Below are 56,757 nucleotides of genomic sequence, written 5' to 3'. Positions count from 1 at the left end.
AGCGCATCCACTTCGGTTTCTGACAATGGCGGACCTGCGCGATGCGCAACTTGCGCAATGGGTGCATAGTCTTCGCGCCTGTCATCCACGGGCAAGTCTGGCAGAACAGCCTTACCCAAATCATAAGTTTGCAGGGCTGAAACCGGATCAAGATGCGCAACAATAAACGCGCGCAAGTCAGAATATGCCCCTGCGTGCCCATAGGGTGATGTTAGGGTGACATTGCGCAAACTAGGCGTTCGAAACGCGTATAGGTCACGCGGGTTGCCCGTCACACGAAACCGCCCCTCATCACGCGCATGGTTTTCAAAGCGTGCGGCCTTGCCCGGTCCGATCTGCGGGCTGCCCATCGGGTGAAAATCGTGATCTGTCAGAAATGGACCCGCGTGACATCCAGCACATCCCGCAGCCCCGTAAAACAAATCCATGCCATCCGCTGCTTCCCCCTCAAGGGTCGCCTCCCCACGCAAGACAGCATCAAAAACAGATGTATCCGACCGCCATTCAAAGACCATAAAAGCGGCGATTGCATTGGAAATATCGGTAAAACCGATTTGCTCTGCCCGATCGATGTGATCATAGGTCGCGATAAATGCCTGTTCATACGCGGGAATATCAGCCACCCGGCCCGAGATAATATCCCATGCGCCACCTTCCCCCGTCAAAACACCGCGCCTGACAGCTTGAGCAACATCATTCTCGCTATAATGACCCGCCATTTCATCGCCGCTGAGCACGGGAAACATCGTTTGTGCAGATAGCAGAGACGCAAATCCGGCGACCATATCCGCATCAAGTGGCGTGCGAATGCCGCCGGGACGGTTCGGGTCGATCTCAATCCGGCCGTCATGAAACAACCGTGTGAATTCATGTGCCCCGAGATTAAAAAGCGCGGGCGCATTTCGCGGTATCCGCTGCTCTGGCATGTTGCTGGGGTCCGCCACCCGCTGATCCCCTAAACCAATACCACCATCCCCAATCCCAAGCGACACACCGTCGCTCGTGCCAAATGCAGGGTGATGGCAGGTTGCACATGCCACCTCGCGATTGCCTGACAGAATAGGGTCATAGAACAAGAGATGGCCTAGCTTCGCCTCTTGCATGTTCACGGAAACATAATCGGCGTCTGTCACCGGTGATGGCAAGACCTGCGCATCGACGGCGACGCCAAGCGTTACCCAAACTGCCGCCAGCATATATTTCATTCTTGCCTCCCTCAGAGAGGCATGGTGACTGGTCGCGGTGAACCTGACAAGTCCCCTACTGCATGTGTTTGCGGATACGCCGCAACATATACCACACGGCCCCGACCACGACAGGCGTGGCCAACGCAGCGATCACGGATTTACTGATATCAAATTGGTATTGAAGTGGCCCAAGCACATAGAGCACCAAATTCAGCGCGTAGTAGCTAATCGCGACGATCGACAGTCCCTCGACGGTATGTTGCAAACGTAGCTGTAAATCGGCTCGCCGATCCATACTGCGCAGTAGTGCTTGGTTCTGCGCAGAGCGTTCAACATCAACGCGCGTGCGCAATAGATCGCCCGCCCGCAAGGCACGCTCTGACATCGACTGTAAACGTGCTTGCGTCGACTTTACCGTCCGCATTGCGGGGTCATATCGGCGCATCATAAATTCGCCAAAAGTCTGGCGACCACCGAACCTTTCCTCGCGCAGGACATGAATGCGCTGGTTTACGATTGTCTCATAAGCCCCTGTTGCACCAAAACGAAATGACGATTGGGCCGCGATGCTTTCAAGCTCTGCTGAGACCTCGAGCAACGCATGAAGTTGCGCGTCCGGTTCCGGCATCATCCCGCGCATATCAGCAATCAGCTGTGACAGCGTTTTGTCGATTTGCCCCATTTGCGGCCCAAGTGCCCGCGCGCGTGTGAGCCCCAGCATCGACATCGCTTTGTATGTTTCGATCTCGCACAAGCGCTGAACAACCCGCCCGATCCGGCGCACCCCAACTTTTGGCCTGGCAAAGACCGCAAACCGCATGTGCCCAGCCAGATCAATTCGAAAGTCTCCGGCAATAACCAGATCATCATCAAGCACACGGCTAATCGCGACACTTTCAGGAACAAACCAATCACGGGTCTTGGCTGAGATTTCTTGATCATCCTCGCCAATCTCGACACGGATCAGAGCAGAGGTAATCCTGTCACCGGGCGCAGAACTTAGCCAATCGTCGGGAAACACTGCGAATGTCCCGGCGTCAAACGGGGTATCTGCCGCCCCCTCGCCCATAATGGTGTAAGTCACAAACTCTGTGTGGCTTTCCCATTTGATCTGGAGCTTTCCGATCTGGCCAAAGTAATGCGTTGCATCAGGTTCAGGATGAGGGGCAGCAAACCGATCCAGTAGATCCGTCAAATGTCGCATATCAGCGGCCCGATCCCGACCTGCTGCATTCTGGCGGGGCTTGAGAGCCAGAAAGGCCGCGCGCCCCGGTGCTTGCATCGCCGGAAATGGTCGTGCGTGTAATTCATTTGCCAAGGCAAACCGCAACGGATGATCACAAATAGGTGCCATAGCCTGCCCCTCGCTCAATCATGGGGCAAAGGTTAACGAATTTCAGGAACCTGTAAAGAATTTCGTTTTATAACAAAAGTTTAGCGGCACACCGTCGTATACAATGTGCCGCTAAGCGATTAGATTACCACCACATCAAGCGGAGGAAAGCCGTTGAAACAAACCGACGAGTAAGTCGACGTGTACGCGCCTGTGTTCCGGATCAAGACCCGATCACCAGCTTGCAGTGTTAGCGGCAGTTGCATCGGACGTTTTTCATAAAGCACATCCGCGCTGTCACAGCTGGGGCCAGCTACAATACATGGTCCGCAAGGGTCCGTATCGCGGGCCGTTTCAAACTGGTAGCGAATTGCCTCGCCTTCGGTTTCAGCCAGACCTGAAAAGCGACCGATATCCAGATAAACCCAGCGGTGCATATCCCGTTCTGACTTGCGCGACACCAGCATGACTTCGGCAACAATCACACCTGCCTCTGCGACCATACCGCGACCAGGCTCCGCCATGATTTTACGCGCGCCTTCAAAACGTGCCTCGACCATCTGCATGACCTTCGCGGCATATGCTGTCGGCGCGTCAATCGCCTCGCCATAGAAAGCAGGGAAACCGCCACCAATATTAATAAGCGACAGATCATGCCCCGCATCTTTTGCCGCACGCCAAATGCCCGCCATGACATCAAGGTTCGGCTGCCACATCTCTGCACGACGCGTTTGCGATCCAACGTGGAACGAGAAACCGACAGGGCGTAGGCCCAGACGCTTTGCCTCGTCCAATAGCGCGAGCGCCATAGTGCGGTCGCAGCCGAATTTACGTGACAATGGCCAATCCGCCTGAGAAACCTCGACGATCAGGCGAATATAGACCTCTGCGCCGGGCGCATGTGCCGCGATCTTTTCCAGCTCTTGCTGTGCGTCTGCCGCGAAAAGGCGGATACCTTGCTTGTAGGCCCACGCAATATCTGATGGACGCTTGATGGTGTTACCAAAGGAAATATCCGCCGCCTCGGCGCCTTGCTCAAGGCAGAGCGCGATTTCGGCGCGCGATGCCGCGTCAAAGTGCGAACCAAGGTCAACCAGCCGTGCGATGACTTGCGGCGCTGGGTTTGCTTTGACCGCGTAGTGGATGTCAGCCCGGCCCAAACCTGCCTTGAGCGCGCGATACTGCCGCGACACAAGGTCCAGATCCATTACGAGTGTTGGCTTATCAAATTGACGCGCTGCAACAAAACTATCCAAACGGGATGATGCAACAACAGGGAATGACGCCGCAGCGTCAGCGAAGTGTACAGTCATGGGTCATCTCCAAAAGACCCGGCCATCTCGCACGTGCGATCAGACCGATAGTTCAAGGGGAGACGTTACCGTCGCTACGTAAACACGTGTGCGTTGACTGTCACCGGCCAGAGGCGCGTGCGTTGGCGTCTATGAATCGCCATTTGGGGCAACATCAGATTCGATACAAGATAAAAAATGATACACAGACAATTTTTCCAATCAGCATGGACCAATGCGCCATATCCGCGATAGGGAAGCACATGGCAAAAGTAATCTTGTTCAACAAACCCTTTGGCGTGCTGTCACAATACACCGACCAGCGCAGCCCATCACCGCGCCCGACCCTGTCGGCCTATATTGATGTGCCGGGTGTCTACCCTGCCGGGCGTTTGGATCGGGATAGCGAGGGTTTGTTGGTCTTGACTGATGACGGCAAGCTACAGGCGAAAATCTCTAATCCAAAGCATAAGCTGAGCAAGTCATATTATGTCCAAGTCGAAGGCGCGCCCACAGACAAAGATCTGCAACCGCTGCGAGATGGTGTCACCCTTAAAGATGGGCCAACACGACCGGCCAAAGTGCGACTGATTTCGCCTCCACCACTATGGGACCGCGACCCGCCGGTTCGGTTCCGCAAATCAGTTCCTGACAGTTGGATTGAAATCACAATCAGCGAAGGCCGCAATCGACAGGTTCGTCGTATGACAGCACATATAGGGTTTCCAACCTTGCGACTTGTGCGCTGGCGTGTTGGCAGTTGGACACTGGATGGTATCGAAAACGGCCAGTGGCAAGAAACCCAAGCTTAGCCGCTCACCGCTGCTTATTCGCCTGATCACATCTAAGCTTTAGAAGCCGGATTTCGAACCGCCGCGCATGAAATGACGTAACATTTACTTCATTTCATCGAAAAACTTATTGCCACAACCCCCAATCTGTGCGCGAATAAAAATACATCATTACAACCTTAGCGTTATCTTGCCTATTCTTATAGATACGCGCCTTTTCACTAGTGAGGTACGTCGGTGGTTCCTGTCGAAGTTTCGCAAGCAATCCAATCTACTAACGAATATTTGCTGAAATCCAGCTTGTCCGAAGGCATGTCCGAATCGCAACTGGGCGAACCTTCGAACGATAGCTACAAAAAGCTGCAATTCGACAAAAACCGCGAAATTCTTGGCGATGTGCTACTGCGCCTACGCGAAACGGTTGCGCTGCTGTCGCATGACCGGGTGGTGTCGCTTATCAACGAATTGGACAACTTTTCCATTAATGTTTCACTGATTGGACAGGTCAAAGCGGGAAAAACCGCTCTTACCAATGCGCTCATTGGTAAACCCGAAATGTTGCCCTCGGACGTGAACCCGTGGACCTCGGTGGTGACGTCCGTGCACATCAACACCCCGAAACCAGCGGGCAAGACCGCCGTCTTTAACTTTTTCACCACCCAAGAATGGCTGAACATGGTCGAAACCGGTGGCACCTTGGGCGAGATCGCTAACCGCAGCGGGTTTAGCGACGAAGTCGAGGAAATGCAGGCGCAGATCAGTGAAATGCAGCGCCGTACCGAATTGCGACTGGGGCACAACTTTTCGATGCTCATGGGCAGCAAGCACAGTTTCTTGGGGTTTTCATCTGAAATGCTGCGCAAATACGTCTGCCTAGGCGACGAAGATGACGGAACAGCCTCCGAAGGGCGCTATGCCGATGTGACGAAATCCGCAGATATCTACATCGACAGCGCAACTTATCGCGTGCCAACGATCATTCACGACACGCCTGGGGTCAACGATCCGTTCTTGCTGCGCGAGGCTGTGACGCTGAACAGCCTTGAAGAAACGGACATCTGCATCCTCGTGCTGGGGGCACAGCAATCGTTTAGTACCGTCGACGTGGCGCTTTTGCGCACCGTACGGTCAATGAACAAAAGCCGCGTCATATTCTTCGTGAACCGCGTCGATCAGCTCAGCAACCCCGCCGAGCAAATCCCCGAAATTGATAGCTACATTCGCGAGGTGCTGCGCCAAGAAGACCTACCAACTGATGTACCGATCGTGTTTGGCAGCGCTGCTTGGGCTGAAATGGCTGCGTTCGGAGTCCCCAGTGACGTTTCGGAAACCTCGATCGAAAGCCTTTCAGAACTTGTTTCAAAGCGCACAAGCGAACCGCATGACGACACCCACGCCATGCCGCTTGGAAGTGCAGAACATACGCTGTCCAAGACCAAAGACCTTTCGGGGCTGTTTGAGCTACGCAAGCTGATCGAAACCAAAAGCCTTCAGGATATCTCGCTACCGCATCTGTCCAGCGTCGCGCGGCGTGCGCTCGACATTGCGCGGACGTCCCAAATGTTCTTGGAACAGGTTGATGATACCAATTGGGTCACCCCGCCCGATTATGACATCAATGCCGCCATTAAGACACTTGAGGAGATGCAAGAGCAGGTGCAAACCGAATGCGCGGATGCGATCAAGGCTGCGGCCACAGAAATGGTCGATAAGATGAGCAATGCCTATCAACTGTTTGCTGATCGAGAACAGGCTGCCTTGGAACATGAGCTAGAAACTCACAAGAGCGTCGCCCGCTGGGTGCCCCAAATCGAAAAACTACGTCGCTCGTTGATTTTGAACTACGGTCACTTTGCCGAAACTGCCCCTAACAAGGTCAATGAAATCATGGCCCGTGTCGCCGAGGATGTGCAGCAGATTTACAATGACGCACTGAACAACGCCGTCAAAATCATCTCGGTCGAGCCGGTTGAATCGCATACGCCGCGCAATCCGGCATGCCTGACGCGCACCATGCCCTTGGACATTACATCAAACTGGCTAAAGGACTGGATCACGCAGCGCGCGAAACGCCCGTCATATATTCGCAAGCTCAGACAATTGGTTGCTGCAGAAAAGCGCCAGACGCTCGAGGATCTCGAAGCATCCTACATCGCTGATCTTGCGGCCGAAAATAGTATGTTGATCAATGGCTTCTTCGAGGACCACATCAACGGCCTACGCAATATTGCCATGCTAAACGACGAAGAACAGCGGGCAGAAGCCCTACAAGTGCTTGGCATGGAAAAGGAAATCAAGCTGCGTGTTGATCGGCTCGGCGGGATAATTGACGAATTATCCCAAACCCTGACCGAGCTTGCAGCGAGCTCTCCCCCAACCCGCAAATAACCCCAACCTCAGGACCCAAACGAAAGACTAACATCTGAAAGGAGCCCCTATGGCAAATGTCGACATCTCGAAACTTACCGATATCACCGGCTTTATCGGTGCCTGTCTTGTTGACAGTGAAACCGGCCTGATGATGGCATCAGAAGGTGGCGGTAAGCTCGATCTCGAAGCCGCCGGCGCAGCGAATACCGAAGTGGTTAAGGCCAAGCTTTCTGCCATCGAAATGCTAGGGCTTGATGATCACATTGATGACATTCTGATTACACTGGGCAAGCAGTTCCACTTGATCAGACCACTAGAACAAACACCGACAATCTTTCTCTATGTCGCGCTCGACAAGAAATCTGCAAATCTTGGCATGGCGCGCGTTCAGGTCAAAAGCGTCGAAAAGACCCTTTCCCTATAAACGCAAAAAGCTGAGGCGCGTCTGCGTCTCAGTTCACTCAGCTAAGATTGTTGAAAGAGTGGCGGGACAACCCGCAGAAGGAATGCGACGCCCCAACAGGGCGTCGCAAAAATCCAAGTTTAGATAGAGAGCGTTTGCTCAACTTTCTTAACTTGCACGCGTGCCATACCCAGGTTGGCTGCTTTTTTGTCCAGTGCAACATACAAGAAGACTGTTGGTGTCTTTTCCAATGGGCGGATCAGGTGGAACTGCTTGCCCAGGGTGATCAGGATGTCGTCGATCGAGTCATCAAGACCCAGCATTTCAATTGCAGAAAGCTTTGCTTTTACAACTTCAGTGTTTGCTGCACCTGCAGCTTCGAGGTCCAGTTTGCCGCCACCTTCGGACGCCATCATCAGGCCAGTTTCACTGTCAACAAGACAAGCGCCAATGAAGCCACCGATGGAGGTAAGACCTGAGATATCTGTAGACATGTTTTTTTCCTTACTAGTTACAGTCTGTTCGGGAGTAGTCCCGTCTGGTTTGGGAGGCTCTGGCTGTTCCAGCTCCCCCAATTCGTTTTCCGTTTCCTCATTGGGATCGGACTTAGCTGACCCTGTCCAACCGGCACCAAGGTCCTTCAGAAAAGTCTTTAATTTCATTTCGGACCTGTTCGATTACCGCGGGTAGGTTCATGTCGTTTGAGCCGCGCACTGACAATAGGTTCACGATAACGTCAGCGTGCGAGTCGGATGCCTGTGAATCACCCCGAAAGGTGGTTTTTAGATGGTCGAATAAGGCGAAAACTTGGTCATTTGACGTTTCATTTTTAACATCAGCTAACGCATTTTCCAAGTCCGCAATCCGTGCCGAAATATCAATAATTTCAGCTGTTTCGTCCGGCGTATTTTCTGCCGCAACAACGACTTCTTCGATTGGTACTTCGAACACTTCAGGTGCTTCTTCAACCTGCGGGTCGCCTTCGCGCTCGCGCCGTTCCGCGCGATAAGATTTGGCGGCATCGACACGTGCTTCGATCGCGGACATTAGCGTTTCCGCGCCACTTTCTTGCCAACTGCCTTCAGCACCCGAGCGGGCCAATTTTGCAGATATCGGCAGCACAGAATGAAAGAACTTGCCAGCTTCGCGTTCACAACGCGAAATCACGCGCCCAACATCTTTGGCGTTACCGATCTGATCGACCCGAGTCACAACCAAAAGACTCTGGTCTTGCAGCTCGCGAGGGACCGTTTTCCATGCGGCCTTCTCGGTCTGGCGCCACGCCTGATTGGCCGCCGAACACCAGATCACAAAATCAACATGCGCACTGATCAATCCGACAACATCGATTGCAAGATTAGGATCAGAAATGCCCGGTGTATCAATAACATCGCCACCCCGCAAAATCTCAGAAGGAAGCGTAAAGCGCAGCGCGACATAGCCGTCGAGCGTGCCGAAATCCAATCCGTCTTCGGAAATTTCAGTGACGGTCCCATCGTGATCCAACGCCTCGAGCTTGCGCGCTTCGCCATGGGTGATCCACACCGTCGGCAAATGCGTCGCCGTCACCTTTGTCGGCAAGAGAGGTTGACCCAGCAACATGTTCAGCAGCGAAGATTTACCCGCGCTGTATTCACCCATCAGGGCAAATGCGGGCTTTGCGGCTGACCAGCCAGCCAAGACCGCAGTCGCGTTTCTTGAGACAATTTCGTTCATCTTATCTTGCACTTACCGCAATTGAACCGCTGCCCAGATCGTCTGGCGTTACCCCACCCAACGTATCGCGAATGCGATCAAGCGCTGCGATCCGGTGACTGATTTCGTTTTCCAAGCCAAAAGACTGACGCATTTGCGTTACCTCAGGCGCATCCACCGGAGCCGCAAGATTACGTAGTGTTTTGATATGTTCGTTTACAAAACCCTGCAATTCTACGCGCGTTTGCGTTGCGAAATCTTGAATATAGTCTTGCTGCAAATCTTGAATCGTGCGCGCCATTTCCTCTGTCGCGACGGCTTCGAAATTTGTCAGCGCGGTCGTTTTCTTGCGCTGTTTGCTCATCAAACGGCCAAGCCAGCCCGCGCTCACGTCAATCGTCATAGTCTGCATCAAGAATACAGGAGTTTTCGGACGCCCAATCGACGGACCAACCACTGGAAACAGGCTCGCTTCACGGTCAAGCACATCCGCGTAAAGCGCGGCTATGCTATCGGCAGCATCCTGCAAAATCTGCCCCAATCGCGCAGTGCACTTGTTCGAGAAGTCATTGTAAGCGCTGATCAATTCGCGGCGCAGTGTTTCGGTATCTGGCGACCACTGCTTGAGCCCCTTGCCCTTGTCGATAGCCTTTTCCAGATCACGTTTGCCGTTCAGAATGAATGAACGGTAGACATCTGACATCGCAAATGTTGTCACCTTCAACGAATTTTGTGTCAGCGCATCATAATCGTCGTTCAATTTTGATACGATTTCCGAGATGCGCGTCGCGACCTCTGCTGCCGACATGGCGGAACGTGCTGAAGACTGATCATCTACCGCGTCCTGCAACAGAACGATTGATTGGTTGACCAGATCAAGGCACTCATCGCGCATGCTTTCAAGGAATGGCCAACTGACATCTTGCGCTGCTTTGTCGTCGATCACCTTCAGCAGCTTTGAAATGCCTGACAAGTCATTTGAAACTGCGCCGATTCCTTCGGTCAGCGGCATGACATTCACATCTTGTGCGCGCGCCTTCTGCAATTGCTCATAGGCGGTGCGGCTACGCTCAGACAACACGCCCAAATCCCCAGCGATTGCGGCCTCGCCCCACTGGGCGCTGCCAAAGACAATCGGGATATCAAGCGGGAGCTTCTGTGCCTTCAGTGTCTGACGGATATAGGTCTCGATTTCACCGATTTGGCGATGTGGTTCGTCCAGTTCGTCTACACGGTTCACAAACAAAATGATCTGCTCGTGCTGGAGCCCCATAATGATATTGATCAAGCCAATATCAACGGTGCTAAGCGCCTGATGTGCGCTCAGGACAATGACGCAAATGTCAGAATCCGCAAGGTTGTTCAGTGTAACGGCCTCACGCACCAGAAACGGATCGTTCACGCCCGGCGTGTCACGCACAACAGCCGCCAGCGGCAATGCGGGCTCATCCAAGTAAAGGTCAGCGGTTTTGGTCAAATCGGCAAAGCGCCCACCAGCCCCGTTTCCAGTTTCCTCATCGTCGCCAAGGCAAACGTAGCGTTTGACCAGTCCGTCGTCGAATTCGTCAAAGCTGTGGGTGTTGCCCAACAAGAGCTTAAAATTCACGCCAAGGCGCGCCTTAGCTCGTGCCTGAAGCTCGCGGACCTGCTCGCGCATTTCTTCGGCTTCATCTTCGAAATTTGTGCGCGCGGCGATTTCGCCCAAGCGGCCACCCATGGTGGTCATGTCCGCCCACTCATCTTTGTCAAAGAATTTAAAGATGGCCGCCTTTCCAGCGGGGCGGTGTGCGTTCACGTGTAGCGAGGTAACAACCGACGTCCAGGGGTTCACGTCCGACGGCAAAAGCCCCGGACGCCCAATCACAGCATTGGCGAGCGCGGTTTTGCCCGCCTTTACCTGACCGACAAGCGAAATACGTGTCTTGAAGCGTGCCAACCGCTTTTGCATATCAAGCGTTCGGTCGACCGCGTCAGGCACAACAAGCTTTTCCATCTGATCTGTGATTGATCGCAGCTGCTCGATTGCAACTTTGGTCTCATGAGATCGAGAGAAAAGAAATTTAGGATCGGCAAGACGGTGCACAGGCACCTGGGTAGGGACAGACATATTGTTATCCAGCACAGATAAGTAATCGTAAACACGTACAAGGTCAGGTGACCTTAACGTAAGAAAGACGTTAGATTAAGTCGCTTTTATGACTCAAGGCAGGTAATTATAGGGGAAAAACTAACAGTTCCTCACCATTAAGCAACCTTGACTTCGCCCGCCTGCGACACGTCTGCTTTCACAACTACGGCATTTGAGTCGGAACGCACCTCTACGGTTGCAGAAACTCCCTTGGGCACCGCAGCAACGATTCGCCCGTGAAAGGCGACCATCTTAGAGATGTCAGACATATTTGCGCCGTTCGGACAGCCAACCAATTCGCCGCCCTGATCAAATTGCCATGTGTTTTGGCCTGTTTCTTCCCCAAACAGAATAGATAGCCCGTGATCACCTTTGGGGTCGCCCTCCCTCCCCTCTCCAAGAGAGTAAGCAACCTCCTCGCCAGCAGCGATGGCCTTGTTCAACATCTCAGTGAATGCAGTACTTGAATCGGCACCTGAAACAAGGTCAAACCGCCCGCGCTTTGCATGCAAAGCCACCTCACTCCCCGCAATGCGCAATACAAGAGTCCGCGCGCTTTCACATCGCGCAAGCCGCTCACAGACCGCCCATAGCGTCGGCATTCTAGTGCCTTCGATTTGAGGGGAAAATTCGGGTACCTCAAGAGCGACACTGTCAAGATCGCGAAGCTTTGGGAAGAACAGACCAATGTTGAGGGATTTCTCGCCTTCACAAACCAACCCGCCCTTCAGCGACGCAACCGAAGTCTGCTGATCGCCGCGCACAATGACCGCGCTTGCATCGGCAAATCCCATCGCCGCGCGCAGCAGCTGCCACGTCTGATCCGCCCGCGCCTCATGAGCGGTGGAGCCGTCCAAAAAGGTCGCGGCGTCGTTCGTTGCATCAAACTGATAGAGAGCCTGAAACCCTCTGCTCTTCAGGATAGGCCAATCTTCGATTTTCATTACCACAAACACCTCTTTACGCGATTCTGGTCATACGCAACTATCCGAACCAGATAAAGCCTACTTCGCGCACAAGTCCTTGATCCCGCCTACCACCGACAACAGGACACATTCAACCTGAGGCTTAGCATAAATCTCGATGACAGCGTCGCGGAACAACGGTTAAAAGGTGCTCGACACGTCAACCCTGCAACTCAAAGCAACATATCCGGCAGCTGAATCACTCGAAATTTTCTTGTAAATGGTGCCCCCACACGGACTCGAACCGCGGACCTACTGATTACAAATCAGTTGCTCTACCAGCTGAGCTATAGGGGCACTGGTCAGCAGCTTGCTGCTGTGTCTCATCGACTGAGCGGCGTATAGCAGGGGAAAATTCGGCAATGCAAGAGGCTTTTTGCATCTTCTGCAGAAAAAATTTCCTCGGACTTTTCATCGGTTCGCGCGGGCCAATAAACTAACGGCTAAGAGCCCAACAAAGGTGATCATTAAGGCGGCTGGCGCGGCGCCAGCGATGTCCTCAAGCGAGGCTTTTGCGTGCACCCGAGTCGCGAGCGTGTCGTAGCTGAATGGCCGCAACAGCAATGTTGCAGGCAATTCTTTCACGCAGTCCACAAAGACCAACAATAACGCAGAGCCGATAGACGCTTTGACCAATGGCAAATGCACTGCCCTGAGGGTACCTCCGGCGCTGCGTCCCAATGAACGCGCCGCCATCGGCAAGCTTGGCGAAACACGCCCCAAAGCCGCGTCAGCTGTCCCCTGGCCGATGGCAAAGAACCGCACGACATAAGCCAACGTGAGTGCGGCGGCGCTGCCCGTAAAGATCAAACCGGGATCAGGCATGCCCAACGCGACCACGCGATCTGCGAGAAAGTTATCAAAGGCCGCAAGGGGTACGAGAATCCCCAACCCCAACACCGCGCCGGGTGCGGCATAGCCGATGGCCGTGACAGGCATGAGCAAAGCTGGCAGGCGTTTGCGCGATAGGCGCACCCCATAGACCATGAACAATCCCCCCAAGACCGTTAGACAGGCCGCAATTGAGCCGACAGTAATCGTGTGCACGATGGCCTTGCGCAGACCGGGGGCAAACCACTCTTGCGCATCAAACGCATGCGTCAGCAAGACCGCCACAGGCAAAACGAACCCGATCAACACGGGCAAGGCGCAAACGCATGTCACAGCGTAGGCGCGCGCGCCGATCAGTTTTGCAGGCGCCACAGGTCGTTGGCCGCGGGCAGAACTAAAAAATTTGCTTTTGCGTCGACTGACCTTTTCGAGCGTGACCAAAATGATCACCAAGCCCAAGACGCAGGTCGCCAGTTGCGCGGCACCACCTAGGTTTCCGGCCTGCAACCAGACCGAAAAAATCCCGGTCGTCAGCGTCTGAACCGCAAAATAGTCGACCGTGCCAAAGTCATTTACCGTTTCCATCATCACGACAGCGACGCCAGCCGCGATTGCCGGCCGCGCCAAAGGTAAACCAACCCGCCAGAAACGCGCAAAGGCCCCTGCCCCAAGTGCGCGCGCGACCTCATAGGCTGCACCCGATTGTTCGCGGAATGCGGCACGCGCCAAGAGGTACACATAAGGATAAAGTGCAGCGCTAAGCACGATTACAGCAGCACCACGGGTTCGGATATTTGGAAACCAATAGTCACGGGCATTGGTCCAGCCAGCGGCTTCGCGCATGGCGGTTTGTACAGGCCCTGCATATTCAAGAAAATCAACCAATGCATAGGCACCAACATATGCAGGTACCGCGAGCGGCATAAGCAAGGCCCATTGCAATATCTTGCGAAACGGAAACTCATACATCACGACGAGCCATGCGGTCACCGTACCAATCACTGCGGTCATTGCGCCAACGCTAAACATCAGGATAGCGGTATTCGTCAGATAGCGCGGCAAGGTCGTGCGCAACATATGTGGCCAGATGTTTTCTGTTGGAGTGAGTGCGAACCACACCACTGCAACGATCGGCACCAGCACGACAATTGCGATCAAAATCGCACCAAGTGACCACGGGGAAATCCGCGTCCGTTTGGCAGGTGAAACAACCGATTGGCTTGTATTATCTGTCATTATTTTCGACTACCGGAAAGCAGTTTAACTGTCCAGAAATCCCACTATGATGCAGTGACTTGGACGAAAGGCTGAACTGCATGCAAATTGCATACCATATTGGTGCTCATGGTGACGACGAAGACCAATTGTTACGGTCAGCCCAAAAAAACGTAGGCACCCTTAGCGAACACGGAATCGTCGCACCGGGTCCAGGCAAATATCGCGCACTCATACGGACAACGATTCAAGGCTTGGATGGCGCAGCCCCCGCTGAGGGGACACGCGATATTTTGCTCGATAGCATTGTCGAAGATGACAACATCACGCGGCTTTTGCTGTGCAACGGAAATTTTATATGTGTGGCGAACCGGATTTTTGAACATGGCGTGTTCTATCCGCAGGCCGAGCCCAAAGCGCGCGCGTTGCGCGGACTATTCCCTGACGATCAATTGACGCTCTATTTTGGTCTCAGCCACCCGGCAACATTTCTGCAAGAGGCGCTAAGTCGTCCTAAATCGGCTTCACTGGCCGAATTCATGGGTATCTCACACCCCGAAGAAATCGACTGGGCCGATGTCGTGCGCCGCATTCACGCCGGCGCGCCTGATGCCGAACTTGTGGTGTGGTGCAGCGAAGACACCCCATTGGTTTGGCCAGAGCTATTGCGTCATTTCACCGGACTCAAACACGACGTGCCGCTCATTGATGCGCTCGCCCCGCTATCTGGCCTGATTGACCCGAAAGTGTTTGCACAGCTCGAGCAGGAACTAACAAACGATCCGGGAATGCGTAGCGAGGACATCCAAACCCTAATCGCAGAATGTTGGGAAAACTACGCGGTCGAGGGGGCCGACGACACCGAGATTGACCGCTTTGAAGCGGATGATGCGATGATCGCCACCCTCACCGAAAATTATGACGCCGATATTGCAGAAATCGCAAAGATGGACGGCGTCACATTGCTCTTGCCGTTTAGCTAAACGTTACATGCCCATTGCGGACATATACATATCCATGACGGCTTCTTCTTCGGCGACGTCGTTGGCATCGCGCTTGCGAATTGCGACAATCTTGCGCAGTACCTTCGTATCGTAGCCGCGCCCTTTGGCTTCAGCCATGATTTCTTTTTGGGCGTCTGCGATGTCTTTCTTTTCAGCCTCAAGCCGTTCGTAACGCTCTACAAATTGGCGCAGCTCTTCGCCGGCAACGTTGGATACGGTATCGGTAACTGAATCGTTCATGAATGCTCTCCTGACAGGCTTGCCATTCCCTAGCCGTTGCCCCGGATCGCTGCAACCCTTGCAAGGGCTGCCCACGCGCGTTAGGCGGACTTAACTAAAGGAGACACCTGAAATGGAAATCGTTGTTTGGATTGGCGCAGCTTTGTCGGTGATCGGACTAAGCGGGATCGTCTACAGCATCATCACCGTAACCAAAGCCAAACGCGCAGGATTGTCTGACGAAGAAATGCGCGCACGGTTGGCCCGCATTCTACCGATTAACCTTGTTGCCTTGCTGATTTCGATGATCGGCCTCATGGCCGTCGTGGTGGGGGTGATGCTGGGCTAATTGCCCAAACTACTTCACACCATCTGGACAGAAAATTTCATAGATTCTCTCGAGGATCGGGCGCACGCGCGGATCCGACAACCGATAATGCATACTGCGTCCGTGTCGCTCACAAGCGACCAAGCCTTCATTTCGCAACCGTAGTAACTGCCCTGAGACATATGACTGGCTGGCCCCTAATGAGGCCTCCAGCTCTCCTACGGTTAATTCGCCCGGCACCAAAGCGCATAATATGCGCAGGCGACCAGGGTTTGATAGCGCCTTTAATAATTCAGCCGCATCAGCAGCCGCTGCATCCATCGGATCAACGGGGCTCTCTTGTGAAATTTTCGTCGTTTCGTTCATTGGAATACTCTACGGTCAGAAATAATACATTTCTATATTGAAATGTATTATTAAGCCTCTATGTTAAGCGGTACAAAAAAGATGCAAAGCCCAACGATGTAAAGGTCTTTTTGCGTTTCTCGACAGTTAGCGTTGCGTCCCTGCGACACTCACACGTGTCGAATGCGCGGAAAATAACTCATGGGCAACAGCATAAAGCTGATCAAAGGAATGACGATGCAAGTCGACTGGATATTCGGCCTCTTTGGGGGAATCATAATTGGGACTGCTGCAGCTCTCTTGCTGCTTTTCAACGGCCGTGTCATGGGCGCATCCGGGATCATCGGCGGACTTGTCGATGGTAGCGGAAAAAGCGACTGGAAAGAACGGGCGCTCTTCATTGCTGGGCTGGCAATCGCACCCGCAATCGCTGCGGCCTTTCAGGGTGGCGCTCAGACCAACCTGACCGATAACTACATAGCCATCATTGCTGCCGGGCTGCTTGTCGGCATTGGCACGCGGCTGGCCAATGGTTGCACCTCTGGGCACGGCGTTTGCGGGATATCGCGCCTGTCGTTGCGGGGCATCGTGGCGACGTGTTTTTACATTGGTGCGGGTGGCCTTACCGTCCTTATTTTCAAACATCTTCTGGGAGTTATCTAATGCGGCAGCTTGTTTCTCTTATCAGCGGTGCAATTTTCGGATTGGGGCTGCTTATTTCTGGCATGACGAACACCGAAAAAGTTCAAGGATGGCTTGACGTCTTTGGCGCATGGGACCCGACGCTTGCCTTTGTCATGGGCGGGGCCATTGTTCCAATGGCTATCGCTTGGCAGTACAGCAAAAAACGCAGCCCTGTCTTGGCGCCATCATTTCCTGCGCCTCCGAAGCCTGAAATCGGGCGCAACCTTATCATCGGCTCCACCCTATTTGGCATGGGTTGGGGGCTGGTCGGCTTGTGCCCTGGTCCGGCCATCGCTTCGCTCAGCTTTGGTGGCGTCCATGGCCTGTCCTTCGTCGTGGCAATGATCATCGGTATGCTGCTTGCCCCCAAGCTGCGGACACATCTAGACCAACGCCTTCGCCCCAGCTAAAAGACCACCATGGATATTAGACAAATCAGCCCGACCTATGCGGTCTCACCGCAAATCGACATCAATGATATCCCGGCCATTGCTGAGGCCGGTTTCACCACCATCATTTGCAATCGCCCGGATGCAGAAGTCCCGCCCAGCCACTGCGCTGCCGCGATTGAGGCCGCCGCGACCGCTGCTGGCCTGCAGTTCGTGATCAATCCGGTCACGCACCAAACGCTGAATATGGCCATGGTCGACGCGCAAAAATCCGCGATGGACACGTCATCAGGCCCGACTTTGGCCTATTGTGCGTCTGGCACCCGGTCGTCAATCGTTTGGTCGTTGTCTCAGGCGGGCGTCTTGCCGACCGATGCGATCATCGCAGCAACGGCCTCTGCCGGGTATGACCTCGCGGGGATGCGCGGCCAGTTGGATTCGCTTGCAGACGCGTAAGCCCAAAAATCGCATCTGCGCCAAACTGGCGCAGACCCCAATCCTACCACTATGTCACACTTAGCGGCTCGGAGGATTGGGCTGTTTTATCCTGTTGAATAGCAAGCGCTGCTTTCTCCGCTCCGGAAGGGAGCTCTGAAAGGGTCGGCATCAGCTCTTGTTGGATGCGCACGGCGCGCATACCGCCGGTTTGCCCCAGTTTTGCTGTTGCGACCTGCTGCCCCCCAGGCGCTACTAATTTTACCGAATTCACGGTGCACCCACTAAGGGAAACCAGCTGCCCTACCGACAGTGATTCCACCTGCCCAATCGACATTTTAAAACGGTGCAGCACGGCGTCCAAAGCTGTCGGTGCGGCATGGACTGTTGCACGAAATGTTGTCGCCCAGTCGGCTGGCTGATCTTCGAGCACAGTCTCCGGTTCCTCAGCGGCAAGAACTGGCAAAATTAGTGTGAGTGAGGCAGCCCGCTCTGCCACACCAAAATCGACCTCCATACGAAGCGAACGATAATTCCCCTCGTCCAGCAAAAGCGCGGCGGCACGCGGCTCAGAAATCAGTTCTGCCACGACAAGATCATCTGCCCAACCGTCAAAATTTGTCCCGGCGATAGCGCTAGGCAAACTTGCCAAAAGATGATGCAGCACAGGTTCATTCATCGCCATGTCGGTCACGGTTGGCTTTCGAGCGCTGGCAGGCTGCGTTGAAACAGAGTGCATGGTTTGCATTTCAACAATGGCCGCGCGCAATTGCATATCAACGGCGACGAGACCGACAACCGCGCCATCGCGCTGCAATCCGATTAACATCAAACCGTCGTCGAGACCGCCAATCGCATCGTCAATGGGCATTGTTTCGTCAATCACGCTGGTCACGCTGAGCACCAGACCAACCGTGTCACGCGCCGATTTCGCAAGCGCGAGGCGCATCGCACGCGACGACGTCAGCGGAGAAATCCCGGCCTTTGACGTCGCCTGCCCGGCCAAACGCCGCATAATATTTGAATGTACGCTATCGGACATGCACCCACCGCAGAAAACTAGGTTCTGCATAAACGCGAATGGTTACGTTTGTGCTAACGCATGCGGTACGCGTTTCTTGGGCAATCGTAACCTGAAGGCGGTACCGTATTGGCCCGGCAGATAGGTAATGTCGCCGCCCAACCTGCGCATAATCTCTCGACAAATAGCAAGCCCAAGCCCTGCCCCGCCAGCTTTGGCACCATCAGACAAGCGCGAGAACTTTTCAAAAATCAGCTGCTGATTATCAAAGGCGATTCCGCTGCCGTTATCGACAAAGTCGATATAGTAGTGCGAGCCGCGATCATGCACGGAAATGCGCAGCCTTGGATGGCGCGCATCACAATATTTCCGCGCATTGGCAATGAGATTGATAAAGACCTGCACAAGGCGATCCAAATCAGTCTTGATCGTGACATTCGCAACCTCTGGCGCGCGCAGGATGACCAAATCACTGTTCAGCAATCCGGCAGCCCCAATTGCGCGATCAAGCAGTTCTGACAGGCTCCCACTTTGTTCGTTGAGCATGACCTGACCGTTTTCAAGTACCGATAGATCAAGCAAATCGTCCAACAAACGGGTCAGCCTGATCGCCTCATCATGGATAATGCCGGAATAACGCTTTTGTTCGGCATCAGTCATTTCACCGTCGCGCAGAATATCCGAAAATGACCGGATCGACGTCATGGGCGTACGCAATTCGTGGCTGATTTGGCTCAGAAATGCATCCTTTTGAATGGATAGCGCGGTCAGCTTCGCGTTGGCATCGCGCAGCGCACGTGCGGTTTGCTCTTGTTCATTTGATTTAGCCTCAAGGCGGCTGGAGTATTCCAGAATTTGGGCGGCCTCATCCGCAACGGCGATCAGATCCTCGACTGAAACACCGCTGCCTCCGATCAACTGACCGACCATTGCATGTGCTGTTGCCGCCCCGACAGAACCTGCAAGTTCTCTCTCCAGAAGCTCAACGAAAGCGGGGGTCACTTCGGGCAAATAACCTTTTTTACCTTGGCGGGTGGCCTCGCGTTCAAAGATGGCCTGCGCGTCTGTGCTGCCCATGATGCGCTGCGCCATGATCAGCAGGTCCTCTGCACCTGCCGCCGCGTTGGTCCACGCGGGGGCCGCGGCAGAATGTTCGAACACATTCACGAATTGGGCGCCCTGCAACCTCTCGAGAGGCTTGGGAAAGCTCACCAGTGACCCGACCAAGAACGTTCCGGTGTTCAACAGCATTGACCAGAATATTCCGTGGACCAATGGGTCAAGCCCACCAATGCCGAACAGCGCCTGTGGCCGCAGCCATGTCCACCCAAATGGACCATGATCAAACACTGCTTGGCTGATGACGGCATCTGCGCCAAAGCTTGGCAGAAACAACGTCCACAGCCATAGCACCAACCCGACGCTCAAACCTGCTGCGGCGCCGATCCGCGTTGCACCGCGCCAGAAAATCCCCCCCAGCATCGCTGGCAAGATTTGCACGGCCCCTGAAAATGACACCAATCCAATTGCCGCAAGCGCCGCGCCGCCCCCGGAAAGACGGTAATAGATGAACCCTAGAAACAGCACGCCCGCAATCGACAGTCGGCGTGCCAACAAAATTACGTGTCGAATATCGCCAGAAATCACGGCCTGTTGGTTGGGCCGCATCGATAGCCAAATCGGTACGACAATGTGGTTTGACACCATGGTCGCCAAAGCAATTGTTGCGACCATCACCATAGAGGTCGCGGATGAGAAACCACCAAGGAACGAAAGCATCGCAAGACCATTTTGCCCCTCGCTCAGCGGGATAGTCAGCACAAACAGATCCGGGTTGCTACCTGTCGGCAGCAGATCAAGCCCAATTACCGCAATCGGCACGACAAATAGGCTCATCAAGAGCAAATACCCCGGAAAAGCCCAGCTCGCGATAGCGAGGTGCCGTTCATCCGCGTTCTCGACAACAAGCACCTGAAACATACGCGGCAAACAAATAAAGGCAGCTGCGGACAAAAACAGCAGACTGATCCAACGCCCACCGTTGTGATCCCAAAGAGTTATCGACGAATTATCGATACGCGCCAACATTTCAGTTGGACCGCCCGCGATCCCCCAAACCACGAATACACCAACCGCCAATAGCGCGAGCAGTTTGACCACGGCTTCAACAGCGATGGCCATAACGATACCGTGGTGCCTCTCGTTTGCGTCCAAATTTCGGGTGCCAAACAGCACGGTAAAGACAACCAGCCCCATCGCGACCCACATCGCCGTCGCGTTCAGATCAGCCTGATGCCACACTTGGCCGTTGCTTTGGGCAAATACCGAAAACGATAGGGTCACGGACTGCAATTGAAGTGCGATGTAAGGTGTTGCTGCAACAACAGAAATTAGCGTGACGATCATCCCGAGCGTAGTCGATTTTCCGAAACGGGATGACACCAAGTCCGCGATAGACGTAATGCGATGCGCCCGCCCGATACGGACCAGCTTGCGCAAAATCCACCACCAGCCAATCATTACCAAAGTTGGGCCAAGATAGATTGTAGCGAACTCTAAACCCGACCGCGCAGCATACCCCACCGCGCCATAAAACGTCCAAGCCGTGCAGTAGATACTCAGCGATAAGGTGTAAATGAGCGGAGAATAAAGCCAGGTGGCATTGCCCATTGTCGCGCGGCGCTCTGCCAAAAAGGCGACCATGAATAGGATCGCCACGTAGCATAACGAGATCGTAATGACCAAATTAAAGCTAAGCATCAGATCCACCCTTTGGCGCGGCTTCATCGTCATCGGCATGCATCGTCCGCGACAAAAATGCCGAGATCGCGATTAGCGCAACCCAAACACCAAAAATATAGACCAACGCGCCAGAGCTATAAGCCTCGGGTGGTTCGAGCCTTGGCCACAAGAGAGGGATCGACAACAGCACGATCCCCAGTAGCGGCAGCAATCGCACGGCATCGCGCACCCGTCTTTGTCGATACCCGGCTTGCTCTAAGAAAATCTTGGACTTTGGCCCAAGGCTCATGCGCCCATCAGCTCTTTGACATGGTCACGCACCTCTGCGTTCGAGAATGGCTTAGTCATGAAATGATTCGCGCCAAGCCGCAGCGCCAATTCCCGATCTTTTTCTTGGCCACGCGCTGTCAGCATCATCACAGGTATATCCTTGGTGATTTCGGATGCGCGTAAATCCCTGAGGATGTCAAAACCGCTTCGTCCCGGAAGCATCACATCCAAAATAATCATGTCGGGTGGAAAGCCTTCCACCTTTTTCATCGCGGTTTCCCCATCTTCATGGGTGTGCACTGTCCAGCCATCGCGGGACAGAATAAAACTGATCGCCTCAAGTATATTCGGCTCATCTTCGATCAGAAGGACACGTTTGCCCATCTCATCGCCTCCCCAATTGTCTTACTACCCCATAGGGGCAGCCTCCCTAAGGTGGACTATCGTGGGAATTAGGTCCGAAGTCAAAGACCAGCTGCACCCGCCAGTCCGATAATTGCAGGCTCGCGCCGGGTCGCGCAATCAGAACGTGGGCAGATCCGACATGATCCGCCAACGGGAATTGAAAATCCTGCGCTTTCGGCAGGATCTGCTATAACAAGCATCGTACTTTGAAGCACTGGGATCACGTCAAACTGCTGCTCTCCCTTTGGCATTGCCATCGCATAACACATGAAACGCGTTTGGCCGGCATCTGGCAAAGTGACCTCTGCGCGAATAGGCTGCGTGGGACGACTAAGTGCACTAAATATAGGCCATAATGGGCAGGCGTCAGTCGCGCGTGAATAGGTGAAACCGGGAACCGGCTTGAGAAAGGTCAACGCCCCTGAGGCATCGCAAACCGCGAGCCCCATGCGCGGGTGGCCCTCGTGCGATGGCAGGCTTGCCAAGCGGCGCAAGACCGTCGCAAAATCCACCCGAAACTGTCGCGCAAGCTGCGACGGATCATAGTCCAAATCACGAGCGGCCTGAGAAAATTCAGCAAGCGGAAGTTGTATCGCGTCATCTTGGTACTGCCGGGCATAGGCGTCGAAAAGCCGCAGTGAGGACCCCGTTAATCCCATCTCCTGCCCCAGCTCAGCAATGTCAGGATCGCGACCTTCGAGCTGCTCCAACTGGTAATCGCGCAATGCGAGCGCAGCTTCCATTTGCTCGAATGGGGACTGGGCAACCTCTAGTTTGGTTTCCGGCGCTTCAAGATACGCGATCAGCGCCTCACTACTATCAGCGAGTCGCAAACTATCTTTGTGAATGTTCTGGTGAAACCGCTTTTGCCAATCCGCATCCAATTGTTCTTGGGTTACCAGAATAGACGCTGACGAACGGATCGACGTCACTGCCGAGATCACCTCGTGTAGCGAATTTGCCAATTGGGGATCATGCGCCATTCGGTCCGTCAGGGCGAGCGTGTGTTCGTGCAATGCTGCAATCCGACGGGCCTGCGCAACGACCAATGCGCTCCATCCTGGATAGCGCGCAGCAAATTCCTCTGCCCTTGCGATTTCGGCATCTGGCCCCAAAGTCGCGGCCGCGCTACGCATCTGGTCAAGCAGATCGCTGTCTGCCCCATCCGTCAGCATGACCGGATCAACACTTAGAACCCGCGCAAGATCAGAAAGTAACTTTCCCCCGATTCTGCGGCGATTATGCTCAATAAGGTTAAGATATGATGGCGAAATTCCAACCGCCTCGGCGACGGCCGCCTGACGCAACCCCTGATCAAGCCGCTTTTCCCGAATACGCGAGCCTGTCAATCGTTTCACTGACACCGTGAATTCCCCCAATGCTTTCAATCGCTTTCTGCACCTGCATGAAAACTGGTTTACAATCATAGAGATCGAGTTGTGCATTTTTTTACAAATAAAGCAAGTCGTCCCAATGGGTTGTTGCTGAATTGACCAATCACCCACCAAAATAGACGTGTACGTACACGTACAAGCTGTGAAATCTTTCGGGATTGATCAGCACAAACCTTTAGGGAGGAAAATAATGTCAAAATCGAATTTCTCACGTCGCGGCGTGTTGAAGACCGGTGCAATTGCTGGTGCGGGCCTAACGCTTCCGACGTATCTACGTGCGGAATCCCACGCTGGTTTCACCAACGCACCCGGTGACAGTGAGGTCATTCTTGGCTTCAACGTTCCACAGACAGGACCATACGCGGACGAGGGCGCAGACGAACTGCGTGCGTATGAACTGGCTGTAGAGCACCTGAACGGTGGTGGCGACGGCGGAATGCTGAACACCTTCTCTTCAAAAGTTCTCGACGGCACAGGTATTCTGGGTCGCGAAGTTAAATATGTAACAGGTGATACCCAAACCAAGTCTGACGCGGCACGTGCTTCTGCGCGCTCGATGATCGAAAAAGACGGCGCGATCATGATCACCGGTGGTTCATCCTCTGGTGTGGCTGTGGCCGTACAAGCGCTCTGCCAAGAGGCCGGCGTTATCTTTATGGCGGGTCTGACCCACTCGAACGACACGACAGGTAAAGATAAGCGCGCCAATGGCTTCCGCCACTTCTTTAACTCTTACATGTCGGGCGCGGCGCTGGCTCCTGTGCTTGCGTCAAACTACGGTACAGACCGTAAAGCCTACCACCTGACAGCTGACTACAACTGGGGTTACACCACAGAAGAAGCTGTACGTTCTTCGACAGAAGCATTGGGTTGGGAAACTGTGAACGCGGTGAAAACACCACTTACACAGACTGACTTCTCTTCATATATCGCGCCTGTTCTGAACTCTGGTGCTGACGTTCTGGTTCTGAACCACTACGGCGGTAACATGGTGAACTCTCTCACCAACGCTGTTCAGTTCGGCCTGCGTGATGCGATGGCAAACGGCAAGAACTTTGAGATCGTCGTTCCTCTCTACTCTCGCCTGATGGCGAAGGGTGCGGGTGCCAACGTGAAGGGCATCTTTGGTTCGACAAACTGGCACTGGTCGCTGCAGGACGAAGGCTCCAAAGCATTCGTTCAGTCCTTTGGGACAAAATACGGCTTCCCGCCATCACAGGCTGCGCACACATGCTACGTGCAGACACTTCTTTATGCTGACGCAGTTACACGGGCTGGCTCGTTCAACCCATGTGCAGTTGCAGAAGCTCTGGAAGATTACGAATTCGACGGCTTGGGTAACGGTAAAACACTTTACCGTGGCGCAGATCACCAGTGCTTCAAAGACGTGCTGGTCGTGAAGGGTAAAGAAAACCCAGAGAACGAATTCGACCTTCTCGAAATCGTAGAGGTTACACCTGTTGATCAGGTGACCTACGAGCCAGATCACCCACAATTCCAGGGTGGTGCATTGGGTACATGTAACCCAGGCGCGTAATTAACCACTACATCAGGTCACCACATCACGTGGTGGCCTGTCACGTCGACAGTAAACTGCGCCTTGCTGGGCTGCGGTATGTCTCTTGGCACCCCGCCAACACTTAACTGATCAGAGGTCACCTTATGGACCAGTTCATTCTTCAAATCCTCAACGGACTTGATAAGGGCTCGGCTTACGCACTCATTGCGCTCGGGCTTACACTTATCTTCGGGACGCTTGGCGTTGTCAACTTCGCTCACGGGGCGCTGTTTATGATGGGCGCATTTTGCGCTGTTACCGTCAGCAAACTCCTTACACTCAGCCACAAAGTTGTGGACGAAACACGGACAGACTTTTTGGGGAATCCTCTCCAAGTTGATGTCCCCTACCTCCACGATCTCTTCGGCCCGGCACTCGGCGACCGGCTGATCGACTGGGCGGTTCCGATTTCGATCCTCTTTGCCATTCCAGTTATGATCGGCATCGGCTTCATCATGGAGCGCGGCCTGATCAAACACTTCTACAAACGTCCGCACGCAGACCAAATCTTGGTGACCTTCGGCTTGGCCATCGTGCTGCAAGAAGTGATCAAATACTACTACGGCGCGAACCCAATCCCAACCCCAGCTCCTGAAGCATTCAAAGGAAGCTTTGACTTTGGGGTCATGATCGGCTTCGACGCGAACGCCATTATCTACCCTTACTGGCGTCTGGTATACTTCTTCTTCTCGCTACTGGTGATCGGTGCAGTCTTTGCATTCCTGCAATTCACGACCTTCGGGATGGTTGTACGCGCAGGCATGGCCGACCGCGAAACAGTCGGCATCCTCGGCATCGACATCGACAAGCGGTTTACCATCATGTTTGGCATTGCGGCGGCAGTCGCCGGGCTTGCGGGCGTGATGTATGTGCCAATCAATCCACCGAACTATCACATGGGCATGGACTTTCTGGTGCTGAGCTTTGTGGTTGTTGTTGTGGGCGGCATGGGGTCCCTCCCCGGCGCTGTCGCAGCAGGCTTTCTCTTAGGTATCCTCGAGAGCTTTGCCTCAACCTCCTGGGCGGTCAATCTGCTTCCAGGGATCAACCAGGTCATCATCTACCTGGTCGCAATTATCATTCTATTGACACGTCCACGTGGCCTGATGGGTCGCAAAGGCGTGATGGAGGAATAAGCCAATGCTAGGTCTCGAAAAGAAAGACTTCCGGCTGCTTCTTATTGTCATTGGCCTGACACTATTCGCACCATTCATTCTTAACCCGTTTCCAGCGGGTTCCGAATTGGCACAGTTCAACGCGGGTTATCCCGACTTGATGCAACGCTTTGTCATCTTTGGCATCTTTGCGATCGGGTTTAACATTCTGTTCGGCCTGACAGGGTATCTGTCATTCGGTCACGCGGCGTTCTTGGGTGTGGGTTCATACTCTGCTGTTTGGATGTTCAAATTGCTTAGCATGAACGTGCTGCCAGCGATCATCCTCAGCGTGATCATCTCCGGGCTCTTTGCGCTTGTGATCGGCTTTGTGTCGCTGCGCCGCTCTGGGATTTACTTCTCGATCCTGACGCTTGCCTTTGCGCAAATGTCGTTCGCCTTGGCCTACTCTGTTCTGACGCCTATCACAGGTGGTGAGACAGGTCTGCAACTGGCTCTGGACGATCCGCGCGTGTTGGGTGCGGCCCAAACGGCAAGCGGCAACATCCCGGTTCCGGCACTGTTCGGACTTGAGATGCGGTCATCCTATGAAATGTCGGTTGGGGCTTGGACCTTTACCTTCAACGCTGGCTACTACTTGGCAGCCTTGATCATGGTTCTCTCGTTCTATCTGGCAATCCGGATTTTCCGTTCACCATTCGGTATGATGTTGCGCGCGATCAAATCCAACCAAACGCGGATGAGCTACACAGGTCTGAACGCACGGCCTTATACGCTCGCAGCCTTTGTGATTTCGGGCATGTATGCAGGTCTCGCTGGCGGTTTGATGGCATCAATGGACCCTCTTGCCGGTGCTGAGCGTATGCAGTGGACCGCATCTGGTGAGGTCGTCTTGATGACTATCCTTGGTGGTGCAGGTACGCTGATCGGTCCAGTACTGGGCGCAGGAATGATCAAATACTTTGAAAACATCTTTTCGAAGATCAACAGCCAGATCCTGCACGACTGGTTTGGGTTCTTGCCTGATGGGCTCGAGGATTTTGTTGTCACACTGATCTATCCTTTCGTGGGTAAAGGTTGGCACCTGACGCTGGGTATCGTGTTCATGCTGGTCGTGATCTTCCTGCCCGGTGGCCTTGTCCAAGGTGGACAGAAAATCGCAGCGGCTTTCCGTCGCAAGAAATCCGAAAAAGCCAGCTCTGGCGCAACCAAACCTGCCGAATAAGGAGAAACGGATATGGGAATCCTTGAAGTTAAAGGCATCAATAAACGGTTTGGTGGCCTGCAGGCGCTAGGTGACGTCAACCTAAGTGTCGAAGAAAACACGGTGCACGCAATCATCGGACCAAACGGTGCGGGCAAATCCACGCTCCTCAACGTTTTGGTGGGTAAACTGATCCCCGACAGTGGTTCGGTGATGTTTGACGGTCAATCTGTGTTGGGGCGCAAGCCCCACGAGATTAACCAGATGGGCATCAGCCGCGTGTTCCAAACACCCGAGATTTTCTCGGACTTGACGGTGTTCGAAAACGTGATGATCCCCTGCTTTGCCAAACGGGATGGTGCGTTCCGCATGCACGCAATCAGCAGCGTCATGTCCGAAAAAGGCATTCGCGCGCAGGCCGAGGAAATCCTCGCAGATGTGAACATGCTCGAAAAACGGGACGTTGTGACCTCGAGCCTGTCTCGTGGTGACAAGCGTCGCTTGGAAATGGCCATGTGTCTGGTCCAAGATCCAAAGCTGTTGCTTTTGGATGAACCAACCGCGGGCATGGCGCGCGCCGACACGGAGAACACGATCAACCTGCTCAAAGAAATCCGGACAAAACGTGGTATCACGATGGCTATCATCGAACATGATATGAACGTTGTCTTTTCGCTTGCAGAACGGATCACTGTTTTGGCGCAGGGCACACCGCTTGTCGAAGACATCCCGGAAAACATCAAAGGCCACCCAAAAGTGCGCGAAGCCTATCTCGGCGAAGCACAGGTCTAATCCTTCATCCAGCGGCCAATTCTTTCCTGCAAAGGGTTGGCCACCAACTTTCGTAGAAAGTTTGGCACTCCGGAGAACACTATGAACAAACCATTCAACAAAAACGCCAACAATGCGGCCACTCACCCCGCCTTTCTCAGCGTATGGGAAATCGAAGCCTACTACGGCGAAAGCTACATCGTTCAAAACGTAAGCTTTAACATCCACGAGGGCGAAATCCTCGCGCTTTTGGGGCGTAACGGTGCGGGCAAGACATCCACTTTGCGGACGATTGCACGCCTCGATGATCCAGAACTCAAGCATGGCGAAATTTGGCTCGACCACCAACCGCTGCACGAGATGAAGAGCCACCAAGCTGCGGCGTCTGGGATCGCATTGGTCCCCGAAGATCGTCGGATCATTCCGGGCCTGACAGTGGAAGAAAACCTGCAACTTGCGCAGATCGCCCCGCCGAAAGGCTGGTCACTTGATCGTATCTATGACCTGTTCCCACGTCTCGGCGAGCGTCGCAAACAAGAGGGCGTGACCCTTTCAGGTGGCGAACAGCAGATGCTTGCCATTGCGCGTGCGCTTGCGCGCGACATCAAAGTGCTGCTTCTGGACGAACCATACGAGGGGCTCGCCCCGGTGATCGTGCAAGAAATCGCCAAGACACTAGACATCATCCGCGACCAAGGCATCACCACAGTGATCGTTGAGCAAAACGCTGTCGCAGCGTTGAAGCTTGCCGACCGCGCCGTGATCTTGGACACGGGTACAGTCGTCTTTGATGGCTCGGCGGCCGAGGTTCTCGAAAACGAAGCGCTCCGCGCGCAATATCTCGCAATTTAAGCACCAGTTTGCCGGGCGTATATTTCGTCTACGCCCGGCAAATCCGCTAGACCAAGCGAACAAATCGCCAAAGCATTGCATTTTCATATACGCGTGCTTCCCCCCCCGGCAGGCTTGCCCTATAAGTGCTCCGACGCCTAGTGACGTTACGTCGCGCGGCGAATGAACAATAGGCAAACGGCCGAGGACACTATGAGCAACAAAACCTCTCATGACAGCGATGTCAGCTTTATTCAGGCTCTGGCAGAGCTTTTGCGTGAAAACGATCTGACCGAGCTTCAAGTTAAGCGGGACTATGCTGAAAACGACAGCCTGAACGTTCGCGTCAGCCGCCAAACACAAACCGTTGTACAAGCAACTGTGCCTGCTGCTCCGGCAGCGCCTGCGCCCGTTGCAGCGCCTGCACCCGCTGCGGCGGCACCTGCTCCGGCAGCAGATGCTGCTGATCCTGCCAGCCACCCTGGCGCAGTGACATCGCCAATGGTTGGCACCGTTTACATGGCACCAGAACCCGGCGCAGCGCCTTTCACCTCGGTCGGTGCAACTGTCAACGAAGGCGACACATTGCTGATCATCGAAGCGATGAAAACTATGAACCACATTCCTGCACCACGCGCAGGCACTGTGAAACGCATTCTGGTCGAAGACGGCGGCGCCGTCGAATTTGGCGCCCCTCTTGTGATCATCGAATAAGGGGCCGCCCATGTTCGATAAAATTCTTATCGCGAACCGGGGCGAAATTGCCCTGCGTGTCGTACGCGCCTGCCGCGAAATGGGTGTGAAATCGGTCGCAGTGCACTCTACGGCTGACTCTGATGCGATGCACGTGCGTATGGCCGACGAGGCCGTCTGCATCGGCCCGCCATCTTCTGCGCAAAGCTATCTGTCATTCCCTGCGATCCTATCCGCCTGTGAAATCACAGGTGCGCAAGCGATCCACCCCGGCTATGGCTTTCTGTCTGAAAACGCAGCTTTCGTGCAGGCCGTTGAGGACCATGGCCTAACCTTCATTGGACCGACAGCAGAACATATCCGTGTCATGGGTGACAAAATCACCGCCAAGGACACAATGAAGGCGCTTGGCGTGCCTTGTGTTCCCGGCTCTGATGGTGGGGTGCCAACACTCGAGGATGCAAAACGCATCGGCGAGGAAATCGGTTATCCGGTGATCATCAAGGCAACTGCTGGCGGCGGTGGCCGTGGCATGAAGGTGGCGCAAACCGCTGCCGACATGGAACAGGCATTCCATTCAGCGCGTGCCGAGGGCAAAGCAGCTTTTGGCAACGATGAAGTTTACATCGAAAAATACCTGACCACTCCGCGCCACATCGAAATCCAAGTCTTTGGCGATGGGAAAGGCAACGCTGTTCACCTTGGCGAACGTGATTGTTCCTTGCAGCGGCGTCACCAAAAGGTGTTTGAAGAGGCCCCAGGCCCATGCATCACCCCCGAGTTACGTGCAAAGATTGGTAAGGTCTGTGCTGACGCGGTCGCCAAGATCAACTACATTGGCGCGGGAACCATCGAATTCTTGTTTGAGAACGATGAATTCTACTTCATCGAGATGAACACCCGTCTTCAGGTCGAACACCCGGTCACGGAGTCAATCTTTGGTGTAGATCTTGTGCGCGAACAACTGCGCGTCGCAGCAGGCATGCCGATGTCATTCACCCAAGACGATCTGACGATCAATGGTCACTCGATCGAGGTGCGGATCAACGCTGAAAAGTTGCCAAACTTTGCCCCCTGCCCCGGTACGATCACGCAGTACCACACGCCCGGTGGCCTTGGCGTGCGAATGGATAGTGCGCTTTATGACGGCTATCGCATCCCGCCCTACTATGACAGCCTGATCGGTAAGCTGATCGTGCATGGCCGCGACCGTCCAGAGGCGCTTGCGCGTCTGGCACGTGCATTGGGCGAATTGATCGTCGATGGTGTTGATACGACAGTACCGCTATTCCACGCGCTATTGGCAGAAGAAGCCGTTCAAACTGGTGACTACAACATTCACTGGCTCGAACACTGGCTCGAAGAAAACCTAAACGCCTAAATCACGAAACGCGGTTCAAGAATTTGGACCGCGTTTCATTTTTCGCGGTAACGTCGCTCGTACAATGCAAGAGCTTACTCCAGAAATATTACTGTCCGCCTACGCCCAAGGCGTGTTTCCCATGTCCGAAAGCCGGGATGACCCCGAGATTTTCTGGGTTGATCCGACAATGCGCGGCGTCATTCCGCTCGATGGGTTTCGCATTTCGCGTAGCCTCGCCAAGACGATGCGGCGCGGGCATCTGACCGTTAGCTTTGATACCGCCTTTGCTCAGGTCGTGTCGGGCTGCGCCGATCGTGACGAGACCTGGATCAACGAGACCATCTTTGAACTCTATTGCGTATTGCACCAACTCGGCTACGCACATTCGGTCGAGGTTTGGCAGGGCAAGGATCTCGTCGGTGGTGCATATGGCGTTGCAATTGGCGCCGCCTTCTTTGGCGAAAGCATGTTTAGCACTGTGACAGATGCCTCAAAGGTCGCTCTGGCCTATTTGATCGACAGGTTGCGGCTCGGTGGGTTTGTCTTGTGCGATACGCAGTTCATTACGGATCACCTCGCGAGCCTAGGGGCCGAAGAAATACCGCGTGCTGCCTATCACCAACAGCTTGCACAAGCGATCAATCTACCGGCCAGCTTTGCGCAATCCGGCCCAATTCCGTCGGCTCAGGACGTAATACAACGCAACGCCCAGACGTCGTAACGCTGGTGGTCCATTGCGTTTAATGCTGGTGAAGACGCAATCATCCAGCCTGCAAACACGGGCTCTGGTTCATCACGGTACTTTACCACCAATTCAACGAATGCATCGCCCGAAGGGTTCGATTCGGGATAACGGCAGTCGTTCAAGGTAATGTGTAAGTAGCCGAGCCGCCCCGTTTCACCGGGATGCAATGTCAAATCTGCATGCTCGCCTGTTAGCTTGTCCAAGACGCGGACTTCACCGGCGTCAGCGGATATTGCGACATCATTTTGGGCTTGCACCGCTGCCGTGCAGCCAAACGTCAGGGCAACTGAAAGGATAAAGCGTTTCATATCGACCAGCCCTATTCCGGTGACCACGCCTCGTAATCGGTGCGTTCGGCTGGCGCCGCCTTGCGAATAGAACCTGCGGGCGCATAGGCAAGCATGGTACCAGTCAGATTCTCTTGGTGCGGTTTTTCCCAGTCTTTATGCGCCACCGGTGTTTCGCTTGGTGGCTGGTCCCATGTGTGATGCAGCCAACCATGCCACTCAGGGCTCACGCGTGATGCTTCGTTTTCGCCGTTATAGATCACCCAACGGCGGCTATCATCGGCGTTCCGATAGAACACGTTGCCTTCGGAATCCTCACCAACTTTGGTCCCGTTACGACTCGTCCAGAGCTGGGTGCCAAATGACTGGCCATCCCACCACGTAAAGATGCGTTTCATATTGTGACCTAAGCCCATGGCACGTCTCCGATTACCTTGCCTCTCAATGCCCGAAATACAACGAAAGGTCTAGTGTCGTTAAAGCCCTGCGCGATAGGCTGTGAGTTCAATCTCGATCTTGTACTTAGGATCAATCAAGGGGCATGAAATCATCATCGCCGCAGGAGGGTTATCGCCAAAGGTCTGTGACAATACGGGCCAGCACGCCTCAAAATCGGCAGGATTTGGGACCACATAGGTGACCCGTACCGCATCAGCAAATGATGCGCCGGCCTTGGTCAGTGCTCCTTCGATGACCTGCAGTGCAGCAGCGCATTGTTCCGCAACACTGTCCGAAATTTGATCGCCCGGCGCAACGGTTCCAGACACATGCACCCAGCCATCGGCAACGACGGCGCGGCAGTATCCGATTTTATCCTCGTATATGCCGCCCGATTTAATCCGTTGCACCCGATTAGCTCGCAGAGGCTGTTTCTTTTGCCTTTTTGCCCTCGTCGTGGATCATAAGAGGAGCCACATCAGATGTGACCGCCTCTTCGTTCACGACGACCTCGGTTACGGTATCCATGCCCGGCAGATCAAACATCGTATCCAGCAGGATATCTTCCATGATTGACCGCAGACCACGTGCGCCAGTCTTGCGTTCAATCGCACGGTTGGCGATGGCAGACAGTGCATCATCGGTGAAGGTCAATTTGGTGTCTTCGAGTTCGAACAAACGTTGATACTGTTTGACCAGCGCATTTTTAGGCTGCGTCAAGATCGTGATCAGCGCGTCAGCGTCGAGATCAGTCAGCGTGGCAATCACGGGTAGACGACCAACGAATTCAGGAATCAGACCAAACTTCAGCAGATCTTCTGGTTCGAGGTCTTGGAAAACCTCGCCAACGCCGCGCTCATCCACTTCTTGCACATCAGCGCCAAAGCCCATGCTGGTGCCTTTGCCACGCTGCGCGATGATTTTGTCCAAACCAGCGAACGCACCGCCGCAGATAAACAGAATGTTCGTTGTATCGACCTGCAAGAATTCTTGTTGCGGATGCTTGCGACCACCCTGAGGCGGTACCGATGCAACGGTCCCTTCCATAATCTTGAGCAAAGCTTGCTGCACACCCTCACCGGAAACATCGCGTGTGATAGAAGGGTTGTCAGACTTGCGCGTGATCTTATCAACTTCGTCAATATAGACGATGCCGCGCTGCGCACGCTCTACATTGTATTCAGAGGCCTGCAACAGCTTGAGGATAATGTTCTCAACATCTTCGCCAACATAACCAGCTTCGGTCAGTGTTGTTGCATCCGCCATAGTAAAGGGCACATCCAAGATGCGCGCCAATGTCTGCGCCAGCAGTGTTTTACCACAACCGGTTGGGCCGATCAGCATGATATTTGATTTCGCCAGTTCGATATCCGACTTATCAGCGTGGTTTAGACGCTTGTAGTGGTTATGAACGGCTACAGACAACACGCGCTTGGCATGCAACTGGCCGATTACATAGTCATCCAGAACTTTGCAAATTTCGGTCGGGGTTGGCACACCGTCGCCGGATTTCAAACCCGCGGTTTTGGTTTCCTCGCGGATAATATCCATGCATAGCTCAACGCATTCGTCACAGATAAATACCGTTGGACCAGCAATCAGCTTGCGCACTTCATGTTGGCTTTTCCCGCAGAAGCTACAGTAAAGCGTGTTTTTGCTGTCGTTTCCGGTCGTTGTCGCCATCTCAAAACCCCTTGGCCATTAGGCCCGTCAAACTTAGTTTGGGCTGCCCCTGTTCCAACTTTAGGACAGCCCGGCAAGGTCCACAATGTCAAAATGACCTAGACGAGGTCAGGTTAACAAGACCTTTAGTCGTCGGCCTTTTCACGGTTCTCGACGATTTCGTCGATCAGGCCCCAATCGCGCGCCTCTTCTGGCGACATAAAGTTGTCGCGCTCTAGGGCGGATTCCACTTTTTTCAGCGTCTGGCCAGTGTGCTTGACGTAGATTTCGTTCAGTCGCGTCTTGAGCTTTTGCGTCTCTTGCGCGTGGATCATGATATCAGTCGCTTGGCCCTGATAGCCGCCAGATGGCTGGTGCACCATGACGCGGCTGTTTGGCAGCGAGAAACGCAACCCCGGATGGCCTGCAGTCAACAGCAGCGACCCCATCGACGCCGCCTGACCGATGACCAGCGTGCTGACCTTTGGTTTGATGTACTGCATCGTGTCGTAGATCGACAAACCAGATGTCACAACGCCACCGGGGCTGTTGATATACATGCTGATTTCTTTTTTCGGGTTTTCCGATTCCAGATGCAGCAGCTGTGCCACGATTAGCTGGCTCATGCCATCATGAACGGGGCCGTTGACGAAAATGATACGTTCTTTCAGTAGGCGCGAAAAAATATCGTAGGCGCGTTCACCCCGAGCGGTCTGTTCAACGACCATTGGGACAAGGTTCATGTAGGTCTCGACGGGGTCTTGCATATCTATTGCCTCACTGTTGGACGGGGACGTCCTAAATCAAAAGTCCTGACAGAGTCTTAGTGACAGGCGACAGGGGCTTCAAGGGCAAGAGCGCGGGATTGCCCGATCCTTCTCTCTTGTCCGCCTTCGCAACACCGCATCAAATGACTGCGAAATTTCATCAGCTTGCCAATATTCTTGTGGGCGCCATCAGCTTCTTAATCCGATTCCGATCTTTTTTGCTTGCGACAAAGAATGTGTGGGCATCAACAACAGTGGACACTGTCCAAAGATCGAACCCTATCTCATTCAAATATTTAAAGTAGGGATCAAGCGCACCTGGCATCGCCAGTGTAGCTGCCCTTGGTTTAGGGAAATCAAGTTCAACATCAGCGAGCACCCGTCGGAGAGTGTGCTCAAGCTCAACAGTGTCTTCCTTCCAATCGAGCCAGAATATGAAATCCACCTCAGCGTCTTGGTTATAAATTTCGCTTATGCGCAGCGCGGTTGTTTCCGGGTCTTCGGTGTTTGCGAAAACCTCTTTGATCTTTGCTTTGGTTGTGTCCGGGTCGGCTGTGTGTCGAATGATATCAACAAGCTTGAGGTACGCTTTTTCCGCCGCTTTGGGGTCATAGATTTCTTGAATGAGCAGCGGAATCGGATCGCCCCCGCATAGGTTGGGCCCCGGCTGCACGACCGTAGGTGCTTGTTTACGATGCTTTTTGTACAGCTTGAGACCAGTTGCCTCATCAACCTCTGGATAGGGGCGCTGGCGACGCCCAGAAATAAAGTATCGCGTTTCCGTCAGCATACAGGTTTTCCAAAACTCTGGACTTTCTTTGCGTAGATCACCAGACCAGTCGACAGGTGGCTCGAACAGATGTCGTGCAACAAAGGTCGCGCCAAATTCGCGCTGTCCTCCCATGGTCATAATCTTACCGCCCCCTACCCAAAAACCCGCCTCCTCGAGGTGATCATCAGAGAAATCACCTAAACATGTTTCGCCAACCCGGTAACGACCAAGGCTCAGCGCCTGCGCGTTGTACGCGGCCAAATCTGACGCGTAGCCGCTGTCACTATCGCGGGAAATGCAAAACGCGGGCTCTGAGGCGTCACCGTCATATAGCGCAAAGCCTTCTACGGTGCCTTGGTTATAACCGGGGATTGTCTCTGCCTTGACGGTCAAATGCGGAAAGGCGAGCGAGATTGCGGCCTTTGAAAACGGCAACCAAGCGAGCGAGTGCCCCGCGACGCATCCGTAATCAAGGTTCAAGTCACCCTTTGGTTTTCGCGAAAACAGCCCCATCTCTCATCCCTTGGCACGTTGAAGTGTTCATCAGCGCCTAGGGTATGGCCAACTATATGACGTTCAAGCTAATTTTCACGGGCAGTTCAGAACGCGCAACTATCCACTTATGCCTGCAGTTCGTCACTAGCCTACGTGGAAAAGCGTCGCAAATAGCTTGGGATCGAGGCTCTCACTCGCAAAGGTTTCGCCTTCGGTCAGCACAGACACCGCATCGTGGCTGTGCAGGCTTTCTTGATGGCTCGCGATAACGCGGAAATCTGAAACGCGGTTCTCGGCTTGTAACTGTTCGGTAAACAGCCGCACGGCGTCTTCGACAAAGATCGGGTTGGCGGCGTTCAGCTCGGCAAAGGCCTGTTCGTCTTCGCGTTTGACCATAACTTGCGTTTCTGTCGGCACCGCTAAGCGTGCACGATCAATGAGATCCTCAAACCACAAACAGCTTTGTGTCTGATCGACCAGCACAGACAGGCGGGCGACAGAACGTTGTGAATGCGGTGTCGCAAGCTGTCCACGGAACTGTCGGGCGTGCTCTGACAATTCCAGTGAACATGGGCAGGTTGACGAATAGACGTAATCCAAATGGATGATCTGTTTACGCACCCCTGCGCTTTCGACCAGCTCTAGCGCGATGTCGTAATATTGATAGCCAGACAGGCCAGAACGCAGGCTTTCGACCTTCATTGGAAAGGAAAACCGCATTTGGATGCGCGCATCAAAGCTTTCGAGATCAGTCTTATACGCATCTAACGCGCGCTCGATGACATCAAAGCTAAATGTCTCTTCTGCGTGCTTATAGAAGGTACGCATGATCCGGGACATATTGATGCCCTTCTTTTCCGCATCCAGCGAAACTGTACCCGTGACCGAGGTTTCCAAGGTCAGGTCGCCGCCATCGCGGGTGTGAAAACGGATCGGTAAACGAAAGTTGGAAATTCCAACGTGTTGAATCTGCTGTTTCGCCCCTTTGATCAGGCTCGAAGGTCCATTTTGCAGATCGGGCATGGATGCCTTGTATGCATCATCCACCTCAAAGGCATCAGGATAGGCACGTGCTAGGGCTGGGTAATTGGAAACCTCTTGCCCCGGAATCAAACGTGACACGAGTGGATCAAGTGTCGCAACTTCTTCGGCTGAAACCGCGCTGGCCCAGCGGCGCAACACCGCCAGCGCGGCCTCCGCGTCTTCTCTGCTCAGCGTGTCGTTTAACTGGGACGTGTGCATGTTCATGGCCTGCCCTCCGGCGTCGGGTTGCTCTCCAATTTGGTTGGTCGCGCGTTTGGCATTTCCAACCATCTCTTCATAGATACGCAGAACATCCGACTTCAGATCAGTCATTTTTGGCCTCCTACAGCACAGGCGAACGCCCGAGACCTTAACACATCAAGATAGCTGTGACAGGGCGTATACGACACACACGCCCCGTTTTGTACATGTCTACGCGGCGTGCCGCGCCGCCGCGCAATGGATCAACCAATCGCGGCGCGCAGGTCCGCCAGTAGATCATCTGCACCTTCCAGACCGATGCTCAAACGGATCAGGCCGGGGGTGATACCCAGATCAGCTTTGGTCTCTTCCTCGAGACGCTGGTGCGTTGTCGTGTAGGGGTGCGTCGCAATGGATTTCGCATCACCAAGGTTGTTGGAGATGGTGAAAATCTCAAGCTTATTCAGCAACGCAAAGGCAGCATCTTTGGAACCGACGTCAATTGACAATACCGTGCTGCCAGACCCCATCTGCGCCTGCGCAAGATCAAACTGGGCGTGGCTGGTCAAACCGGGGTAAATTACATTTGGAAGCTTACCGTCGGCCTCAAGCGCTGTAGCAATTTTCAGTGCCGAATCCGCCTGCGCGCGCACCCGCAGATCGATGGTCTCTAGCCCCTTGAGCATGAGCCACGCCGTAAAGGGCGAAATCGATCCGCCAGTATGTTTCATGTAGGGCTCGACTGTGCCGCGAATAAACTCTTTGGTGCCCAAGATAACACCGCCCAGTGCACGCCCCTGCCCGTCGATATGTTTGGTTGCCGAATACACAACCGCATCCGCACCTTGTTCAATCGCGTTCGAAAAGACTGGCGTTGCAAAGACGTTATCAATAATGACCTTCGCGCCAACGGCATGCGCCAGCTTGGAAACCGCCGCAATATCAACCACCTCAAGCGTCGGGTTTGATACGCTTTCAAAGAAAACAGCCTTTGTGTTTGGGCGTAGCGCCGCTTCCCATGCCGAAAGATCTGTGCCGTCAACAAAGGTTACTTCAACCCCGTAACGTGTCAGGATTTCCTCGAGGATATATAGACACGACCCAAACAAAGCCTTGGCCGACACAACATGGTCGCCCGCAGACAATAGCGCGCTTAGCACACCGTTAACGGCCGCCATACCAGACGCAGTCGCAAACGCGTCTTCCGCCCCTTCCAGCGCAGCAATGCGTTCTTCGAACATGGCGACGGTTGGATTGCCATAGCGCGCATAGATGAATTCATCATCGCCCAATGCCACAAAACGCGCCTCTGCATCCTCGGCTGTTTCGTAGACAAAGCCCTGCGTCATATAGATGGCTTCACTGACCTCGCCGTATTGGCTGCGCCGTGTGCCGGCATGGACCGCTTTCGTGCGTTTGCTCCAGTTCGTCATCGTCATATCCTCGCGCGTTTGCGCATTAAAAAACCTCGACACCGGGAAAAGGGTATCGAGGTCAAAAGAACCTTCACCCTCTTTAGCGGCATATTTAACGTGGCCCGCAATCCGGTAACAAATCGCCACGGCGAATGCATAGGCCGCCGAGTGCAGCAGGTCAAGAACCTCGATCGTTACACAATCTTAATCGCGCTGTCACAGCAGTGTGAGCAACGCCGACAAAATAAAGAACAACGCAATCGGAGTTCGCCTAAAATGCATTTCGCTGTGTCTCAGGGTCACTTGCCCTCCAATTTGAAAGTGCGGACCGCGCTCGCCAACCTCCCCGAGGGTGCGCCAATTGTGATTATGGTACACGGATATAAATATGATCCTTCCCTGCCTCGGTCCGATCCACATCGCCAGATATATGCTTATGCACCACAAAAAACAGGCAAGCGGATCGCGTCATGGCCGTTTCAACTGGGGCTCACCCCGCAAACGGCTCTGGCTGTTGGGTACGGATGGCCCGCACGTGGTACGATTTGGGAAGCGCATCGCGCAGCCGGCGAAGCAGCACATGATCTCGCGGGTTTGATCCAAAAAATTCGCGGTATTAGCCCCCAGCGGCCGATCCATATCGTTGCGCATTCGCTCGGTGCGCGTGTCACCCTCGCTGCCCTATCGCAATGCCAAGCTAATGATGTCGCGCGCGTTATTTTGATAACGCCCGCCGCCTTTGCCCGCGAAATGCACCGCACACAACAGAGCGCCGCAGGTCAAACCGCCGAATTCTTTAACATCCATGCCAGAGCAAATTTCTTGTTCGATGCGCTACTGATGTTGGCGCTGCCGCATTGGGGACCACCATTGGGGATCGCGCGCAATGAATATGAAAACCTTGTCGACCTGACAATTGATCGCCCCCAAACCCTAAACGGTTTGAATATGGCAGGTTTCCCAATGACAGAACCCGCACGCCGCATTTGTCATTGGTCTGGCTACCTTAGGCAGGATATCTGCGCAGTCTACCGCGCGCTGATCCATCGGCCCCATGAAACCCCAATTTGCTACCTACGACAGCTTATGCGCTGCGATAGATCAAATTGTCTGAATTCGACGACACCCGGCGCAATAGTTTCTTAAACATGCTGCAATAACACCTTTGTGACACGACCAAAGGTGACCCAATGCAATACCGACAGCATCGCTACCGCACGCAATATCCCGTTGAAATTCGCAGCCCAGTGGGTGTGGTCTCTGGGCAGGTGGTTGATGTGAACAACCATGGGGCGCGAATTGAACGGGTACGCCCGATGCTACGTGGCAGCAAAGTGTCGTTTAACGTGCTGGGACGGCCCGTCAGCGGCGTTGTGGTTTGGTCGACGAAAGATCAGATCGGCATTATTTTCCGCCCTCACCTCAACGATGATATCGTCGACACCATGCGCTATCGTCGCGACGCACGCGCCGGAGCAAGACGCAGCACAGTGGGCTTTGGATTTGCGGAAATGCGCTAGTCTTGCGACGCTTCGGGATCTTCGATCAGATATTTTTGCAGACCAATAATCTGCACCCACAAGAACACAAACAGCGCCGCAGGAAATGCAAACGTCTCTAGCTTGACCCACAGGTCGGTTGATTGGGTGCGCCAGATGGCTTCATTCGCAATGGCCAAGGCAATGAACATCATGGTGATACGTTTGGTGAAGATCATCCAACCTTCACGTTCCATGGGTAGAAATTCTTCCATCACATATTGCAGGTAGCTTTGACCACGCAGCAACCCGACCCCCAAAATGCCCGCCATGAAACCATAAACGATTGTTGTCTTCATCTTAAAGAAACGCTCGTCGTTGAAATAGGCCGTCAGCCCACCAAAAAAGATGACCATAAATGCGGTAAAGACCTGCATCCGGCTCAGCTTTCCGGTGAGTTTCCAAAGGATTGCCATCGACAAAAGTAAGATCGGGATAAACACCAGCGCAGATACGATGAAACCCGTGTATTCCGTGCCGTTCAGAAAATAGGTTTCATCCTTGATCTTCACGTAGATCAGGAAAAACGCCAAAGTCGGCCCAAGTTCGAGCACTTGTTTGACAACTGGGTTGATATCTTCGTTTGCCATGTACGCCTCCGTTAGGCTCCCATTTCGACGATCACAGCGCCTAACGCAACCAGTGCCATCAAGAATAACCGCCGCGGCCCAACTTTTTCACCCAAGATGAACCATCCAATCAGGGCGGCAAAAACAGTCGAGGTTTCCCGCAAAACGGCGGCCTCACCAACTTTGTCCAGTCGTGTCGCCATCATAACGCCACCAAAACTGATCCATGCAATCACCGCACCAATCAGTCCACGCCAAACCAACGGGCGCAGGACTGGTGGGTTTGCCATACGACGATACCGCCAAGCCGCAAGGATCGGCATGTCCAACGCAGTGACAAAGAAAAACCACGCCAAGAAGGTAAATGGATCAGGCGATTGGCGAATGCCATAGGCATCATAGGTGGTGTAAACCGCGACCAGCATCCCACAAACCAACGCCCATAATAGACCGATCTTGAGCGATCTCACATCAATCTGTTCTTCTGATAGATTGCGCAGCGCAAGCAGCAAGATCCCTCCGGATAAACAGGCCACACCTATCCATTGGACAAAGCTGAAGTGTTCTCCGAAAAACAAGGATGCCGCCAGCACAGTAACCAAAGGTCCAGTACCGCGCACGACTGGATAGACCACGGTATAAGCGGCCTTTTCATAGGCCAGTGCCATGGTCACCTTGTATGCGAAATGAACAACAATTGCTCCAACAAGGATGAGCGCAGTCGTGAAATTGGGCCACGGCACCAAGAACAATGCGACAGGCGCAGAAATGATCGCAAGCCAAACATCGATAGCCCCACGCGACAACCACGGATCATAACGCCCCTTTTGCAAAGCTCCGAAGGCCGCATGCGCAACCGCAGAAGTCAGTGCCAGCATGGTCGCGAGCCGTGCGCCCTCGGGGGTGCCGGCAATTGAGACCAGCCATTTACCTAAGTCGTTCAAAAATCACCTGTATCCCAGGAAAGCCCCAGTTCAACGCCTGACAAGAGCCGCCCAAACCCTGTCGAAATTTCTTCGTCTGTTTCCGCCTCAACGATTTGCGCGTATGGCAAAGCCAATTGTATCCAGCCCAACCCATTTTCAGAGGTCAGGTCGAAATCTAATGTGCCGCGCTTCATTGTCGACATTTCAAGCAACGCATTCCTGCTGGACGTGCTCACCGTGTCTTGCCCCACATCACGCAGCGCAATGGCGAGGTTCGCCCGTGTCAGCGCCGAAAGGTCAATTTCCAAATCACTCAACAGCGCCGGGTTGATGTTGGCTGAGCCTGCGACAGCTTTGACATGCAACCCTCCGATACTTGATTGCAGCCCTGCAAGCGTCGAAAAATACGCTCCACCGACGACGATATCGACGTCCACGCCGCTCTGATCTTGGGGTTGTGACAGCGTGAAGTGATCGAGATGCAATTGACCAGCCGCAGGGTCGTGGTTGAGCGCAAAGCGCAAATCATATCTACGCTCACTACCACGCCAATGAAGCTGCTCTATTGCGAACTGAGCTGAGGTGGGCAAGATGCCCTCGGCCAGAAACACATGCGCGCCATCGACTTGAAATCGTAGTGTTTCAAAAGGTTGGCTATCGAATTGACGACCATCAATAACACAGGCACCGCTGTCATTCGCCTGAACAACAGTTGCTGGCTGTGTGTCACCGAATATCTCATGTGGCCTGAGGCCAACTACAAATCGATCCCATAGCGTTTGACAATCGCGGGTCGTTAGCGTGTCATAAGCAAGCACAGGCCCGGCCCAAATGCCCAAGACCAAAGCAAGATGCTTCATTCCGATGTCCCGACAAGTGCGGTCGCAAACTCGGCCGGGTCAAACGCAGCAAGGTCGTCGATCTGTTCTCCGACGCCGATTGCATGAATGGGAAGCCCAAATTGATCGGCAAGAGCAACCAATACACCACCGCGGGCGGTTCCATCCAATTTGGTCATCACCAATCCGGAAACATCAGCTAATTCTTGGAATACTTTGACTTGTTGAACAGCGTTCTGCCCCGTCGTCGCATCAAGCACCAAGAGTGTGTTATGCGGCGCATCTGGGTCCTTCTTGCGGATCACACGCACGATTTTGGCAAGCTCTTCCATCAGATCGCTACGGTTTTGTAGTCGGCCAGCGGTGTCGATCATCAAGAGGTCCGCGCCATTGGCTTCGGCCTTTGTCATTGCATCAAACGCGAGGCTGGCCGGGTCAGAACCTTCGGGCGCAGTCATTACTGGCACACCCGCGCGCTCACCCCAAATCTGAAGCTGCTCAACGGCTGCCGCACGAAACGTGTCGCCCGCAGCGATTACCACGTTTTTGCCCGCTGCACGAAATTGGCTCGCGAGTTTACCGATCGTCGTGGTTTTGCCAGCGCCGTTGACGCCAACGACCAGCACCACCTGCGGTTTTTTCGCGTATAGCGGCATCGGTCGCGCGACCGGCTCCATAATGCGTGCGACCTCATCCGCCAAAAGCTGTTTGATCTCAGGCACCGAGAGCTTTTTGCCAAGACGGCCCTCTGCCATATTGGCCGTGACCCGCAGCGCAGTATCCACGCCCATATCCGCAGTGATCAGCAGTTCCTCGAGCTGTTCAAGCATCTCATCGTCGAGAGTTCGTCGTACGACAGTTGCTTGCTCACCACCAAACATCCGCCCCAAAATACCGGGCTTAGGTGTGGGTTCGGGGGTTTGCTCCTTGGTCTCGACAGGCGCATCGGGAGTGATCACTTCGGACGGGGTTTCGATCACTGGTGGTTCTTCGACGCCGCCATCGCTGACAATCGCATCCAACCCCTCGTCGATCTTCGAAGATGATCCGGTCAGCCGATCCTTGAGCTTTTTGAAAAACGACATAGCCACGCGCCTTTGGTCAATTACAACTATGACCTAATCGCTAGAGCCGAGATTGAAAAGGCCCGGTCAGATTTCGTCGCCAAAATGCTGCATAACGAGCCGGATTGGATTGGGTGCCGCCTGCCCCAACCCACAGATCGAGGCGTCGCCCATCGCGATGCACAATTCACCCAATAGATCCTGATCCCAGCGATCTGCCTGCATCAGCTTGACCGCCTTTTCACATCCAACGCGGCATGGGGTGCATTGTCCGCAGCTTTCGTCCTCAAAGAACTTCAACATATTCAGCGCAGCTGCACGGGCGCTGTCTTGGTCCGACAAAACCACAACCGCCGCAGAGCCGATAAAGGTGCCATGAGGTTGCAACGTATCAAAATCAAGCGGGATATCGTCCATCGTTGCGGGTAACAGCCCGGATGACGGACCACCGGGTTGATAGGCCTTAAAACTATGACCGCTGACCATACCGCCAGCCGCAGCAATCACATCGACGATTGTGGACCCCGCGGGCAATAGATAGACCCCGGGCTGCGCAACGCGCCCCGAAACAGAATATGAACGCAACCCCTTGCGCCCGTTCTTTTCATGCTGGTTTAGCACCTCTGGCCCTTCGCGACAGACCCGCGCGACCCAGAGAAGCGTTTCAACGTTATGCACGAGCGTCGGTCGATCAAAGATACCGACCTGCGCCACGAACGGCGGCCGATGCCGTGGGATGCCACGCTTGCCTTCGATGCTTTCGATCATCGCGCTTTCTTCGCCGCAGATATAGGCGCCCGCGCCCCGCCGCAGATCAATATAGCCTTTCGCGATCACACCGGCATTTTCGAGCGTGGCAATTTCACGCCGTAAAATTTCAAGCAAAGCAGGATACTCATCGCGCATGTAGATAAAGCATTTCTCGGCCTCAACAGCCCAAGCAGCGATCAACATACCCTCTAGCATCAGATGCGGGGCGCGTTCCAAATAGTGGCGATCCTTGAATGTTCCCGGCTCACCTTCGTCACCGTTTACCGCCAAGTACCGAGGTCCGGGGTTTGCCCGCACGAAGCCCCATTTCTTGCCTGATGGAAAACCAGCGCCGCCCAACCCACGCAGACCAGAGGCGAGAACTTTGTCTTGGACCGCCTCCCAGTCACCATCTGTTCGCAGCTGTTTTAACGTGTCATAGCCGCCCGCATCGACATATGCGTCATAGGTTTGGTACTCGGGCAGATGCACATGGGTATCCCCTGTGGCGATGGCATGCGCGACTTTTTCAGGGGTCGCGTGATCAATGTGATGATGACCGATTTCCAAGACAGGCGCCGTGTCGCAGCGCCCCATACAAGGCGCACGCAAGACACGCACCTCTGCCGGGTCCAGCCCCGCTTCAAGCGCGTTTTGCAACTGCTGCGCGCCTGCCAATTCACACGACAGACTGTCACAGACGCGAATTGTCAGCGGGGGTGGCGGGGTTTCATCTTCTTTGACGATGTCGAAATGGGCGTAAAAGCTGGCAACCTCATAGACTTCTGCTTGGGAAAGGCGCATTTCCTCGGCCAAGGCACGCAAATGGGCGGCAGACAAATGCCCATATGCGTCTTGGATCAGGTGCAAAAATTCGATCAGTAGGTCACGGCGGCGGGGTTGATCCCCCAATAGCGCACGCACCTCTTGCCATGCAGTATCATCGACCTGACGGCCTTTAGGAGTGTGGCGCCCTTTGCCTTTGCCCGATTTCCAGACACCGCCCTGTCCGTCTGCTGCCATTTTATTCCCCTTTGTCTTGGCCAAAACATACCTAGCGGTCAGGTCGGCAACCACAAAAAAGCGACGCAACGCGCCCTTTAGCGCCCTAGCCGACATTTGAAGTGACGCAACCTAATCGCCATGATACCGATGCCATATGACCCCAGAAATGCGCCAATTTACTATAATTACCTTAGTCCCGGTTGCCCTACTTGGCTGTGCTGCTTGGTTCGGCGGAATTTGGATCATCGCCGCTTTGCTTTACCTCACCGGCTTTGCGCGATTACTGGATAGGGTTGTCCTTGCAGAGCGCGCAGAGTCAGAGTTTCCAGCCGGCACAGCGCTATCGGTCACGCTCGCGATCAGTCATTTCGCGCTACTCGCGCTGAGCGTCCTTGCACTTGCCGGGGAATGGATGGGACTGCTTGAGAAGCTCGGGCTCTTTGTCGCGGCAGGTATGTTCTTTGGCCAAGTCAGCAACGCAAACGCGCATGAACTCATCCACCGCAGCAGCCGGTTGCTACATCGACTGGGCATGTGGGTCTATATTTCATTGTTGTTTGGGCATCATACCTCGGCCCATGTGCTGATTCATCATCGCTATGTGGCAACACGGAACGATCCGAATACATCGCGGCGCGGCGAGAGCTTTTATCGCTTTGCCTTACGTGCTTGGCTGGGTTCATTTCGCGAGGGATACGCGGCCGAAGCGGCGCGCCTTGCCAAAATCAACCGTCCCACATGGCGTAATCCCTATGTGGTTTATGTGTCCGGTGCGGTGGGATTTATCGTTATCGCGCTCTTGATCAGTCCTCTGACCTTGCTTGCCTATGTACTGCTGGCGGGTCACGCGCAGATGCAATTGCTGATGTCAGATTACGTGCAACACTATGGGTTGATGCGCCCCATCAAAGAAAATGGCAAACCCGCACCGATTGGGCCGCAACATAGCTGGAACAGCCCGCATTGGTTCACCTCGGCCATGATGCTGAACGCGACCCGACATTCTGACCATCACGCGCATCCAACGCGCCATTATCCCGCATTGCGACTGCCAGAGGCAGCACCGATGTTACCGAAACCGCTCCCCATTATGGGGGCGATTGCGCTATGTCCGCCGGTTTGGCGCAAAATCATGGACCCGCTGGTTGATAAGGTTAGCGATGCTTAGAAGAATTATATTTTTCTGTATTTTAGCAACTGCATCTCATGCGCAGGATCGTATGAACGCGTCAGAATTCGAAGCACATGTCGAAGGACGCACCGTTACTTATCAGTATGTTTTCGACAAAAGCCGTGGGATCGAGAGATACCTTCCGGGGCGTCGCGTGATGTGGTCGTCGCGCACTGGCATTTGCCAATATGGCGTATGGTACGAAAGCAAAGGCGACATCTGTTTTCGCTATGACCATGACCCTGAACCGAAATGCTGGTCAGTCTTTGATGAAGCTGACGGAATTCGCGGCGTCTTTACCACGCGCGCACCATTCACCGTGATTAAGGAACTGCCAGATGCAGATGATCCTCTCATTTGCAGCGACCTTTCGTCGTGAACCCGCCTCAGGATCTAATGCGTCACTTTGGGTTTTCCAGCCCGACCTTTATCACCAACAGCGAAATCGCCACGATTTGGCGCGTCCGGTATCATGAAACAGATGCTGCGCTCAAGGTCTATCACGACGCGGACCCAAAGGACGAATGGCCGGGCGTCACCTATATTGAAAGCAGGCAAGGCGTGGGTGCAGCCAGAATTTATGGCATCACCGATGGCGCAATCCTGATGGAGTGGCTCCCGGGGCTATCAGTCGCACAAATCACGGAACAAGGTGATGATGACCGGGCAAGTCAGATCATCGCGGATACATTTAATGAACTGCATTCGGTCGAAACACATTGTGACCTGCCACTGCTATTGGATCGACTGGACGCGCTGATGCACTATCAGCCGCCGATGGGTTGGTCAGCTGGGTCACGTGCGAGCATTCGCAAATCCCAAGAGATTGCCCAGCAACGTATCAACGCGATGCCAGCACAACGACCTTTGCACGGTGACCTGCATCACGCCAACATTCATGACAGCGCGCGTGGGTTTGTCGCCTTTGATGCCAAGGGGCTGTTGGGCGATCCCGCCTATGACCTCGCCAATGCGTTTCGCAATCCGCTTGAGATGCCTGATCTTGTCTGTGCCCCAGACCGTATCATGCGCATGGCACAGATTTTCGCAAGAACCACAGGCATCCCTGCTTCAACGATCTTGGACTGGGCAATCATACATAGCGCCCTGACCATCGCGTGGGAGAACCCGGAGAAACCGGACATGACCTTGCTGGATAAGCTAATTGAGGTGCGCTCTGCTATTCGGCAGTAACACGCACAGAACCGTCGGCAAATTCGATCTCCATTTTACTTGGCGCATTCGCTTTGCGGGTCACAATGCCTGCATCGGACCGCACCACTGCATAGCCACGTTCCAGTGTCGCCTTGTAGCCCAGTGTTTCACGTAGGCGGTCGAGCGCGGCAAGCCGTGCCACACGATCTGATTGTTGCCGTGTGGCCCGGTCGGAAAGGCGCGCCAATACATTCTCCAACTTCTCGGATTGACGATTCAACCGTACCGACAACAGGTCAGGCGACAAACGATCCGCAAGTGATTGATAACGGCGCCTCTCGTCCATGACCCGTCGCTGAAGTGCGGCAGGCCGCAGCGAAGCTTCGGTCAGTTTCAGGCGTTTTTTACTGGCAGCGGCCTTCAACGCGATTGGCAGCTTATCACTAAGATGATCAAGTCGCTGCGCTGGCCCGCTGAGCAAACTGTCGGCATTTGGCAATGCGCGCCCCAAATCGCGCACACGCTGCTGACGCTGTTGCACACCAGTGGTAAGCGCACGCCCCAATCGTGCACCCTGTTGATCAACCCATGCCATCAATTCCATCCGCACAGGTACGGCAAGCTCTGCAGCGGCGGTCGGGGTCGGCGCGCGCCGGTCGGCGACATAGTCAATCAGCGTCGTATCCGTCTCGTGCCCGACTGCCGAAATGAGCGGAATTTCAGAAGCTGCGGCAGCCCGTGCCACGATTTCTTCGTTAAAGCCCCACAGGTCCTCAAGCGAACCGCCACCACGCGCAACAATCAACAAATCAGGACGCGGCAGGGCCCCTCCGGGCGTTAAGCGGTTGAACCCTTCGATTGCGGCGGCCACCTCGGGCGCACAACGCTGCCCTTGGACGGCGACTGGCCAAACCAAAACCTTGCGCGGGAATCGATCCCGCAGCCTATGCAAGATATCGCGAATAACCGCCCCCGAAGGAGAAGTCACAACACCGATAAAGGTCGGCAGATACGGCAGTGGCTTTTTGCGTTCGGGTGCAAATAGACCTTCGGCAGCCAGCGCTGCCTTGCGTTTTTCCAGCATCGCCATCAAAGCGCCCGCACCCGCAGGCACGATGTCTTCGATGATCATTTGATATTTTGACTGGCCCGGAAATGTCGTCAGCTTGCCAGTTGCAACGACCTCCATCCCCTCTTCGGGCCGGTGGGCAAGCTGCTGCGCTCGTCCTTTCCAGATCACTGCCGCCAATACGGCGCGATCATCTTTGAGATCAAGGTAAAGATGCCCTGATCCCGGACGCGATACGCGACCGACCTCGCCTCGGACGCGCACATGTGAAAACCCACCCTCAATCGCCTTTTTTACCGCGCCTGACAGCTCTCCAACTGAAAATTCAGGGGTGTTATCGGCGGGGGCGTCTTCGAACAGGTCCATCAGTTTTCCTTTGACGTCGGGTTACGCAACGGGAGCGAGGAATATTTCCATTGCAAGAATGCAGACCCTGAAATCACCATTGCGCCGAAAAATGCAAATAGAAACGACGAAAAAATCACCGAAAGCGCAAATGCTGCAAAACCAACGGCCCACATCAAAAACCGTGAAAACCGCATGAGCCCGTCATCTGGATCAGGCCAGTACTGGACCTGAGGACGCCCGAATTCTTGTGCATAATACTCCAAGGTGAGCCCATATGCGGGATCATCCTCGAGCGGTGGCAAATCATCAGCACGGTGAATTATGCGGCCAATAATCCGGGGGCAGAAATCTTCGAAATAAGCGCGTTTGTCGGCGATATGCAGTTTCCAGACCTGATCGACGATTGGCGATGGCGTCAAATCTTCTCCGGTACTGCCGATAAGATACATAAAGCGGCGGTATTCCTCGACCATTGTGTAGCAGACGTCAATCGAGTGGCCCGTTGCATCCTCGAGCTGATCCACCAGCGAACGCGACAAAGGGCGTTCGTGAAAACTATACCCTTCCAACCGGTGCCAAAGCTTGCGATCCCGCTTTTCGTATTTCATTTGCGGCCCTCTCAACGCTTCTACTACAAAATTAGCGGTTAAGTCTGAAAAAGGCCAAGTCGAATTCACAAAAGCTGATTATCGGCGGGAACTGCCCACTTGTGGTCGCGACGGTCCATCCGTAGAACAGCGCCTAATCAGCAAAACAAGTGGGACAGCGATGAACATTTTGATTTTGGGCAGCGGCGGACGTGAACATAGCCTTGCGTGGGCTGTCAAACAAAACCCGAAATGTGATCGTTTGATTGTTGCACCCGGCAACGCGGGTATCGCATCCATTGCCGAATGCGCGAACATCGACATTTTGGACGGCGATGTTGTTGCGAACTTTGCCGAAGAAAACGCGATCAGCTTTGTCATCATTGGCCCAGAGGCGCCGCTAGCTGCAGGTGTCGCCGATCGCTTACGCGCCGCTGGATTGCTTGTCTTTGGCCCCAGTCAGGCGGCAGCGCAGTTGGAAGCCTCGAAATCCTTTACCAAAGCGATCTGCGATGCTGCAAACGCCCCCACTGCCGCTTATGCACATTTCACTGATGCAGATGCTGCACGCACCTATATCCGCGAACAGGGTGCGCCCATCGTCGTCAAGGCCGACGGTCTTGCCGCTGGTAAAGGCGTGATCGTTGCAATGACCGAAGACGAGGCGCTGGCCGCGATTGACGACATGTTCGACGGCAGCTTTGGCGATGCCGGTGCCGAGGTCGTCATTGAGGAATTCATGGACGGCGAAGAAGCTTCGTTTTTTGTGCTCTGCGACGGCGAAAACATTCTGCCCGTTGGTACGGCCCAAGACCACAAACGTGCATTTGACGGTGACACTGGCCCCAACACGGGCGGTATGGGCGCCTATTCACCTGCCCCTGTCATGACCGATAGTGTGACGCAAAAGGCGCTTGATGAAATCATCAAGCCTACAATGGCAGAAATGGCCAAGCGCGGCACACCATTCCAAGGGGTTCTATTCGTCGGTTTGATGATCAAAGACGGACAACCGCGCTTGGTCGAATACAACGTGCGCTTTGGCGATCCAGAGTGCCAGTGTCTGATGATGCGTTTGGGCGGCCAAATTCTTGATCTATTGCAAGCCTGCGCGGAACAACGGCTTGATCAAGTTCAAGCAAATTGGGCTGACGACCATGCGATGACAGTTGTCATGGCCGCCAAAGGATACCCTGGCTCTTATGAAAAAGGCACAGTGATCAAAGGTCTCGAAAAACAGCCCGAAGATAGCTTCCACATGGTGTTTCATGCAGGCACCACAGAGAAAGACGGGCAAATCACCGCCACAGGTGGGCGTGTTCTGAACATTACCGCGCGCGGTGAAACATTGGCAGAAGCACATGAGAAGGCCTACGCCATGGCCGCGAATGTTGATTGGGAAGAGGGTTTTTACCGCTCTGACATTGGCTGGCGCGCCCTGTAAGGGCCGCCACAAAGCATTCTAAACCCCACAAAAAAGGGTCGCGCCATTACTGACGCGACCCTTTTCTTTTGTGCAATTAACTTAGGCTGCGCGACCAACCAAAACAGAAGTGATCTCTTCGCTTGCAACGGATTCGTCACTACCGGCAACAGCTGCAAATTCGCGTGTAAGACGCTCGAGCGCTGCTTCGTAGAGCTGACGCTCAGAATAGCTTTGCTCGCGCTGGTCGTCTTGACGGTGAAGATCACGGACAACCTCTGCAATCGCGATCAGATCACCAGAGTTGATTTTCTGCTCGTATTCTTGCGCGCGGCGCGACCACATGGCCTTTTTAACTTTGGCCTTACCTTTGAGCGTTTTCATCGCGTGTGAAACCACATCAGGTGTTGCCAGCGCACGCATGCCAACTTCGGCGGCCTTGTTGGTTGGTACGCTCAGGGTCATTTTGTCCTTTTCAAAGGAAATGACAAACAACTCGAGCTCAAACCCAGCCACGTCTTGCGTTTCAACAGAAACGATTTTGCCAACCCCATGGGCAGGGTAGACAACAAATTGCTCGAGGCTGAATTCACTTTTCTTCTTACTCATGATCGTCCTTTCTTGGCGATCTAACATTATCAAAGACGACAAAAAATCCGGCGGAGACTTCAGGTCACCGTCGGCGCAGTCGTTTGGTCGGTTAGATCAAGGTGTTCTTAGCATTACTGCAATCATATCACAAAAACGCGCCATCGAAAAGCGCCGCAATGCGGCGCCTAAAATCGCAACAAAATAAGCGCGCTGCGCGGTCAAACTCGCTCGAATCAGCCGCCCTCGCCAGGCGCTTCTGATAGCAACTCGAGCTTACCTTCTTTGCCGTCCATTTCCTCTGCGCTTGGCATCGGGTCTTTCTTCGTGACAATGACAGGCCACAGTTCGGCGTATTTGCGGTTAAATTCGACCCATTTTTCCATATCCGGTTCTGTATCCGGGCTGATGGCTTCTGCCGGGCATTCGGGTTCGCAAACACCACAGTCGATGCATTCATCAGGATGGATAACCAATGTGTTCTCGCCTTCGTAGAAGCAATCTACGGGGCAGACTTCGACGCAGTCGGTGTATTTACACGCGATGCAATTTTCGGTGACAACATAGGTCATAGGCACGTTCCACTTTTCATCAATGGCCTAGCTAGGCCAGTGCGCGGGATCATTCAAGGTCAATCGAACGATCCAGACCGCGATGGGTCATGATGTCCCGGCGTTGCTTCTTTGTTGGACGCCCCTTCCTATCGCCGCCCGGATTATAGGGACGTCGTTCTACGGGTGGTGACATATCTTCGTAGAGTTTTTGCGCCTCGGGGGCGGGTCCACGTCTTTCACCGCAAGCAAGGATTCGCACAACCTTGGTCGCATCAGCCTGAACAAAGGTCAAAACATCCCCCTCCCCGACAGATCGCGAAGGTTTGCTGACAGGTGTGCCATCAACACGGACTTTGCCCGCAGTGACCACACCTGCTGCAAGGCTGCGCGATTTAAAAAACCGCGCATGCCACAGCCATTTGTCTAGCCGAATTGTTTGCCGGCTATGCTCGCTCAACCTTTGTTGAACCCTGCCAGAGCCGCTGCAAATGGGTTATCAGGGTCAATCGCCTTTTCGCGCTTTGGTTTGGCAGCAAAGGTTTGCGGTTTGTTGTTTCCGCCTTGATGCTTGCCTTTCCCCTTGGGCTTGCCCTTGCCACGTGGACGGTCGTTTTGCGGGCGCGCACTGCGTGCCGCACGGCCACCCCACGTGAAGGTGTAGAAAACCTCCATCTCTGGGCCGGTCTCTTCGGGGGCAGGCGCTTCGCCTTCGGCTGCTGGCTGCTCTGCAGGTGCGGCCTCTGCCTCGGGTGCGGGTGTTGCTTTGACCTTTTCGCGCTCAGCTTTCTCGGCCTTATAGCCAAGACCTGCCATTAGATCAGCGAATTGATCGAGCGTCATGCCCGTAATCGACAGCATATCTGGATTGGCCTCAAAACCGCCGCGGCTGTCTTTGTCACGTAGCATATCTGCAAGGCGCTCTAGCATATCGATACGAATCGCACGTTCACCCGCTGCGCGGTAACCTGACATCGCATAGTAGCCAGGTGCCGCATCTTTGGCCGCAGGAACAGTGACCAAGCCCGGTGGCGGGCTTTCTGGGAATTCTTGCAAACCTTTGGTCAAAGACCACAACACCAGACGCAAACGTGTCGGCGCAGGCTTGAGCAAGAGCGGCTGGAAGATCGTAAACTGACCAAAACGCACACCATGTTTACGCAATGAACCACGGGCATCCTGATCAAGCGCTTTGACTTCGTCGGCAACCTCGCCACGTGGGATGATCCCAAAGCCTTCGGCCATCCGATAGGCAAAGCCTTTGGCAGCCCCCGTCAGAGTTTCATCGTTCTTAAGCGCCAATAGGCCTTCGAAACCTGCCGCGATCTTGCGATCGATAAAGTGCTGCAACCTGCGCTGCACCTTTGCGGCAACGTCTGGACCGGCCTCATCGTCGACAAAGGCGGTCACACCGGGCTTAAATGGATCAGATCCAGCGACCAGTTTGCCAACGGCATGTTCGCCCCACATCAGGCCACCTTGTTCGGTGAAATCAATTTCCGGGTCTGGCGCGTTGTAGAAACGGTCAGCCAGCAAATGGAACTGCGGCACCAGCGCCTGCACCGAGGCCTGACGTAATGTCTTGGCCTCATCGGGGCTGCCTGCCTTGTCCATCCGAAAGCGGAATCCTTCCAACCGTCCGACGAATTCGCCCTCGACGGTTACTTCACCTTTGTCGTTTACGTCAGCCAAAAGGCTCTCCTTCTGTTTGAGCCGCCGAAGCAAAATGCTTGTCCGCCGGTCCACAAATCTTTGCGTTAGCGCGCCGTGAAGCGCGTCTGATAGTCGGTCTTCTACAGCGCGTGTCTCGTCGCGCCAATGGTTTTCATCATGCAACCATCCGTTGCGCTGCGCAACATAGGTCCACGTCCGGATGTATGCCAGCCGTTTTGACAGGGTATCAATGTCCCCGTCGGTGCGGTCAATACGCCGAACTTGCAACCCAAACCAGTTGGCGGACACATGCCCAAGCTGGTGCAAGTCATTGTAAATATTCGTAAGTAGGCTCGCATGTTCGCCTGCTGATATTCCACGAAAATCGGGAACGCGGCAGACTTCCCACAGCAATTTGACCGACGGCCCGTCAGTCGCGCGTGCGGCGACTTCGGGATCTGCGGCCAGTGCCTTGAGCGCCTTTAGATCATCGCTTTCGCGGACCCGCGTGAGCCATTGATCGCTGGTATGTTCCTCTAGTGTCGAAATGAGCCGTTTGACCGAGCCAAATTGCAGACGGCTGTTGCGCCATTGTAGCTTTGAAACGGGTGCGAATTGATGCTCGGTGATGGCCTCTGCGATTGCATCATCCAGCGGTGGTGCCTCGCCTGTTACACCAAAGGTGCCATTTTCAATGTGACGGCCCGCACGCCCGGCAATTTGCCCCAGCTCTTGGGGGTGCAAATGCCGCATACGGTGACCGTCGAATTTGACCAAGGACGAAAATGCGACATGCGAGATATCAAGGTTTAACCCCATCCCGATCGCGTCGGTCGCCACCAAATAGTCAACATCGCCGTTTTGATACATCGCCACTTGGGCGTTGCGCGTTCGGGGTGACAAAGCGCCCATCACAACGGCTGCACCGCCTTTGGTGCGGCGTAGCAGTTCGGCGATTGCATACACATTTTCGACAGAAAACCCTACAATTGCAGAGCGTGCAGGCATGCGGCTCAGCTTTTTCGAACCTGTGTAGGTCAGTTCGGACATGCGGTCGCGGTACATAAATTGCGCTTCGGGAACCATCGCAGCAATCGCGCCACGCATTGTATCCGCCCCCATAAAGAGGGTTTCGTGCAAACCGCGCGCGTTCAGCAACCGATCCGTAAAGACATGTCCCCGTTCGGGATCAGCACAAAGCTGAATTTCGTCAATCGCTAGAAAATCGCAGCCCATACCCTCGGGCATCGCCTCGACCGTGCAGACCCAATAGGCCGCACGCGGGGGCACGATACGTTCTTCGCCAGTGATCAGTGCGACAACGCCTGGGCCGCGCTCTTCGACGATACGGTCATAGACTTCGCGCGCAAGGAGCCGTAACGGCAGGCCGATTACGCCCGTCCGATAGGACAGCATACGCTGAATCGCATAGTGGGTTTTGCCGGTGTTCGTCGGGCCAAGAACGGCCGTAATCCGCGCGGTGCTCATCGTAGTCCCCAGAGTTTTCTGCGCCTTAAAGCGCTTGGCCCTCAAGATGCAACTGCAAACGCTCGACCGAGGCTTTGGTCTCGACCGATTGTGGGTGAATTTCGAGAATCATTTGATAAAGCTCCAAGGCGTCTTCTGGGCGGCTTAGCTCTTCCATGATGACGGCCAAACCATCAATCGCCTGAAAATGACGCGGTTCAATGCGAAGAACCTGTTGCACGTCATCCAATGCAGGACCGGTCAACCCAAGAAGATAATAGGCTGTCGCACGCCCATAGTAGCCACCGGCAAAATCTGGCGCATGATCGACGAGCGCTGAAAAATGTTCTGCTGCGGCCTCTGGCTGACCGTCACGCAATGCGTCTTGGCCTCGGCGCAACAACACATCCATCGCGGGAGAGCCACTTTTATCCAATTCGCCAATGAGTTGGTTCTCGATCCGCGCATAAGTATCCTCATCCGCCTCGAGAAGCTCTTGAAATAACTCGTCCAGCGTCGTTTCTTGGGCAAAGGCGGGTAAGGAAATCCCCACTGCCAAAAAAAGTGCCGTAACGATACGTTTGATGCGATGTGTCAGCGTAACCATAACTACTAATGTAACGCAGAATGCGGTCAACACCAGAGGTCGGCCGCCACATCATGAAAGAAGGACGAAAAACATGAGCGACGTTGTGACCGAGGCTGTAGCCGCCCTAAACGCAAAAATGGACGGTGCAGACTTTGATGGCTCTGCAAAATTCGTGATCGAAGGTGAAGGTTCAATCATCATCGATTCCGATGGCGTGCGCGCAAGCGACGACGATGCAGATGTGTCACTGACCGCCGATGCTGAGACTTTTCAGGCAATTCTGGAAGGTGAACTGAACCCGACGACGGCGTTCATGTCTGGCAGCTTGGTGATTGACGGCGACATGGGCCAAGCAATGAAGCTTGCAGGCGTATTGGGATAACATGGAAACAGCACCTCTTTTTGACGATATTGCAAATGGTCCCGCAGGGGGTGCTGCCCATTGGCTAAGAACAACCGATGGTCTACGCATTCGTGTGGGCCATTGGAAAAAGGCGAATGCCAAAGGCACCGTCTTGATTTTTCCGGGTCGGACCGAATTTATCGAAAAATACGGCCGTGCAGCCAAGGCGCTCCACAAACGCGGCCTTGCTTCTGTGGTGATTGACTGGCGCGGACAGGGTATTTCTGATCGCATGGTCGCCAATCGCGCAATCGGGCATGTGGCCAGCTTTGCCGA

General features: G+C 54.2%; 59 protein-coding genes, 1 tRNA gene and 1 riboswitch (2 of these 61 only partly in view). Of the genes, 24 read left to right on the top strand and 36 right to left on the bottom strand.

The window, feature by feature from the left end; genetic code table 11:
* From TW80_RS03095 to TW80_RS03085, 3 genes are all read right to left on the bottom strand, one after another.
* Positions 1–1,205 carry the 5' portion of a cytochrome-c peroxidase gene (locus TW80_RS03095; RefSeq protein ID WP_045995878.1) on the bottom strand. It extends 103 nt beyond the left edge of the window, so 1,205 of the gene's 1,308 nt are visible here — the first part of the coding sequence; the start codon lies at positions 1,203–1,205; its stop codon lies beyond the left edge, outside the window.
* 55 nt (positions 1,206–1,260) lie between these two features.
* Positions 1,261–2,541 carry a DUF3422 family protein gene (locus TW80_RS03090; RefSeq protein ID WP_045995877.1) on the bottom strand — a complete coding sequence of 427 codons (1,281 nt, stop codon included), beginning with the start codon at positions 2,539–2,541 and terminating at the stop codon, positions 1,261–1,263.
* A gap of 119 nt (positions 2,542–2,660) precedes the next feature.
* Positions 2,661–3,833, bottom strand: coding sequence for a type III PLP-dependent enzyme (locus TW80_RS03085; protein ID WP_045995876.1), 1,173 nt, complete (start codon positions 3,831–3,833; stop codon positions 2,661–2,663).
* 242 nt (positions 3,834–4,075) lie between these two features.
* Here TW80_RS03085 and TW80_RS03080 point away from each other — a divergent pair, with 242 nt between their 5' ends.
* From TW80_RS03080 to TW80_RS03070, 3 genes are all read left to right on the top strand, one after another.
* Complete coding sequence (locus tag TW80_RS03080; RefSeq protein ID WP_045995875.1) at positions 4,076–4,624, top strand: pseudouridine synthase; 549 nt, start codon at positions 4,076–4,078, stop codon at positions 4,622–4,624.
* A 216-nt stretch (positions 4,625–4,840) separates the two neighbouring features.
* Positions 4,841–6,991 (top strand): dynamin family protein, encoded by a 2,151-nt coding sequence (locus TW80_RS17575; protein ID WP_157033198.1) that lies wholly within the window; start codon positions 4,841–4,843, stop codon positions 6,989–6,991.
* Positions 6,992–7,040: 49 nt separating this feature from the next.
* On the top strand, positions 7,041–7,397 hold the full coding sequence (locus TW80_RS03070; RefSeq protein WP_045995874.1) for a hypothetical protein: 357 nt from the start codon (positions 7,041–7,043) through the stop codon (positions 7,395–7,397).
* A gap of 119 nt (positions 7,398–7,516) precedes the next feature.
* Here TW80_RS03070 and TW80_RS03065 read toward each other — a convergent pair whose 3' ends face one another.
* From TW80_RS03065 to TW80_RS03040, 6 genes are all read right to left on the bottom strand, one after another.
* Positions 7,517–7,870 carry a hypothetical protein gene (locus tag TW80_RS03065; RefSeq protein ID WP_045995873.1) on the bottom strand — a complete coding sequence of 118 codons (354 nt, stop codon included), beginning with the start codon at positions 7,868–7,870 and terminating at the stop codon, positions 7,517–7,519.
* A gap of 112 nt (positions 7,871–7,982) precedes the next feature.
* Positions 7,983–9,092, bottom strand: coding sequence for a dynamin family protein (locus tag TW80_RS17570; RefSeq protein ID WP_052700874.1), 1,110 nt, complete (start codon positions 9,090–9,092; stop codon positions 7,983–7,985).
* A gap of 1 nt (position 9,093) precedes the next feature.
* A complete protein-coding gene (locus tag TW80_RS17565) occupies positions 9,094–11,178 on the bottom strand; it encodes a dynamin family protein (RefSeq protein WP_052700873.1) in 2,085 nt (694 codons plus the stop codon).
* Positions 11,179–11,315: 137 nt separating this feature from the next.
* Positions 11,316–12,143, bottom strand: a complete 828-nt coding sequence (locus TW80_RS03050; RefSeq protein WP_045995872.1) for a hypothetical protein — start codon at positions 12,141–12,143, stop codon at positions 11,316–11,318.
* 242 nt (positions 12,144–12,385) lie between these two features.
* A tRNA-Thr gene (locus tag TW80_RS03045) sits at positions 12,386–12,461 on the bottom strand.
* Positions 12,462–12,575: 114 nt separating this feature from the next.
* Positions 12,576–14,231, bottom strand: a complete 1,656-nt coding sequence (locus TW80_RS03040) for an ABC transporter permease (protein WP_045995871.1) — start codon at positions 14,229–14,231, stop codon at positions 12,576–12,578.
* Between the two features lie 80 nt (positions 14,232–14,311).
* Here TW80_RS03040 and TW80_RS03035 point away from each other — a divergent pair, with 80 nt between their 5' ends.
* Complete coding sequence (locus TW80_RS03035) at positions 14,312–15,193, top strand: hypothetical protein (protein ID WP_045995870.1); 882 nt, start codon at positions 14,312–14,314, stop codon at positions 15,191–15,193.
* Between the two features lie 3 nt (positions 15,194–15,196).
* On the opposite strand, the gene TW80_RS03030 is transcribed toward TW80_RS03035, so the two are convergent.
* Positions 15,197–15,454: a DUF2312 domain-containing protein gene (locus tag TW80_RS03030; RefSeq protein ID WP_045995869.1), complete on the bottom strand. Its 258-nt coding sequence runs from the start codon at positions 15,452–15,454 to the stop codon at positions 15,197–15,199.
* A gap of 112 nt (positions 15,455–15,566) precedes the next feature.
* Between TW80_RS03030 and TW80_RS03025 the strand changes: the two genes are divergently transcribed.
* Positions 15,567–15,782 (top strand): hypothetical protein, encoded by a 216-nt coding sequence (locus TW80_RS03025; protein ID WP_045995868.1) that lies wholly within the window; start codon positions 15,567–15,569, stop codon positions 15,780–15,782.
* A gap of 9 nt (positions 15,783–15,791) precedes the next feature.
* Here the strand turns inward: TW80_RS03025 and TW80_RS03020 are convergent, their stop codons facing one another.
* Positions 15,792–16,127 (bottom strand): ArsR/SmtB family transcription factor, encoded by a 336-nt coding sequence (locus TW80_RS03020; RefSeq protein ID WP_045995867.1) that lies wholly within the window; start codon positions 16,125–16,127, stop codon positions 15,792–15,794.
* 216 nt (positions 16,128–16,343) lie between these two features.
* Between TW80_RS03020 and TW80_RS03015 the strand changes: the two genes are divergently transcribed.
* Genes TW80_RS03015 through TW80_RS03005 form a run of 3 tightly spaced genes read left to right on the top strand, consistent with a single transcriptional unit; the run spans position 16,344 to position 17,635 of the window.
* Positions 16,344–16,769, top strand: a complete 426-nt coding sequence (locus tag TW80_RS03015; protein WP_045996972.1) for a YeeE/YedE family protein — start codon at positions 16,344–16,346, stop codon at positions 16,767–16,769.
* Entirely contained in the window at positions 16,769–17,200 is a 432-nt protein-coding gene (locus tag TW80_RS03010) for a YeeE/YedE family protein (RefSeq protein ID WP_045995866.1), read from the top strand. The genes TW80_RS03015 and TW80_RS03010 overlap by 1 nt, the downstream gene beginning before the upstream one ends.
* Before the next feature lie 9 nt (positions 17,201–17,209).
* Positions 17,210–17,635, top strand: coding sequence for a TIGR01244 family sulfur transferase (locus TW80_RS03005; RefSeq protein WP_045995865.1), 426 nt, complete (start codon positions 17,210–17,212; stop codon positions 17,633–17,635).
* 49 nt (positions 17,636–17,684) lie between these two features.
* On the opposite strand, the gene TW80_RS03000 is transcribed toward TW80_RS03005, so the two are convergent.
* The 5 genes from TW80_RS03000 to TW80_RS02980 form a co-directional block, all read right to left on the bottom strand.
* A complete protein-coding gene (locus TW80_RS03000) occupies positions 17,685–18,656 on the bottom strand; it encodes a FliM/FliN family flagellar motor C-terminal domain-containing protein (protein ID WP_162197148.1) in 972 nt (323 codons plus the stop codon).
* A 42-nt stretch (positions 18,657–18,698) separates the two neighbouring features.
* Positions 18,699–21,395, bottom strand: coding sequence for an ATP-binding protein (locus tag TW80_RS02995; RefSeq protein WP_045995864.1), 2,697 nt, complete (start codon positions 21,393–21,395; stop codon positions 18,699–18,701).
* Positions 21,388–21,666 (bottom strand): hypothetical protein, encoded by a 279-nt coding sequence (locus tag TW80_RS02990; RefSeq protein WP_045995863.1) that lies wholly within the window; start codon positions 21,664–21,666, stop codon positions 21,388–21,390. The genes TW80_RS02995 and TW80_RS02990 overlap by 8 nt, the downstream gene beginning before the upstream one ends.
* Complete coding sequence (locus TW80_RS02985) at positions 21,663–22,031, bottom strand: response regulator transcription factor (RefSeq protein ID WP_045995862.1); 369 nt, start codon at positions 22,029–22,031, stop codon at positions 21,663–21,665. The genes TW80_RS02990 and TW80_RS02985 overlap by 4 nt, the downstream gene beginning before the upstream one ends.
* Before the next feature lie 80 nt (positions 22,032–22,111).
* On the bottom strand, positions 22,112–23,410 hold the full coding sequence (locus tag TW80_RS02980; RefSeq protein ID WP_239450480.1) for an XRE family transcriptional regulator: 1,299 nt from the start codon (positions 23,408–23,410) through the stop codon (positions 22,112–22,114).
* A gap of 226 nt (positions 23,411–23,636) precedes the next feature.
* On the opposite strand from TW80_RS02980, the gene TW80_RS02975 reads away from it, so the two are divergent.
* From TW80_RS02975 to aat, 8 genes are all read left to right on the top strand, one after another.
* Positions 23,637–24,983: a substrate-binding protein gene (locus TW80_RS02975; protein ID WP_045995861.1), complete on the top strand. Its 1,347-nt coding sequence runs from the start codon at positions 23,637–23,639 to the stop codon at positions 24,981–24,983.
* A gap of 125 nt (positions 24,984–25,108) precedes the next feature.
* Positions 25,109–26,140, top strand: coding sequence for a branched-chain amino acid ABC transporter permease (locus TW80_RS02970; RefSeq protein WP_045995860.1), 1,032 nt, complete (start codon positions 25,109–25,111; stop codon positions 26,138–26,140).
* Positions 26,141–26,144: 4 nt separating this feature from the next.
* Entirely contained in the window at positions 26,145–27,344 is a 1,200-nt protein-coding gene (locus TW80_RS02965) for a branched-chain amino acid ABC transporter permease (protein WP_045995859.1), read from the top strand.
* A 12-nt stretch (positions 27,345–27,356) separates the two neighbouring features.
* The gene (locus TW80_RS02960) at positions 27,357–28,115 is read left to right on the top strand and encodes an ABC transporter ATP-binding protein (RefSeq protein WP_045995858.1); all 759 of its coding nucleotides are present in this window, start codon (positions 27,357–27,359) and stop codon (positions 28,113–28,115) included.
* Positions 28,116–28,196: 81 nt separating this feature from the next.
* Complete coding sequence (locus TW80_RS02955) at positions 28,197–28,946, top strand: ABC transporter ATP-binding protein (RefSeq protein WP_045995857.1); 750 nt, start codon at positions 28,197–28,199, stop codon at positions 28,944–28,946.
* Between the two features lie 192 nt (positions 28,947–29,138).
* On the top strand, positions 29,139–29,639 hold the full coding sequence (accB, locus tag TW80_RS02950) for an acetyl-CoA carboxylase biotin carboxyl carrier protein (RefSeq protein WP_045995856.1): 501 nt from the start codon (positions 29,139–29,141) through the stop codon (positions 29,637–29,639).
* A gap of 10 nt (positions 29,640–29,649) precedes the next feature.
* Positions 29,650–30,999 carry an acetyl-CoA carboxylase biotin carboxylase subunit gene (gene accC, locus TW80_RS02945; RefSeq protein WP_045995855.1) on the top strand — a complete coding sequence of 450 codons (1,350 nt, stop codon included), beginning with the start codon at positions 29,650–29,652 and terminating at the stop codon, positions 30,997–30,999.
* A 64-nt stretch (positions 31,000–31,063) separates the two neighbouring features.
* Complete coding sequence (gene aat, locus TW80_RS02940) at positions 31,064–31,702, top strand: leucyl/phenylalanyl-tRNA--protein transferase (protein ID WP_045995854.1); 639 nt, start codon at positions 31,064–31,066, stop codon at positions 31,700–31,702.
* Here aat and TW80_RS02935 read toward each other — a convergent pair.
* From TW80_RS02935 to metZ, 8 genes are all read right to left on the bottom strand, one after another.
* Positions 31,666–32,034 (bottom strand): DUF2155 domain-containing protein, encoded by a 369-nt coding sequence (locus TW80_RS02935; RefSeq protein WP_045996969.1) that lies wholly within the window; start codon positions 32,032–32,034, stop codon positions 31,666–31,668. The genes aat and TW80_RS02935 overlap by 37 nt on opposite strands.
* 11 nt (positions 32,035–32,045) lie before the next feature.
* On the bottom strand, positions 32,046–32,429 hold the full coding sequence (locus tag TW80_RS02930; RefSeq protein ID WP_045995853.1) for an NADH:ubiquinone oxidoreductase subunit NDUFA12: 384 nt from the start codon (positions 32,427–32,429) through the stop codon (positions 32,046–32,048).
* Between the two features lie 60 nt (positions 32,430–32,489).
* A complete protein-coding gene (locus tag TW80_RS02925) occupies positions 32,490–32,861 on the bottom strand; it encodes a RidA family protein (protein WP_045995852.1) in 372 nt (123 codons plus the stop codon).
* 4 nt (positions 32,862–32,865) lie between these two features.
* Positions 32,866–34,134, bottom strand: a complete 1,269-nt coding sequence (clpX, locus tag TW80_RS02920) for an ATP-dependent Clp protease ATP-binding subunit ClpX (RefSeq protein ID WP_045995851.1) — start codon at positions 34,132–34,134, stop codon at positions 32,866–32,868.
* A 125-nt stretch (positions 34,135–34,259) separates the two neighbouring features.
* Positions 34,260–34,880, bottom strand: coding sequence for an ATP-dependent Clp protease proteolytic subunit (locus TW80_RS02915; RefSeq protein ID WP_045995850.1), 621 nt, complete (start codon positions 34,878–34,880; stop codon positions 34,260–34,262).
* Positions 34,881–35,040: 160 nt separating this feature from the next.
* Positions 35,041–36,165 (bottom strand): DUF6630 family protein, encoded by a 1,125-nt coding sequence (locus tag TW80_RS02910; protein WP_045995849.1) that lies wholly within the window; start codon positions 36,163–36,165, stop codon positions 35,041–35,043.
* A gap of 126 nt (positions 36,166–36,291) precedes the next feature.
* Positions 36,292–37,395, bottom strand: coding sequence for a GTP cyclohydrolase FolE2 (gene folE2, locus TW80_RS02905; RefSeq protein WP_045996968.1), 1,104 nt, complete (start codon positions 37,393–37,395; stop codon positions 36,292–36,294).
* Between the two features lie 239 nt (positions 37,396–37,634).
* Positions 37,635–38,810, bottom strand: coding sequence for an O-succinylhomoserine sulfhydrylase (gene metZ / locus TW80_RS02900; RefSeq protein WP_045996967.1), 1,176 nt, complete (start codon positions 38,808–38,810; stop codon positions 37,635–37,637).
* 55 nt (positions 38,811–38,865) lie between these two features.
* Positions 38,866–38,943: riboswitch (SAM riboswitch) on the bottom strand.
* Between the two features lie 212 nt (positions 38,944–39,155).
* Between metZ and TW80_RS02895 the strand changes: the two genes are divergently transcribed.
* A complete protein-coding gene (locus TW80_RS02895) occupies positions 39,156–39,932 on the top strand; it encodes an alpha/beta fold hydrolase (protein WP_239450508.1) in 777 nt (258 codons plus the stop codon).
* Positions 39,933–39,976: 44 nt separating this feature from the next.
* The gene (locus tag TW80_RS02890; protein ID WP_045995847.1) at positions 39,977–40,306 is read left to right on the top strand and encodes a PilZ domain-containing protein; all 330 of its coding nucleotides are present in this window, start codon (positions 39,977–39,979) and stop codon (positions 40,304–40,306) included.
* Here TW80_RS02890 and TW80_RS02885 read toward each other — a convergent pair.
* The 5 genes from TW80_RS02885 to TW80_RS02865 all read right to left on the bottom strand — a co-directional run bounded on the left by TW80_RS02885 (position 40,303) and on the right by TW80_RS02865 (position 45,495).
* Positions 40,303–40,914 (bottom strand): inner membrane-spanning protein YciB, encoded by a 612-nt coding sequence (locus tag TW80_RS02885; protein WP_045995846.1) that lies wholly within the window; start codon positions 40,912–40,914, stop codon positions 40,303–40,305. The genes TW80_RS02890 and TW80_RS02885 overlap by 4 nt on opposite strands.
* A gap of 11 nt (positions 40,915–40,925) precedes the next feature.
* Positions 40,926–41,771, bottom strand: coding sequence for a DMT family transporter (locus TW80_RS02880; protein WP_045996966.1), 846 nt, complete (start codon positions 41,769–41,771; stop codon positions 40,926–40,928).
* A 62-nt stretch (positions 41,772–41,833) separates the two neighbouring features.
* A complete protein-coding gene (locus TW80_RS02875) occupies positions 41,834–42,679 on the bottom strand; it encodes a hypothetical protein (RefSeq protein ID WP_045995845.1) in 846 nt (281 codons plus the stop codon).
* Positions 42,676–43,743 (bottom strand): signal recognition particle-docking protein FtsY, encoded by a 1,068-nt coding sequence (ftsY, locus tag TW80_RS02870; protein ID WP_045995844.1) that lies wholly within the window; start codon positions 43,741–43,743, stop codon positions 42,676–42,678. Before ftsY ends, TW80_RS02875 begins: the two co-directional genes overlap by 4 nt.
* 66 nt (positions 43,744–43,809) lie before the next feature.
* Positions 43,810–45,495, bottom strand: a complete 1,686-nt coding sequence (locus TW80_RS02865; protein ID WP_045996965.1) for an NAD(P)H-dependent oxidoreductase subunit E — start codon at positions 45,493–45,495, stop codon at positions 43,810–43,812.
* Positions 45,496–45,643: 148 nt separating this feature from the next.
* On the opposite strand from TW80_RS02865, the gene TW80_RS02860 reads away from it, so the two are divergent.
* The 3 genes from TW80_RS02860 to TW80_RS17560 are packed head-to-tail and all read left to right on the top strand — an operon-like array spanning position 45,644 to position 47,842.
* Complete coding sequence (locus TW80_RS02860; protein WP_157033232.1) at positions 45,644–46,645, top strand: alkane 1-monooxygenase; 1,002 nt, start codon at positions 45,644–45,646, stop codon at positions 46,643–46,645.
* Between the two features lie 52 nt (positions 46,646–46,697).
* Entirely contained in the window at positions 46,698–47,027 is a 330-nt protein-coding gene (locus TW80_RS02855) for a hypothetical protein (RefSeq protein WP_239450478.1), read from the top strand.
* 17 nt (positions 47,028–47,044) lie between these two features.
* Entirely contained in the window at positions 47,045–47,842 is a 798-nt protein-coding gene (locus tag TW80_RS17560) for an aminoglycoside phosphotransferase family protein (RefSeq protein WP_052700871.1), read from the top strand.
* Here the strand turns inward: TW80_RS17560 and xseA are convergent.
* A complete protein-coding gene (gene xseA / locus TW80_RS02845) occupies positions 47,829–49,238 on the bottom strand; it encodes an exodeoxyribonuclease VII large subunit (protein WP_157033196.1) in 1,410 nt (469 codons plus the stop codon). The two genes, TW80_RS17560 and xseA, sit on opposite strands and share 14 nt — an antisense overlap.
* Positions 49,238–49,828: a glycine-rich domain-containing protein gene (locus TW80_RS02840; RefSeq protein ID WP_045995840.1), complete on the bottom strand. Its 591-nt coding sequence runs from the start codon at positions 49,826–49,828 to the stop codon at positions 49,238–49,240. The genes xseA and TW80_RS02840 overlap by 1 nt, the downstream gene beginning before the upstream one ends.
* 160 nt (positions 49,829–49,988) lie before the next feature.
* Between TW80_RS02840 and purD the strand changes: the two genes are divergently transcribed.
* Positions 49,989–51,251, top strand: coding sequence for a phosphoribosylamine--glycine ligase (purD, locus tag TW80_RS02835; protein ID WP_045995839.1), 1,263 nt, complete (start codon positions 49,989–49,991; stop codon positions 51,249–51,251).
* A gap of 81 nt (positions 51,252–51,332) precedes the next feature.
* Here purD and TW80_RS02830 read toward each other — a convergent pair whose 3' ends face one another.
* The 5 genes from TW80_RS02830 to TW80_RS02805 form a co-directional block, all read right to left on the bottom strand.
* The gene (locus TW80_RS02830; RefSeq protein WP_045995838.1) at positions 51,333–51,839 is read right to left on the bottom strand and encodes a CarD family transcriptional regulator; all 507 of its coding nucleotides are present in this window, start codon (positions 51,837–51,839) and stop codon (positions 51,333–51,335) included.
* Between the two features lie 215 nt (positions 51,840–52,054).
* A complete protein-coding gene (gene fdxA / locus TW80_RS02820) occupies positions 52,055–52,390 on the bottom strand; it encodes a ferredoxin FdxA (protein ID WP_045995836.1) in 336 nt (111 codons plus the stop codon).
* 49 nt (positions 52,391–52,439) lie between these two features.
* Positions 52,440–52,829, bottom strand: coding sequence for an RNA-binding S4 domain-containing protein (locus TW80_RS02815; RefSeq protein WP_045995835.1), 390 nt, complete (start codon positions 52,827–52,829; stop codon positions 52,440–52,442).
* Entirely contained in the window at positions 52,826–55,510 is a 2,685-nt protein-coding gene (locus TW80_RS02810) for a helicase-related protein (RefSeq protein ID WP_045995834.1), read from the bottom strand. Before TW80_RS02810 ends, TW80_RS02815 begins: the two co-directional genes overlap by 4 nt.
* A 25-nt stretch (positions 55,511–55,535) precedes the next feature.
* The gene (locus tag TW80_RS02805; protein ID WP_342585896.1) at positions 55,536–56,042 is read right to left on the bottom strand and encodes a tetratricopeptide repeat protein; all 507 of its coding nucleotides are present in this window, start codon (positions 56,040–56,042) and stop codon (positions 55,536–55,538) included.
* A gap of 127 nt (positions 56,043–56,169) precedes the next feature.
* On the opposite strand from TW80_RS02805, the gene TW80_RS02800 reads away from it, so the two are divergent.
* Both TW80_RS02800 and TW80_RS02795 read left to right on the top strand, forming a co-directional pair.
* Positions 56,170–56,460: an SCP2 sterol-binding domain-containing protein gene (locus tag TW80_RS02800; RefSeq protein WP_045995832.1), complete on the top strand. Its 291-nt coding sequence runs from the start codon at positions 56,170–56,172 to the stop codon at positions 56,458–56,460.
* 1 nt (position 56,461) lies between these two features.
* On the top strand, positions 56,462–56,757 hold the start of the coding sequence (locus TW80_RS02795; RefSeq protein ID WP_045995831.1) for an alpha/beta hydrolase. The gene runs 661 nt beyond the window's last position; only the first 296 of its 957 coding nucleotides appear in the window; it begins with the start codon at positions 56,462–56,464; its stop codon lies off the right edge, out of view.

It is taken from the genome of Loktanella sp. S4079, assembly GCF_000967725.1.
Lineage (GTDB): Bacteria > Pseudomonadota > Alphaproteobacteria > Rhodobacterales > Rhodobacteraceae > Yoonia.
Note: the sequence above shows the minus strand (reverse complement) of the source record. Positions and strands in the feature narration are given on the sequence as shown.

Excerpts from the sequence above, each read along its gene's own strand:
- TW80_RS03090 (WP_045995877.1), bottom strand. The coding sequence starts at position 2,541 with ATGGCACCTATTTGTGATCATCCGTTGCGGTTTGCCTTGGCAAATGAA.
- TW80_RS03085 (WP_045995876.1), bottom strand. The coding sequence starts at position 3,833 with ATGACTGTACACTTCGCTGACGCTGCGGCGTCATTCCCTGTTGTTGCA.
- TW80_RS03080 (WP_045995875.1), top strand. The coding sequence starts at position 4,076 with ATGGCAAAAGTAATCTTGTTCAACAAACCCTTTGGCGTGCTGTCACAA.
- TW80_RS03070 (WP_045995874.1), top strand. The coding sequence starts at position 7,041 with ATGGCAAATGTCGACATCTCGAAACTTACCGATATCACCGGCTTTATC.
- TW80_RS03065 (WP_045995873.1), bottom strand. The coding sequence starts at position 7,870 with ATGTCTACAGATATCTCAGGTCTTACCTCCATCGGTGGCTTCATTGGC.
- TW80_RS17570 (WP_052700874.1), bottom strand. The coding sequence starts at position 9,092 with ATGAACGAAATTGTCTCAAGAAACGCGACTGCGGTCTTGGCTGGCTGG.
- TW80_RS17565 (WP_052700873.1), bottom strand. The coding sequence starts at position 11,178 with ATGTCTGTCCCTACCCAGGTGCCTGTGCACCGTCTTGCCGATCCTAAA.
- TW80_RS03050 (WP_045995872.1), bottom strand. The coding sequence starts at position 12,143 with ATGAAAATCGAAGATTGGCCTATCCTGAAGAGCAGAGGGTTTCAGGCT.
- TW80_RS03040 (WP_045995871.1), bottom strand. The coding sequence starts at position 14,231 with ATGACAGATAATACAAGCCAATCGGTTGTTTCACCTGCCAAACGGACG.
- TW80_RS03035 (WP_045995870.1), top strand. The coding sequence starts at position 14,312 with ATGCAAATTGCATACCATATTGGTGCTCATGGTGACGACGAAGACCAA.
- TW80_RS03030 (WP_045995869.1), bottom strand. The coding sequence starts at position 15,454 with ATGAACGATTCAGTTACCGATACCGTATCCAACGTTGCCGGCGAAGAG.
- TW80_RS03025 (WP_045995868.1), top strand. The coding sequence starts at position 15,567 with ATGGAAATCGTTGTTTGGATTGGCGCAGCTTTGTCGGTGATCGGACTA.
- TW80_RS03020 (WP_045995867.1), bottom strand. The coding sequence starts at position 16,127 with ATGAACGAAACGACGAAAATTTCACAAGAGAGCCCCGTTGATCCGATG.
- TW80_RS03015 (WP_045996972.1), top strand. The coding sequence starts at position 16,344 with ATGCAAGTCGACTGGATATTCGGCCTCTTTGGGGGAATCATAATTGGG.
- TW80_RS03010 (WP_045995866.1), top strand. The coding sequence starts at position 16,769 with ATGCGGCAGCTTGTTTCTCTTATCAGCGGTGCAATTTTCGGATTGGGG.
- TW80_RS03005 (WP_045995865.1), top strand. The coding sequence starts at position 17,210 with ATGGATATTAGACAAATCAGCCCGACCTATGCGGTCTCACCGCAAATC.
- TW80_RS03000 (WP_162197148.1), bottom strand. The coding sequence starts at position 18,656 with ATGTCCGATAGCGTACATTCAAATATTATGCGGCGTTTGGCCGGGCAG.
- TW80_RS02995 (WP_045995864.1), bottom strand. The coding sequence starts at position 21,395 with ATGCTTAGCTTTAATTTGGTCATTACGATCTCGTTATGCTACGTGGCG.
- TW80_RS02990 (WP_045995863.1), bottom strand. The coding sequence starts at position 21,666 with ATGAGCCTTGGGCCAAAGTCCAAGATTTTCTTAGAGCAAGCCGGGTAT.
- TW80_RS02985 (WP_045995862.1), bottom strand. The coding sequence starts at position 22,031 with ATGGGCAAACGTGTCCTTCTGATCGAAGATGAGCCGAATATACTTGAG.
- TW80_RS02975 (WP_045995861.1), top strand. The coding sequence starts at position 23,637 with ATGTCAAAATCGAATTTCTCACGTCGCGGCGTGTTGAAGACCGGTGCA.
- TW80_RS02970 (WP_045995860.1), top strand. The coding sequence starts at position 25,109 with ATGGACCAGTTCATTCTTCAAATCCTCAACGGACTTGATAAGGGCTCG.
- TW80_RS02965 (WP_045995859.1), top strand. The coding sequence starts at position 26,145 with ATGCTAGGTCTCGAAAAGAAAGACTTCCGGCTGCTTCTTATTGTCATT.
- TW80_RS02960 (WP_045995858.1), top strand. The coding sequence starts at position 27,357 with ATGGGAATCCTTGAAGTTAAAGGCATCAATAAACGGTTTGGTGGCCTG.
- TW80_RS02955 (WP_045995857.1), top strand. The coding sequence starts at position 28,197 with ATGAACAAACCATTCAACAAAAACGCCAACAATGCGGCCACTCACCCC.
- accB (WP_045995856.1), top strand. The coding sequence starts at position 29,139 with ATGAGCAACAAAACCTCTCATGACAGCGATGTCAGCTTTATTCAGGCT.
- accC (WP_045995855.1), top strand. The coding sequence starts at position 29,650 with ATGTTCGATAAAATTCTTATCGCGAACCGGGGCGAAATTGCCCTGCGT.
- aat (WP_045995854.1), top strand. The coding sequence starts at position 31,064 with ATGCAAGAGCTTACTCCAGAAATATTACTGTCCGCCTACGCCCAAGGC.
- TW80_RS02935 (WP_045996969.1), bottom strand. The coding sequence starts at position 32,034 with ATGAAACGCTTTATCCTTTCAGTTGCCCTGACGTTTGGCTGCACGGCA.
- TW80_RS02930 (WP_045995853.1), bottom strand. The coding sequence starts at position 32,429 with ATGGGCTTAGGTCACAATATGAAACGCATCTTTACGTGGTGGGATGGC.
- clpX (WP_045995851.1), bottom strand. The coding sequence starts at position 34,134 with ATGGCGACAACGACCGGAAACGACAGCAAAAACACGCTTTACTGTAGC.
- TW80_RS02915 (WP_045995850.1), bottom strand. The coding sequence starts at position 34,880 with ATGCAAGACCCCGTCGAGACCTACATGAACCTTGTCCCAATGGTCGTT.
- TW80_RS02910 (WP_045995849.1), bottom strand. The coding sequence starts at position 36,165 with ATGGGGCTGTTTTCGCGAAAACCAAAGGGTGACTTGAACCTTGATTAC.
- folE2 (WP_045996968.1), bottom strand. The coding sequence starts at position 37,395 with ATGAACATGCACACGTCCCAGTTAAACGACACGCTGAGCAGAGAAGAC.
- metZ (WP_045996967.1), bottom strand. The coding sequence starts at position 38,810 with ATGACGATGACGAACTGGAGCAAACGCACGAAAGCGGTCCATGCCGGC.
- TW80_RS02895 (WP_239450508.1), top strand. The coding sequence starts at position 39,156 with ATGGTACACGGATATAAATATGATCCTTCCCTGCCTCGGTCCGATCCA.
- TW80_RS02890 (WP_045995847.1), top strand. The coding sequence starts at position 39,977 with ATGCAATACCGACAGCATCGCTACCGCACGCAATATCCCGTTGAAATT.
- TW80_RS02885 (WP_045995846.1), bottom strand. The coding sequence starts at position 40,914 with ATGGCAAACGAAGATATCAACCCAGTTGTCAAACAAGTGCTCGAACTT.
- TW80_RS02880 (WP_045996966.1), bottom strand. The coding sequence starts at position 41,771 with ATGCTGGCACTGACTTCTGCGGTTGCGCATGCGGCCTTCGGAGCTTTG.
- TW80_RS02875 (WP_045995845.1), bottom strand. The coding sequence starts at position 42,679 with ATGAAGCATCTTGCTTTGGTCTTGGGCATTTGGGCCGGGCCTGTGCTT.
- ftsY (WP_045995844.1), bottom strand. The coding sequence starts at position 43,743 with ATGTCGTTTTTCAAAAAGCTCAAGGATCGGCTGACCGGATCATCTTCG.
- TW80_RS02865 (WP_045996965.1), bottom strand. The coding sequence starts at position 45,495 with ATGGCAGCAGACGGACAGGGCGGTGTCTGGAAATCGGGCAAAGGCAAA.
- TW80_RS02860 (WP_157033232.1), top strand. The coding sequence starts at position 45,644 with ATGCGCCAATTTACTATAATTACCTTAGTCCCGGTTGCCCTACTTGGC.
- TW80_RS02855 (WP_239450478.1), top strand. The coding sequence starts at position 46,698 with ATGAACGCGTCAGAATTCGAAGCACATGTCGAAGGACGCACCGTTACT.
- TW80_RS17560 (WP_052700871.1), top strand. The coding sequence starts at position 47,045 with ATGCGTCACTTTGGGTTTTCCAGCCCGACCTTTATCACCAACAGCGAA.
- xseA (WP_157033196.1), bottom strand. The coding sequence starts at position 49,238 with ATGGACCTGTTCGAAGACGCCCCCGCCGATAACACCCCTGAATTTTCA.
- TW80_RS02840 (WP_045995840.1), bottom strand. The coding sequence starts at position 49,828 with ATGAAATACGAAAAGCGGGATCGCAAGCTTTGGCACCGGTTGGAAGGG.
- purD (WP_045995839.1), top strand. The coding sequence starts at position 49,989 with ATGAACATTTTGATTTTGGGCAGCGGCGGACGTGAACATAGCCTTGCG.
- TW80_RS02830 (WP_045995838.1), bottom strand. The coding sequence starts at position 51,839 with ATGAGTAAGAAGAAAAGTGAATTCAGCCTCGAGCAATTTGTTGTCTAC.
- fdxA (WP_045995836.1), bottom strand. The coding sequence starts at position 52,390 with ATGACCTATGTTGTCACCGAAAATTGCATCGCGTGTAAATACACCGAC.
- TW80_RS02810 (WP_045995834.1), bottom strand. The coding sequence starts at position 55,510 with ATGAGCACCGCGCGGATTACGGCCGTTCTTGGCCCGACGAACACCGGC.
- TW80_RS02800 (WP_045995832.1), top strand. The coding sequence starts at position 56,170 with ATGAGCGACGTTGTGACCGAGGCTGTAGCCGCCCTAAACGCAAAAATG.